Origin of the sequence: Pseudomonas sp. A25(2017) (assembly GCF_002001065.1) — a bacterium.
GTDB classification, from domain to species: domain Bacteria; phylum Pseudomonadota; class Gammaproteobacteria; order Pseudomonadales; family Pseudomonadaceae; genus Aquipseudomonas; species Aquipseudomonas kilonensis.
This window is the reverse complement of the sequence record NZ_MUOA01000030.1, coordinates 1-53143: the sequence shown is the minus strand read 5'-3', so window position 1 is coordinate 53143 and position 53143 is coordinate 1. Positions and strand designations below refer to the sequence as shown.

Sequence of the window (53143 nt, the reverse complement as noted above, 5' to 3'; positions counted from 1 at the left end):
TCCGGCATTGCTCCGTGGGCCCGCCGCGAAGGGCCATCCATGGCCCAGCGCGGCTATCCCGGCATCCATGCCGGGATGCCCACTGCGCAATGCCTGCGTTCGGCCAGCGTGGTTTAACGGGGCGCCCAGATCAAGATCAAGATCAAGATCCAAAGCAACGCAAGAGCGGGGCATGTTCAGTATCTATGTGGCTGCGCCACCGCTATCGCGAGCAAGCTCGCTCCCACATTGGATCTTCAACAGCCACACAATTCATGTACACCGCAGATCCCCTTTGTGGGAGCGAGCTTGCTCGCGATGAGGCCAGCACATCCAACATCTTCATCGACTGTGACATCGTCTTCGCGAGCAGGCTCGCTCCCACATAGATACTCGGCAGCCACAAAATGCATATACGCCGCAGAACCCTGTGGGAGCAAGCTTGCTCGCGATGAGGTCGGCACATCCAACATCACCGCAAACTGACACATCGCTTTCGCGAGCAGGCTCGCTCCCACATAGATGTTCGGCAGCCACAAAATGCATATACGCCGCAGAACCCTGTGGGAGCGAGCTTGCTCGCGATGAGGTCGGCACATCCAACATCACCGCAAACTGACACATCGCTTTCGCGAGCAAGCCCGCTCCCACATAGATGCTCGGCAGCCACAAAATGCATATACGCCGCAGAACCCTGTGGGAGCAAGCTTGCTCGCGATGAGGCCGGCACATCCAACATCACCGCAAACTGACACATCGCTTTCGCGAGCAAGCCCGCTCCCACATAGATGTTCGGTAGCCACAAAATACATATACGCCGCAGCCCCCTGTGGGAGCGAGCCTGCTCGCAATGAGGCAGGCATATCCAACATCACCGCAAACTGACCCAGCGCTTTCGCGAGCAAGCTTTGCTCCCACAGATCTAACGGGTGTACGACCGGGAGAGCCAGGTCGGCTGTTAGGCCGCCTCGCTTTGGCTTTTGATCTTGATCTGGGGCGCCCCGTTAACCACGATGGCTGAACGCAGGCATTGGTTCGTGGGCAACCCGGCATGGATGCCGGGTTAGCCGCGCTGGGCCATGGATGGCCCTTCGCGGCGGCCCACGAACCAATGCCGGAGTGAAGGCATGCCGAGCCTAGGCGAGGCACCGAGTGGTGGGGCAAAGCGCTTTTGGTTACTTTTGGCTGGTCCGGCTCCCGGCTCTTCCAAAAGTGACCCGCCGTAAGGGCGGAACCATAAGCCGCCATTACACAAAAACGGATATACACACCACCCCAAAACCAAATCAGGACCCGAGCAGCTCAGCCTTAACCAACTTAGCCTGCTCATCCGCATGATACGAAGACCGCACCAACGGCCCCGAAGCCACGTTCTTGAACCCCATCTTGTACCCTTCCTCAGCAAACCAGGCAAAGGTATCCGGGTGCACAAAACGCTGCACCGGCAGGTGACTGCGCGAAGGCTGCAGGTACTGACCCAAGGTCAGCATATCGATGTCATGCTCACGCATGCGCTTCATGACCTCGATAACTTCCTCATCAGTCTCACCCAGGCCCAGCATCAAGCCAGACTTGGTCGGAATGTGCGGCATCATCTGCTTGAAGCGTTGCAGCAAGGTCAACGACCACTGGTAATCCGAACCCGGGCGCGCGGCCTTGTACAGGCGCGGCACGGTTTCCAGGTTGTGGTTGAACACATCCGGTGGCTCGGCGGCGGTGATTTCCAGGGCGATGTCCATGCGGCCACGGTAATCGGGCACCAGGGTTTCCAGCTGGACGTTCGGCGACAGCTTGCGGATCTCGCGGATGCAGTCGGCAAAGTGCTGGGCACCGCCGTCACGCAGGTCGTCGCGGTCCACCGAGGTGATGACCACGTACTTGAGTTTCAGGTCGGCGATGGCGATGGCCAGGCTTTCCGGCTCGTTGGTGTCCAGCGGCTTCGGCCGGCCGTGGCCGACGTCACAGAATGGGCAACGACGGGTGCAGATGTCGCCCATGATCATGAACGTGGCGGTACCGCCGGAGAAGCACTCGCCCAGGTTCGGGCAGGAGGCTTCTTCGCAGACGCTGTGCAGCTTGTGCTTGCGCAGCAGGGCCTTGATCCGGTCGACTTCCGGGGACACCGGGATGCGTACACGGATCCAGTCGGGTTTCTTCGGCAATTCGGTGGTCGGGATGATCTTGACCGGGATGCGTGCAACCTTCTCGGCGCCGCGCAGCTTGACGCCGGCCTCTACCTTGGCACGCGGGGCCGGACGCTCGGTGACGTCCAGCGTCGGGATCATGGTTTGCACTGCATCAGTAGTCATATCAGTCGATTCCGCCCGTGAGGGTCGTCTGCTCAGCATAGTCGAGGTGTTTGACGAGCTGCGCGCGCAGCCGGGCACTTACCTCGGCAAATTCAATCGATCCTGCATGCTCGCTCAACTGGGTCATCGCCAGTCCCGCGTAGCCACAGGGATTAATCCGTCGAAATGGCGCAAGGTCCATGTCCACGTTCAGCGCCAGGCCATGAAACGAACAGCCGTGGCGGATCCGCAAACCCAGGGAAGCGATTTTCGCCCCGTCGACGTAGACACCCGGCGCATCCGGCTTGGCCGCCGCCGTCACACCGTAGCTGGCCAGCAGCTCGATCAGGCATGTCTCCATGCGGGTGACCAGCTCGCGCACGCCAAACCCCAGCTTGCGCACATCCAGCAACAGGTAGGCGACCAATTGGCCGGGGCCATGGTAGGTCACCTGCCCGCCCCGGTCGACCTTCACCACCGGGATATCCCCCGGCAGCAACAGGTGCTCGGCCTTGCCGGCCTGGCCCTGGGTGAACACCGGTGGGTGTTCCACCAGCCAGATTTCATCGTCGGCGGTGTTGCCGCGTTCGTTCGTGAAGCGTTGCATGGCATGCCAGACCGGCTCGTAAGCCATCGTGCCCAGCTCGCGAAAGCCCAGCGTGCCCGGCATCACAACACCATGTGCACGAAACCGGTCGCGCGCAGCTCGCTGTTGATGTCGTAGAGCTGTTCCTGGCCGGTGGCAATGATGTGCAACTGGATCGTCGTGTACTTGCCGTTGGTACTCTGGCGCTCGGCCAGGGTCTTGTGGTCAACGGTGGCATGTTTTTCGAGGATCGCGATGATCCTGTCCTTGAAACCGACACCGGTGTCGCCGATGACCTTGATCGGATAATCCGCACAGGGGAATTCGATCTTTGGCGCTTTTACTTCAGAGTCTGTCATGGGGTAACGGCCTCGTAAGCCGTGGTAACGCACATGGCCCCGCTCCGGATGGGAACGGGGCCATGCAGGTCAACACTTCAATCAGTTGAACAAGCCGTAGAAGAATAGACGGATGCTATCCCAGATGCGGCGGAAGATACCACCTTCCTCGACCGCGTCCAGAGCGATCAGGTCAGCGCTGTGCACCACTTTTTCGTCCAGTTTGACTTCGACTTTACCGATCACGTCGCCCTTGGCGATGGGAGCGGTCAATTGCGGGTTCATGGTCATGCTGGCAGCGAGCTTCTTGAGCTGGCCTTTAGGCAAGGTCATGGTCAGGTCTTGGGCCAGGCCGGCCTTGACCTGATTGGTCGAGCCTTTCCAGACCTGGGCCTGGGCCAGTTCGGTGCCCTTCTGGTAGAAGGTCTGGGTTTCGAAGAAACGGAAACCGTAGGTCAACAGCTTCTGGGTCTCGGCGGCACGGGCCACTTCGCTGTTGGTGCCGAAGACGACGGCGATCAGGCGCATGCCGTCACGCACAGCCGAGGACACCATGCAGTAGCCGGCTTCGTCGGTGTGACCGGTCTTCAGGCCATCGACGGTCTTGTCGCGCCACAGCAGCAGGTTGCGGTTAGGCTGCTTGATGCCGTTCCAGAAGAATTCCTTCTGGGAGTAGATGGCGTAGTGCGCCGGGTCTTCGTGAATGATCGCCCGTGCCAACAGCGCCATGTCGTGAGCCGACGAATAGTGCTCGGGGTTCGGCAGGCCGGTGGGGTTCATGAAGTGGCTGTTGGTCATGCCCAGGTCGGCCACGGTTTTGTTCATCATGTCGGCGAACGCATCTTCGCTGCCGGCGATGTGCTCGGCCAGGGCGACGCTGGCGTCGTTGCCGGACTGGATGATGATGCCGTGCAGCAGGTCGCTGACGGTCACTTGCGAACCGACCTTGATGAACATCCGCGAACCGCCGGTACGCCAGGCGTTTTCGCTGACGGTCACCGGATCGTTTTCACCGATCTGGCCGCGACGGATTTCCAGGGTGGCGATGTAGGCGGTCATCAGCTTGGTCAGGCTGGCCGGTGGCAGGCGCTGGTCACCGTTGTTCTCTACCAGGACCTCGCCGCTGCTGGCATCCATGAGCACAAAGGATTTGGCGGCCAATTGAGGGGGCGCCGGCATCATCTCGACCGCGAACGCGGCAGGTGAGAGAAGCAGCGGGACTAGCAGGCAAAGGCGTTTGGCAAAGGTGGTGATGTTCATCCGTCTCTCGAAATCGCTAATGGAACTGCCCGAAGGCAAAACTAAACAGGCAGCCTCTTAACGGGCCACCGCGTATTTAAGTTGCTCACTCACAACCCTTGCCGGGCTTTTGTTATTCATGGAGCCAACAACCTGACCCGCTCCAACCGCAAGCGGGCCTCAATCAATTACTCGGCGGTGACCAGGCTCGGCGAACCGAGATTGGCCAGGCGCACACTGTTCTGCACTTGCTGGACTTCACCCGGAGAACCGATCGGCCCCAGGCGCACCCGATGCAGTGTCTGCTGGTTGCGCACGATCGAGCTGATGAACACCGGAGCGCTCACCATCGAGCTGAGCTTCGACCTCAGCAGCTCGGCAGCGTCCGGGTTGGCGAACGCGCCCACTTGCAGAAACTGGCCAGACGCTGTTGCAGAAGCGTTTTTTTTTGCATCGATCTGTACCGGCAGTACGGCTGCGGCGTGTTGCTGCGGCGGTGGTGTCCACTGCTCGACCGTGCCGGTGGACGCCGTCACGGTTGGCGCGGCATTTTGCGCCACTTTCGGCTCGTTGAGCATCAAAGGCGCCGGACGGCCGCGTTGGGCCCACCATTCCTGCGGGTCGATGCCTTCGACCTTGACCCGGGCGGTGCCGGTTTCAGCGTAACCGAGTTTTTTCGCCGCCGCGTACGACAAGTCGATGATGCGATCGGAATAGAACGGCCCACGGTCATTGACCCGCAGGATCACGGTCTTGTTGTTGTCCAGGTTGGTCACCCGCACATAGCTGGGCAGCGGCAAGGTCTTGTGCGCCGCGCTCATGCCATACAGGTCATACACCTCGCCATTGGCGGTGTTCTGGCCATGGAACTTGGTGCCGTACCAGGACGCCGTGCCCGAGGCCACGTAGCGCTTGGACTCGGCCATCGGGAAATAGGTCTTGCCCAGCACCGTGTACGGGTTGGCCTTGTACGGACCGGTGTGCAGGGTCGGCGTGGCGTCGGGAATGCGCGAGACGTCCACGTCCCACCACGGCGCGCCGTCCTTGTGGGCCCGGTTGATGTCCAGGCCCGGCGTCGCGCGCACAGCGGTGGAGCTTTTCTGGGCCGGCGCGCGGCTGGTCGAACAACTGACGACCAACAGCGACAGCGCGGCCAACGCCACGAGCTTGAGGGGCTTGGCTTTCAGGGGTAGATAGGTAGGCAATGCCCGCATTATTTGACGCCCCGTGCTTTGACCAGCTCTTCAGACAGTTGATATACGGCCATGGCGTACATCACGCTGCGGTTATAACGCGTAATCGCGTAGAAATTCTTCAGGCCCATCCAATATTCGGGGCCTTGCTCGCCTTCCAGGCGCATCGCGGTGACCGGCATGTCGTCACGCAGCGCATCATGACTCGACCAGCCCAACGCCCGCAACTCCCCGACGGTTTTCGTCGGCTCGATACCCTCGGTCAGGCCCTCGTCCACTTGCTCGCCACGCACCTCGGCACGGCTGACCACCGGCTGGCCGGCTTCCCAGCCATGGCGCTTGAAATAGCTGGCGACACTGCCAATGGCATCGGTCGGGTTGGTCCAGATATTGATGTGGCCGTCGCCGTCAAAGTCCACCGCATAGGCGCGGAAACTGCTGGGCATGAATTGCGGCAGGCCCATGGCCCCGGCATAGGAGCCCTTGAGGGTCAGCGGATCGACCTGCTCTTCGCGGGCCAGCAGCAAGAACTCGCGCAGCTCCTTGCGGAAGAACTCGGCACGCGGCGGGTAATCGAAGCCCAGGGTCGACAGGGCGTCGATCACCCGGAAATTCCCGGTGTTGCGGCCAAAGAAGGTCTCGACGCCAATGATCGACACAATGAACTGGGCCGGCACGCCGTATTCCTGCTCGGCACGGGCCAGGGCCGCCTCGTGCTGGCGCCAGAAGTCCACGCCCCGGGCGATACGCGCCTCGGTGATGAACATCGGCCGGTACTCGCGCCACTGCTTGACTCGCTCGGCGGGCCGGGAGATGGCGTCAAGGATCGACTGCTTGCGCTCGGCCTCGCGAAACACCCCCATCAGTTGCTCACCGGCAAAACCGTAGTCGCGGGTCATTTCACCGACGAACTCGGCCACCTGCGGCGAGCCTTCGTATTCGCCAGCCAGGGCATGCGGCGCACCGCCCAGGAAGCCGACCAGACCGATCCACGGCGCATATCGCGTCGACCAGCCACGCATTGCTTGCATTGAACTCTTCACCTTATTCAAACCTGAGCGATCCACTTGCGATGCGTATGAATCGACATCAAAACCCCAAACGCTGACAGTAGTGTCACCAGCGAAGTTCCTCCGTAGCTAATGAATGGCAACGGCACCCCCACGACCGGCAACAGGCCACTGACCATACCGATGTTGACGAAAACATAAACAAAAAACGTCATGGTCAGGCTGCCCGCCAGCAATTTACCGAACAACGTCTGGGCCTGGGCGGTAATCACCAGCCCCCGGCCGATCAGCAGCAAATAGATCAGCAGCAGTACGCAAATGCCCACCAGCCCGAATTCCTCGCCCATCACGGCGATGATGAAGTCGGTGTGGCTTTCCGGCAAAAAATCCAGGTGCGACTGGGTGCCCATCAGCCAGCCCTTGCCGAACACCCCGCCGGAGCCGATGGCGGCCTTGGACTGGATGATGTTCCAGCCGGTGCCCAGCGGATCGCTTTCCGGGTCGAGGAAGGTCAGCACCCGCTGCTTCTGGTAGTCGTGCATCACGAAGTACCACATGGCCACCGACACCGGCACGGCGGCGGCGATCACGCTGAGGATCCAGCGCCAGCGCAGCCCGCCCATGAACAGCACGAAGGCACCGCCGGCCAGGATCAGGAGCGAGGTGCCGAGGTCGGGCTGGCGGACGATCAGGATGAACGGGATGCCGATCAGCAACAGGCTGATGCACACATGCTTGAGCTGCGGCGGCAGGGAACGCTTGGCCAGGTACCAGGCGATGGTGGCCGGCATGATGATCTTGAGGAACTCCGACGGCTGGAAGCGGATCACCCCGGGAATGTTGATCCAGCGGGTGGCACCCATGGCGTTGTGGCCCATCACGTCCACCACCACCAGCAAGCAGACCCCCACCACATAGGCCAGTGGCACCCAGCGCGCCATGAATCGCGGCTCGAGCTGGGCGATGACGATCATCGACACCAGGCCGATGCCGAACGAGGTGGCCTGCTTGCCCAGCAGGTCCCAGTTCTTGCCGCTGGCCGAATACAGCACGAACAGGCTACCCGCGGCCAGGGTCAGCAGCAGGATCAGCAACGGGCCATCGATGTGCATGCGCTGCAACAAGGTGGCACGGCGGCGCATCACGTCTTCGCTGGAGAGGATCCGGTCGAAATTATTCTTCACGGGCCGTAGCCTCCGCAGTGATGGGGCTTGCGTATTCAGGCTTGAGCTGGCCGTGCTCATCCAGCAGCCAGGCGTCCATGATCTGGCGCACCACTGGCGCGGCGACGCCGGAACCGGACTCACCGTTCTCGACCATCACCGCCACGACAATCTTCGGGTTTTCGGCCGGCGCGAAGCCAACGAACAAGGCGTGGTCGCGGTGGCGTTCCTGGACCTTGGAGCGGTCATACTTCTCGCCCTGCTTGATGGCGACGACCTGGGCCGTACCGCTCTTGCCGGCAATGCGGTACTGCGCGCCGATGGCCGCCTTGCGCGCGGTGCCCCGGGCACCGTGCATCACTTGCTGCATGCCGTTGTTGACCTTCTGCCAGTCCGACGGATTGCGCAGGATGATGTCCGGCATCGGGTCCGGGTCCACCGGCTTCTGGCCTTCGATGGTCTTGGCCAGGTGCGGGCGATACCACTTGCCCTTGCTGGCCACCAACGCCGTGGCCTGGGCCAGCTGCAAGGGCGTGGCCTGCATGTAGCCCTGGCCGATCCCCAGGATCAGGGTTTCGCCGGGGAACCACGCCTGGCGCCGGGTCGCGCGCTTCCACTCCCGGGATGGCATCAGGCCGGGCGATTCTTCGAACATGTCCAGGGAGACTTTCTGGCCCAGACCAAACTTGTTCATGTAGGACGACAACCGATCGATCCCCAGCTTGTGGGCCAGGTCGTAGAAGTAGGTGTCGTTGGAACGCATGATGGCCGTGTCCAGGTCCACATAACCGTCGCCGGTACGGTTCCAGTTGCGGTACTTGTGGTCGTAGTTCGGCAGTTGGTAATAACCCGGGTCATAGACCCGGCTCCCTGCGGTCACCACGCCGGCGTCCAGCCCAGCGATCGCCACGGCTGGCTTGATGGTCGAGCCTGGCGGATAGAGGCCGCGCAGCACGCGGTTGAACAGCGGCCGGTCGATGGAGTCGCGCAACTCGGCGTAGGCCTTGAAGCTGATGCCGGTGACGAACAGGTTCGGGTCGAAACTCGGCTGGCTGACCATCGCCAGCACCTCGCCGGTGTTCGGGTCCAGCGCCACCACCGCGCCGCGCCGCCCGCCCAGCGCCGCTTCGGCGGCCTCTTGCAGCTTGATGTCCAGGCTCAGGACGATGTCCTTGCCGGGAATCGGGTCGGTGCGCTTGAGCACCCGCAACACGCGGCCGCGAGCGTTGGTCTCGACTTCCTCGTAACCCACCTGGCCATGCAGCTCGGGCTCGTAGAAGCGCTCGATGCCGGTCTTGCCGATATGGTGGGTGCCGCTGTAATTGACCGGATCGAGGGTCTTGAGCTCTTTCTCGTTGATCCGCCCCATGTAGCCGACCGAGTGGGCAAAGTGCGGCCCCTGGGGGTAATGCCGCACCAACTGCGCCACCACCTCGACGCCGGGCAGGCGGAACTGGTTCACGGCGATCAGGGCGATCTGCTCTTCGGTCAGTTCGAACAGGATCGGCACCGGCTCGAACGGCCGTCGGCCCTGGCGCATGCGCTTCTCGAAGATCGCCCGGTCCTCGGGCGTCAGCTGCAGCACTTCGACGATCACGTCGAGCACTTGCTGCCAGTCACCGGAGCGCTCGCGGGTCATGCTCAGGCTGAAACTGGGCCGGTTATCCGCTACCACCACGCCATTGCGGTCGAAGATCAAGCCGCGGGTTGGCGGAATCGGCTGCACGTGCACCCGGTTGTTTTCCGACAGGGTCGAGTGGTACTCGTACTGGATCACCTGGAGGAAATACAAGCGCGCAATCAGCACGCCGATCAGCGCCACCACCGTAATAGCGCCGAACACGACGCGGCCCCGCACCAGGCGGGCGTCTTTTTCGTGGTCCTTGATGCGGATCGGCTGGGGCATGGGGCAGGATTACTTGTGGTAAGGGTGCCCGGACAGGACTGTCCAGGCACGATACAGCTGTTCGCCGATCAGGATCCGCACCAGCGGGTGCGGCAACGTCAACGGCGACAATGACCAACGCTGATCGGCCCGGGCACAGACTTCCGGCGCCAGCCCTTCCGGGCCACCGACCATGAAATTGACCGTGCGCGAGTCCAGCCGCCAGCGATCGAGCTCCACCGCCAGTTGCTCGGTGCTCCAGGGCTTGCCGTGGACTTCGAGGGTGACAATGCGCTCGTTCGGCCCGACCTTGGCCAACATGGCTTCGCCTTCCTGGCGGATAAAGCGCGCCACGTCGGCGTTCTTGCCACGGGTATTGAGCGGAATTTCCACCAGTTCCAGGGCCAGCTCGGACGGAAGACGCTTGGCATATTCATGCCAGCCTTCTTCCACCCACTTGGGCATGCGAGAACCGACGGCGATCAGGCGCAGTCGCACAGCGGTCCCTTATTGCTGGTCTTTGTTGAGCTTGGTGAAGTGCTCATGGGTGTTTTCCGGGCTGTGGTGCGCAGCACTGGCCGAACGGCTCTGCTCGGCACCGGCCCACAGGCGCTCCAGGTCGTAGAACTGGCGCGCCGAGGCAGTCATCATGTGCACGATGACGTCGTCCATGTCCAACAGCACCCAGTCGCTGTCACCCTTGCCTTCTTCACCCAGCGGCTTGACGCCCTGGGCCTTGACCGCTTCGCGGACCTTGTCCAGCATCGCGCCGATCTGGCGGTTGGAGGTACCGGTGGCGATGATCATGTAGTCCGTGATGCTCTGCTTTTCACGAACGTCGATCACCTGGATGTCCTGGGCCTTGACGTCTTCCAGGGCCGCCACGGCCACCTTGACCAGTTCTTCACCGGCCAGTACGACGCCGGTGTGGGCCTCTACCGGCAGCGGGGCGCTTTTGAACGTGCCTTTGCGCTTTACTTTGTTTACGTCTTTGTCAGTCATATAAAACTCGTTTTGCTCGTATGTTCGGGCGCTTCGCTACACGCATTCACGTGCCTTGAAGCACACCTTTTTCAGTTCGACGCACGGTAAAGCCCGTGCGCATCGATGTAGGCCAGGACCGCGTCGGGCACCAGGAAACGTACCGACTTACCGCTGGCCAGCAGTTGACGGATCTGGGTGGCGGATACCGCGAGCGGCGTCTGCCAGACGAATGCAATCTGTCCGCTCGGCCCTTTCAGGGCCAGCGGGTCGCTCACCGAGCGGGCCGCCAGCAGGTTGCGCAAGGCATCCGGCGGCTCGCTGTCGGCATCCGGGCGTTGCAACACCAGGATGTGGCAATGCTGGAGCAACTCTTCCCAGCGATGCCAAGTGGGCAGGCCGCAAAATGCGTCCCAGCCCAGAAGCAGAAAAACCTGGGCATCAGCGGCCAGTTCGGCGCGCATCAGCTCCAGGGTATCAATGGTGTAGGACGGCTTGTCCCGCTGCAATTCGCGGGCGTCCACCACCAACGGTGCCACACCGGCCACCGCGCACTCGACCATCGCCAAGCGGTCCTGCGCCGACACCTGCGGCGTATCCCGGTGAGGCGGCCGGGCGCTGGGCGTCAGGCGTAGCTCATCGAGGGCCAAGGCGTCGGCGACTTCCAGCGCACCGCGCAAATGGCCGATGTGCACCGGGTCGAACGTGCCGCCCAGGATGCCGATGCGCCGGGGCGGGGTTGTCGTCGTCACAGCCGCTGGCGGGTCGAGATCGCCCAAGTCAGACCGACTCCTGTCCGCGCAACTGGCCGTCACCGACCACGATGTACTTCTCGCAGGTCAGGCCTTCGAGGCCCACCGGGCCGCGGGCGTGCAGCTTATCAGTAGAAATGCCGATCTCGGCACCCAATCCGTATTCAAAGCCATCGGCGAAGCAGGTCGGGGTGTTGATCATCACCGACGCCGAATCCACTTCGGCCACGAAGCGCCGGGTTTCACCCAGGTTTTCACTGACAATGGAGTCGGTGTGGTGCGAGCCGTGGCGATTGATGTGCTCGATGGCCTCCTCCAGCCCGTCGACCACACGGATCGACAGGATCGGCGCCAGGTATTCGGTGTCCCAGTCTGCTTGCGTGGCCGCGACGGCCTCGATGATCGCCCGGGTGCGCTCGCAACCACGCAGTTCGACGCCTTTTTCGCGGAACTGGGCAGCCATCGACGGCAGGAAGTCCTTGGCCACGGCCTGGTCCACCAGCAGGGTTTCCATCGCGCCGCAGATACCGTAGCGGTAGGTCTTGGCGTTGAAGGCGATGCGCTGGGCCTTCGGCAATTCGGCGTGGGCGCTGACGTAGACGTGGCAGATGCCGTCCAGGTGCTTGATCACCGGCACGCGGGCGTCACGGCTGACCCGTTCGATCAGGCCCTTGCCGCCACGCGGCACGATGACATCGACGAACTCAGGCATGGTGATCAGCGCGCCGACTGCGGCGCGGTCAGTGGTTTCCACCACTTGCACCACGGCCGCCGGCAGATCGGCCTCGGCCAGGCCGCGCTGGATGCAGGCGGCAATGGCGCGGTTGGAATGGATGGCCTCGGAGCCTCCACGCAGGATGGTCGCGTTACCCGACTTCAGGCACAAACTCGCAGCGTCGATGGTCACGTTCGGCCGCGACTCGTAGATGATCCCGACCACGCCCAGGGGCACGCGCATCTTGCCGACCTGGATGCCCGACGGGCGGTAGCTCATGTCGCGGATCGCCCCGACCGGGTCCGGCAGGGCCGCGACCTGGCGCAAACCGACGATCATGCCGTCGATGCGTGCCGGGGTCAGCGCCAGGCGCTCGAGCATGGCCGGCTCCAAGCCATTGGCCCGGCCGGCGGCCAGGTCCAGTTCGTTGGCAGCGGACAACTCGGCGCGCGCGGCGTCCAGCGCATTGGCGGCGGCCTGCAGGGCGCGGTTTTTCTGCGCGGTGCTGGCCCGGCCGATGATGCGCGACGCTGCACGAGCGGCGCGACCCAGGCGGGTCATGTAGTCAAGAACGGACTCAGTCATGGTCTGTGTGGTCTTGGCGATGAGGAAAGCGGCAGATTATAGCTGTCGTAACCCTCGACTAACAGCATGGACTCACAGTGGTGACCGGCGGAGGAGCAAAACAGGCGTAAACAGCCGGTTGAAGCGACTGTTCAGCGGTGATTAAGCTTTCCATTGCTATCATCGCGCTTCCTTTGGCCTCATTTCGTTTAACTCCATGACCGATTTGCCATCGCCCAACGCCCTGCCCCACGCCTTTTTCGATCGCGACGCCCAGGTGCTTGCCAAGGACCTGCTGGGCAAAGTCATCCGCCACAAGGTCGGTGAGCTGTGGCTCAGCGCGCGGATCATCGAGACCGAGGCGTATTACTTCGCCGAAAAGGGCAGCCACGCCTCGCTGGGCTACACAGAAAAACGTAAGGCTTTGTTTCTGGATGGCGGGCACATCTATATGTACTACGCCCGGGGCGGCGATTCGTTGAACTTCAGCGCCCAAGGCCCCGGCAATGCGGTGCTGATCAAATCGGCGTACCCGTGGGTCGATGCCCTTTGCGGGCCGGCGAGCCTGGCGCAGATGCTGCTCAACAACCCCGACGCCCAAGGCCGGCCGCGCACACCGCAAAAACTCTGTGCCGGCCAGACCTTGCTGTGCAAAGCCCTGGGGCTGAAAGTGCCGGACTGGGACGCCAAACGCTTCGACCCCGAGCGCTTGCTGGTGGAAGATGTTGGCGCGCCGACGGTCAATGCGATCCAGACCACCCGCCTGGGCATTCCCCAGGGACGGGACGAACACCTGCCCTACCGCTTCGTCGACGCCGCCTACGCCCCGTGGTGTACCCGCAACCCTTTGCGGCGCGGACAGGTCGAAGGGCGTGATTATTTTTTGTTGCCCTGATGAAATACCGCATCTCCCTGTGGGAGCGAGCTTGTGGGAGCAAGGCTTGCCCGCGATGCAGGCGACACGGATCAACAGTAAGGTCGCGTCATCGTTCGTCGCGAGCAAGCTTTGCTCCCACAAGCTCTCCCCACAGTAAAAAACTGCATGCCAATCACTATTCAATGGAGTTGTATTTATGGGCCCATGGCTCGATAGCATCACCGGCTGGTTGACCGTCAACCCGCAATGGCTGGCGGTGGCGGTGTTCATCGTTGCCTGCGTGGAGTGCCTGGCCATTGCCGGCCTGATCGTGCCGGGTACGGTGCTGTTGTTTGCAATTGCCGTGCTGGCTGGCAGCGGCGCGTTGTCCTTGGGCGAGACGTTGCTGCTGGGCCTGCTTGGCGGGCTGCTCGGGGACCTGGTGTCATATTTCCTGGGGCGGCATTTCCACCAGAACATCCGGCGCCTGCCGGGGCTGCGGCATCACCCGGAATGGATGAGCGCTGCGGAAAGTTATTTCCAGCGCTACGGCATCGCCAGCCTGCTGGTGGGGCGTTTCATCGGCCCGCTACGGCCGATGTTGCCGATGGTGGCCGGGATGTGCGACATGCCGTTCCCGCGCTTCGCCGCCGTCAGCGTGTTGGCCGCGGCGGGCTGGACGGTGGCGTACCTGTTGCCGGGCTGGGCCACCGGGGCGGCGTTTCGCCTGCCACTGCCTGAAGGCTTCTGGCCTCAGGCCGGCGTGGTCATCGGCAGCATCGCGGTGATGATCGGGCTGAGCGTCAACAGCAGCATGCGCCGCCATCGCCATGCCACGGCACTGATCGCCGGCCTTGGCCTGGTGATCCTGATCGGCCTGTTCATCGGCTTTCGTTACCTGACGGCGTTCGACCAGGGCTTGATGGCCCTGGTCCAGGAGCACCGCAGCGCGACGCTGGATGAAATCGCCGTGACCTTCACGCTGATCGGCGAATTCCGCTACATGTTGATTGTCTGCAGCCTGGTGACCGGGTTACTGCTGTTGGCACGGCAATGGCGCCAGGCATTTTTTGCCGGGGGCACGATGCTGATTACCGCCCTGGCCAATACCGGCTTCAAACACTTTTTTGCCCGTGTGCGCCCGGAAATCCTCAGCGACCCGCTGACCAGCTACAGCATGCCCAGCGGCCACTCCTCCGGGGCATTCGCGCTGTTCCTGACCCTCGCTGTCCTGGCCGGCCGCGGCCAACCGCCACGCCTGCGCCTGACCTGGCTATTGCTGGGCTGCTTGCCGGCGCTGGCCATCGCCCTGTCGCGGGTCTACCTGGGCGCGCATTGGCCGAGCGACATCGCCGCCGGGGCGATGCTCGCCGCCAGCATCTGCGCGGCCGCCCTGTGGTTGAGCCAGCGCCAGAGCCCGCTACCGGCCATGCCGCCAAAAGTCTGGTGGCTGGTTCTGCCTGCACTGGTGGCGGTGTTCAGCTTCTTCGCCCTGCGGCACTTGCCGCATGCGATGTTGCGGTATGCCTATTGATGCCAGAGACACTGCACTCCACCTGTGGGAGCGAGCCTGCTCGCGATGACGACGGTACATTCAGCATTGATGCAAGCTGACACACCGCTATCGCGAGCAGGCTCGCTCCCACAGGGAGTTTGTGGTGAACATCCGATCCACGGGCATGAGGAACATTGTGGGAGCGGGCTTGCTCGCGAAGGCGGTGGATCAGTTAACACATGCGTTGGATGACACTCCGCCTTCGCGAGCAAGCCCGCTCCCACAGGGTCGGTGTTGTTCAGTGGATATGAGGGGTGTCAGGCGAAGAGCTCGCCCTGCAACTCATCGAGCAACGCCTGGATCGCATCCAGGCGCTGTTGCGGGTCGTCGAGTTGCAGCAGGTCGATCTTGTCCAGCTCGTTGAACGGCAGCAGGTAGGCCAGTTGATTGGCCAGCGATTGCTGGCCGGTCGCTTCGGTGCCCATGTTCAGCGCCTCGACCATCGGGTGCTCGGCCAGGGCCTTGAGCAGCGCCACCAGGTCGGCGTCTTCCTCTTGCAGCGGTTGCTCCGGCTCTTCCTCCAGCCACTCGACCTCGGCGACGGTCAGTTGATCCGCCTGGACGCTGCTGCCATGGACGATAAAGCGCCGCCCGCCCTGCACGCGAATGCCCAGCAGACCATTGTCCTGCTGGGAGAAATCGGTGATGCGCGCCTCACAACCGACCCGCGCATAGCCTTCAGGCGCGATGCCGACTTCCTCGCCATCGAGGATGCACACCACGCCGAAGCCTTCGCCCTTTTTCATGCAGCGCCCGATCATGTCGAGGTAGCGCGCCTCGAAAATCTGCAAGTCGAGGATGCAACCGGGGAACAGCACGGTGTTCAACGGGAAAAGCGGCAAGCTCATAACCAATTCCTTAAACCGTCATCGACACCACCAACGGCAGCAACACCGCCGTGGCCACGCCCATCAGACTCATCGCCAGCGCCGCAAAGGCGCCGGTTTCCTCGCTTTCCTGCAACGCCACCGACGTGCCCACGGCATGGGCCGCCAGCCCCAGGGCCATGCCCCGGGCCTCAGGGCTATGGACACCCAACCGGGTCAAAATGCTCGGGCCGAGAATCGCCCCAAGCACACCGGTGATCAACACGAACACCGCCGCCATCGCCGCCACACCGCCGATCTGCTCGGCCACCAGCATGGCGATCGGCGAAGTCACGGACTTGGGCGCCATGGTCATCAGAATCATGTGCTCGGCACCGAAGGTCCAGCCCAACACCACCGCAGAGCCGGTGGCAAACACCCCAGCTATCACCAGCGTAGTAAAAATCGGCCAGAACAACTGCCGGATCCGTCGCAGGTTCAAATACAGCGGCACCGCCAGCGCGACCGTGGCCGGGCCCAGCAAGATGCTGAGGATCTCGGTGCTCTTGCGGTATTCGGCATAGTCGATGCCGCAACCGACGAGCACGACGATCAACAGTACCATCGACATCAGCACCGGTTGCAGGAACACCCAGCGGGTCTTCTCGAACGCCGCCAGCACCAGTTGATAGGCGCCCAGGGTAATGCCGATGCCGAACAGCGGATGGTGAATCACCGAAGTCCAGGCACCTTGCCAGTCGAGCATCATTGGCTGTCCTCCGGGGCGGCGACGTGACGCCGGGCCAGGCGCTGCATCAGCACGCCCGTCAACGCCACGGACAGCACCAGCGACAAGGTCAACGCGCCGACGATGGCCCAGAAATCGGCGGCAATCGCCCCGGCGTAAACCATCACCCCCACGGCGGGCGGCACCAGCAGCAAGGGCAGATAACGCAGCAGGCTGCCGGCGGCCAGGTTCAACGGCTCGCTGACTTCGCCGCGCACCACCAGATAACCCAGCAACAGCAGCAGACCAATGATCGGCCCCGGCAGCACCGGCAAGAACAAATGATTGATCGCAGTGCCCAGCAATTGAAACAGCACCAGCCAGGTCAGGCCCCGTAGCAACATCCGCTCTCTCCCCCACAAACACCCATGAACCCCGCCCCGTAGAAACCACCTGCAGAAGCTGCCTGTAGGAGCTGTCGAGTGCAACGAGGCTGCGATCTTTCCCCTGCCAATTGAGTCTGAAGCGAAAAATCAACAAATCAAAAGATCGCAGCCTTCGGCAGCTCCTACAGGGAGTAACCAGACGACACATTTAAACACGCCCGCGCTATGGTTCGGCATTCGTAAAAAGCATGGTCGATGACCTTCCCTGCGCGCCATGTTGATCTACAGTGGTTCTCCGGGGATGCCGATCCCCGCTCCAGAAAAAGTAAAACCGATGAACCCAAGGAGAGTCTCAATGCCCTACGTCCCCGTTGCAGCGCTCAAAGATTATGTCGGCAAGGAACTTGGACGTTCCGAATGGCTCACCATCGATCAGGAGCGCATCAACCTGTTCGCCGAAGCCACTGGCGACTTTCAGTTCATCCACGTCGATCCGGTCAAGGCCGCGCAGACCCCGTTTGGCAGCACCATCGCCCACGGTTTCCTGTCGCTGTCGCTGATGCCCAAGCTGATGGAAGACATCCTGATCCTGCCCGAGGGCGTGAAAATGGTCGTCAACTACGGGCTGGACAGCGTGCGCTTCATCCAACCGGTGAAGGTCGATTCCAAGGTCCGGCTCAAGGTCGACCTGGTGGAAGTCACCGAGAAAAAACCTGGCCAATGGCTGCTCAAGGCCACCGCCACGCTGGAGATCGAAGGTTCGGAAAAACCGGCCTACATCGCCGAGCCGCTGTCGCTCTGCTTCGTGTAAACCTGCGCGGTCGCGAAACCGCTCAGGCAGTTTCGCATCGCTTCTCTGTATCCAAGGGGCATAGCTGCGGCATACTCGTGGCCTGATGACCTGGATCCCGTTATGCGCTTATTCGTCCCACTGACCCTGACCCTGCTGCTCACCGCCTGTGGCAACAGCGAATCGCCGCTGCCTCCCGACGCGCGCCTGCCCGACGGCGGCCGCTATCGCGGCGACCTGGTGGACGGGTTGCTGCAAGGCCAGGGGCGCATCGACTACCCCAACGGCAGCTGGTACGCCGGGCAGTTCGACAAAGGCCAGTGGCACGGCACCGGGGAATGGCATGGCAGCAATGGCGAGGTCTATCGCGGCCAACTCCAGCAAGGCCTGTTCCACGGCCAGGGCAGCCTGACCACACCCACCAGCAGCTACACCGGCGGCTTCAAGCTGGGGCGGCGGGACGGTGAAGGGACGCTCAAGGAAAACGGCATGACCTACCGGGGCGAGTTCAAGGCCGACCGCTACACCGGCCTCGGACGCCTGGAACTCGACGACGGCAGCCAGTACCAGGGCCCGTTCGTCAACGGCAAGCCCAACGGCGAAGGCCAGCGCTTCGATGCCAGCGGCAACCAGTTCACCGGCCATTTTGTCGACGGGCAACTGCAAGGCAAGGGCACCTTCAACAGTGCCGATGGCGATGTCTACATCGGCGGTTTCAAAAACAACCAGCTCAACGGTCGCGGTCGCTACGAAAATGCCGACGGCGATGTCTGGATCGGGCAGTTCAAGGATGGCGCACTGACCGGCAAGGGCGAACTGATCGGTGCCGACGGCAGCCACTATCTCGGTCAATTCAATGATTGGCGCTTTACCGGCGAAGGCCGCCTGAACCTGCCCGACGGCAGTTTTTACGTCGGCCAGTTCGAAAGCGACAGTTACCACGGGCGCGGCACCCTGGCGCTGACCGACGGCACCGTGCAAAGCGGCACCTGGGCCAACGGCCAGCGGGTGCGCGACGCTGACGGCAGGCTGCTGCCGGATGTCCTCGAACTCGGCCTGCTGGCCCAGGGCCGACTGCTGGAGGACGCCCTGGCCAACATCCCGGCCTCGACCCCGGCGGTGGAGCTGTACAGCCTGACCCTGGGTGGCGACGGCAAGCAAAGCGTGTTCCTGCGCGAATCCGACTATGTCGCCAACATGCTCACCAGCCGTTTCGGCGCATTCGGCCAGATCCGCCTGGTGAACCACCGCGATCACCTCGGCGACCGGCCCATGGCCAGCCGCGAAAGCCTGCGCCGCGCCGCCGCCACCCTGGCCGAACGCAGCGGCCCGGAAGACCTGATTTTCATCTACCTGACCAGCCACGGCACCAGCGAGCATGAACTGGTGCTCGACCAGCCGCGCATGGAACTGGCCGACCTGCCCGCCGATGAACTGGCCGTGGTCCTCGCACCACTGAAGAACCGCGACAAGATCGTGGTGATCTCGGCCTGTTATTCCGGTGGTTTCATCCCGGTACTCAAGGATGAACGCACGCTGATCATGACCGCTTCCCGGGCCGACCGGGTGTCCTTCGGCTGCTCCGAGGAGGCCAACTTCACCTATTTCGGCGATGCGTTGTTCGCCCAGGCATTGAACCAGACCGACGACCTGGAGCAGGCCTTCAAGCGGGCCAAGGCCACCGTGGCCGAGCGCGAACAGGCCGACAACTTCGAAGCCTCCGAACCACAGATGTGGGCGCCGAGGACGGTCCTTTCCCACTGGCAACTGCTGCGCAAACAGCAGGCACGTAAAGCATTGCAAAGTGCTGCATTGAACGACGAGGCGACAAAGAGCAACTAAGCTGAACCGTATCAAGGGGGAAACACTATGTACTTGACGCCTCAGCATGTTTTGCTCGCCGGTGCGACCGGGCTGACCGGGGAACACCTACTGGACCGGCTGCTCAACGAGCCGACCATCACTCGCGTCTTGGCGCCTTCACGCCGGCCACTGGCTGAACATCCACACTTGGAAAACCCGGTTGGGGAGCCGGCCCAGGTGCTGCCTCAACTCAGTGGCCAGGTCGATATCGCCTTCTGCTGCCTCGGCACGACCATCAAGAAAGCCGGCTCTGAAGCAGCCTTTCGCGCGGTGGACCTGGACCTGGTGGTGACGTTTGCCAAGCGCGCCCGGGAACTGGGCGCACGGCACCTGGTGGTGATCAGCGCGCTGGGGGCCGACGCCAAGTCATCGATCTTCTACAACCGGGTCAAAGGTGAAATGGAGGCGGCACTCAAGGCCCAGGGCTGGCCGCAACTGACCATTTGCCGGCCTTCCCTGCTGCTGGGCGACCGGGTTGAACCGCGCCTGGCCGAGCAACTGGCCGGACCGCTGTCGAAGCTGATCCCGGGCAAGTACCACGGCATCGAAGCCTGCCAACTGGCCCGCGCCATGTGGCGTCTGGCGCTGGAAGAGCAGGATGGGGTGCGGGTGGTGGAGTCGGATGAGTTGCGTAAGCTCGGCAAATAAAGTGACATCTGGGACAGCGCGATCATTGTGGCGAGGGGATTTATCCCCGCTGGGCTGCGAAGCGGCCCCCAAATGGCCCAAAGTGTCATGCAGCTGCCAGGGGTAATAGCCCAGTCTTTGGGGACTGCTTCGCAGCCCAGCGGGGATAAATCCCCTCGCCACAGATAGATCCTTCAACACAGTTAGATCTTTTACAACCCACCTGTAGCCTGAAACCCCACACCTATCGCCGTAAACAACGACAACGGCAACAACAAGGTATCGAGCAGCGCACTGCCCGGCAGATCGAGCCCCGGGTAACGCGGTGCCTCGGCACCAAAGCGGTCCTTGGCGCAGCAACCACCGTTGAGGGCGTACAGATCCAGGCGCGTGCCCGCATACACCACCGGCGCCCCCGGCTTGGCGGCGTCGAGGGTGCGGGCGGTGGCGCAGCCGGTCAGTTGCAGCGCCAGCAGCACGATCAGCAGCTTATTCATCACTGCTCAAATGGTGCTCGCCCCAACGAGGCAGCATGTCTTGAGGGATGTTCAGCAGATTGAGGATCCGCGCGACCACGAAATCGATCAGGTCATCAATGGTCTGCGGCTGGTGATAGAAACCCGGCGAGGCCGGCAGGATCGTCACGCCCATGTTCGACAGCTTGAGCATGTGCTCCAGGTGAATGCTCGAATACGGCGCTTCCCGCGGCACCAGGATCAACTGGCGGCGCTCCTTGAGCGTGACGTCCGCCGCCCGCTCGATCAGGTTGTTGCAGGCCCCGGTGGCAATCGCCGACAGCGTCCCGGTGGAACACGGCACCACCACCATGGCGGCCGGCGCGCCGGAGCCCGAGGCCACTGGCGACATCCAGTCTTCCTTGCCATACACGCGAATCTGCCCCGCCGCCGCACCGGTGTATTCGGTGAGGAAGGCTTGCATCATCTGGGTCTTGGACGGCAGGGTCACGTCGGTCTCGGTGGCCATCACCAGCTGCGCGGCCTTGGAGATCAGGAAATGCACCTCACGGTCTTCTCGCACCAGGCAATCGAGCAGGCGCAAGCCGTACTGGGCGCCGGACGCACCGGTCATCGCCAGCGTGATGCGCTCCGGACCATTGCTCATTTCAGCGCCTCGGCGAGTTTGCCGTGCAGGCCGCCGAAGCCGCCGTTGCTCATGATCACCACGTGGGTGCCGGGCTGGGCCTGGCTCTTCACGCGCTCGATGATGCCTTCCAGGGAATCGCTGACAATCGACGGCACCGTGCACAGCGCGGCGGTGGCGCCGAGGTCCCAGCCGAGGTTGGTCGGCGCGTACCAGATCACCTGGTCGGCATCGACCACGCTTTCCGGCAGGCCGTCACGGTGCGCGCCGAGCTTCATGGAATTGGAACGCGGCTCGATGATCGCGATCAGCGGCGCATCGCCGATGCGCTTGCGCAAACCGTCGAGGGTAGTGGCGATGGCGGTCGGGTGGTGGGCGAAGTCGTCATAGATGGTGATGCCGCGCACTTCGGCGACCTTCTCCATCCGCCGCTTCACGCTCTTGAACGCGCTCAACGCGGCAATGCCCATGGACGGCACCACGCCGACATGCCGGGCCGCCGCCAAGGTCGCCAGGGCGTTGGCGACGTTGTGCTGGCCGGTCATGTCCCACTCGACCACGCCTTGGGACTGGCCTTCGAACATGACTTCGAACTGCGAACCGTCATCCTTGAGCAACTTCACCTGCCACTGCCCACCCGCACCGGTGGTTTGCACCGGGGTCCAGCAACCCATCTCGATCACACGTTGCAAGGCCGGCTCGGTGGTCGGGTGAATCACCAGGCCCTCGCTGGGGATGATGCGCACCAAATGGTGGAACTGCCGCTCGATGGCCGGCAGATCGGGGAAGATGTCCGCATGATCGAACTCAAGGTTATTGAGGATCGCGGTGCGGGGACGGTAGTGGACGAATTTCGAGCGCTTGTCGAAAAACGCGCTGTCGTATTCGTCGGCCTCGATCACGAAGAACGGCGTGCCACCCAGGCGCGCCGACACCGAGAAATTCTGCGGCACGCCACCGATCAGGAAACCCGGGCTCATGCCCGCGTGCTCCAGGACCCAGGCGAGCATGCTGCTGGTGGTGGTCTTGCCGTGGGTACCGGCCACAGCGAGGACCCAACGGCCCTGCAACACGTGATCGGCCAGCCACTGCGGCCCGGACACGTACGGCAGGCCCTTATTGAGCACGTACTCCACCGCCGGGTTGCCACGGGACATGGCGTTGCCGATGACCACCAGGTCCGGCGCCGGGTCCAGTTGCGCCGGGTCATAACCTTGGGTCAGTTCGATGCCCTGAGCTTCCAGCTGAGTGCTCATCGGCGGGTAGACGTTGGCGTCGGAGCCGGTCACGTGATGACCCAGCTCCTTGGCCAGGACCGCCATCGAACCCATGAAAGTGCCGCAAATACCGAGAATATGGATGTGCATAGTCGACCTCGTAAAACATGGCCGCAGGTTAGCGTAGGGAGGGGGAAATCGCACCTTGTGTTTGAGCCCCCGGTGCACAGACGGCCTTCTGTGGGAGCAAGGCTTGCCCGCGATAGCGGTGGATCAGCTTGCAGCGATATTGAATGTGCCGACGTCATCGCGAGCAAGCTCGCTCCCACAAATAAATGTACAAGCTGGCTTTTGTGGCGAGGGGATTTATCCCCGTTGGGCTGCGCAGCGGCCCCTAAACCAGGTAACTCGGCGTGCCAGTAAGATTGAGCTCACTGCTTTAGGGCTGCTGCGCAGCCCAGCGGGGATAAATCCCCTCGCCACAAAGGCAGTCAGTGCTTTATCGGGCAATCGCGTGTTTACGCAGCTTGCGGTAAAGGGTATTGCGGCTGATCCCCAGTTGTTCGGCCGTGTGGGTCATGTGCCAGCGCTGGCGCTCCAGTGCATCGAGCAGCGCCAGGCGCTCGGCATCCGCCAGCGGCCGCTCCGCTACCGTTTCAACCAGCGCAATCGACGGACGCTGGCGGATCATGGCTGGCAAGTCCTCCAACCCGATCCGCCCGCCATCGCACAGCGCGGCAAGGGTTCGCAGCACATTGCGCAGTTGCCGCACGTTGCCCGGCCAGTCGAACGCCAGCAACGCCTGGCGCGCCGGTTCGTCGATGGACACCGTCTCAGCCCCACTCTCTTCAGCCAAGAGGAAATCCAGCAACTGCGACTTGTCGCTGCGTTCGCGCAACGCCGGCAGCGGGATTTCCAGGCCGTTGAGGCGGTAGTACAAATCCTCGCGAAAACTGCCGTCCTGCACCCGCTCCAGCAACTGCCGGTGGGTGGCGCTGATGATGCGCACGTTCACCGCCTCGGGCTCGCCGCCGATGGGCACCACCTGGCGGTCTTCCAGCACCCGCAGCAAACGGGTCTGCAGGGCCAGGGGCATGTCGCCGATTTCATCGAGGAACAGCGTGCCGCCGTCAGCCTGTTGCAACTTGCCACGCATGCCTTCCTTGCGCGCGCCGGTGAAGCTGCCGCCGCGATAACCGAACAGCTCGCTCTCAATCAGGCTTTCCGGGATGGCCGCGCAGTTGAGGGCGACAAAATGCTTGCCGGCGCGCTGGCTGGCGTGGTGCACGGCCTTGGCGAACGCCTCCTTGCCGGAGCCGGTTTCGCCCTGGATCAGCAGCGGCACATCGCGCTCGAACACCCGCAGCGCCTTGCGAAAATGCTCCTGCAACGCCGCATCCCCCAGGCAGATGCCTGGCAGGCGAGCGGGCTCGATGGCCTTGAGCAGCGGCGCAACCGGCACCGGCACACTGCGCGGCTGACCACGCAACACGGCGAACAAATGCCGACCGTCACGGGTGCGCAGCGGCCAGCTCGCACTGGCACTTACACTCGCGCGGCCAAGTAATTCGTCCAACGAACAGTCGAAAAAGTCCTCCACCCGCTGGCCCAGCAAGCCGCCGCGAATATGCCCCAAGAGGTTCAGCGCGCTCTGGTTGACGGCGCTGATCCGCCCTTCGCCGTCGAACGCCAGCAAGCCTTCGCTGAACAGCCCTACGGACTCGGCCTGCAAGTGAAAGCGCAGCAGCCATTGATTGTCGAAGCAACGGAGGAAATAGCAGCTCTCGATCATCTTCGCCGAGAGATTGACCAGGGCCATGGTGTGGAACTGGCTCTGGCGCGACACGTCCGGCCGGGCCGACGACACGTCGAGCACCGCCAGCAGTTCGCCCTGGGGGTCGAAGACCGGGCTGGCCGAGCAGGTCAGGCCGGTGTGGCGGCCACGAAAATGTTCTTCCTGGTGGATGGTCAGGGCCTGGCGTTCCACCAGGCAGGTGCCGATGCCGTTGGTGCCTTCGCAGGCTTCGCTCCAATCGGCGCCGAGCCAGAGGCCGGCCCGTTCGAAAATCTTCCGTTCGCTGGGGGCGGTGACGCAGTTGAGGATCACGCCTCGGGCGTCGGTGAGCAGCACCGCGTGGCCGGCGCCGGAGAGTTGCTGGTGCAGGCTGGTCATTTCATTGCCGGCGATGTGCAGCACCTGTTGCAAGCGCTCGCGGCTTTCCAGCACCCGGCCATGTTCGAGCACCGTCGGCGCCAGGTTCTGGGCCGGGTCGAGGTGATAGTCCTCGAGGCAGCGCAGCCAGGAACGGGCAATCGACGGATCGCTGCCAGGCCCCTGCAAATGGGCCTTGCCCTGGGTGACCGTCAGGACTTGCTGGGCATGGCGACTCAAATGGTTGCTGTGCATGTTCTTATTATTCTCCCCAAAGGTTGCGGCCTGCTGGAGCAACTGTCGAACCTGGCCCCTGTGGGAGCAAGGCTTGCCCGCGATGAACGATGACGCGCAGGTCAGTTGAACCGCGTCGAGGCTATCGCGGGCAAGCCTTGCTCCCACAGACCTTACCCCCACAGACCTTTGTTCCCGCAGGAGCTGTGCTGAATGTCCAGCATCCTCCAGCCCAACCACCTTTGCAATGCTGGCGCGACCTGCCGGTCACAGACTGTCTCGCATCTGGCACAAACTGTCACACCCCGCGTATCGCAACCGCGACACAGCCCCTCCGTTTGTCCGACCAACTCCTCCTAAAGTCTTGATTTACGGGCCCTGCAAGGCAATGGCCCGACCTTTGCTCTAGGCTTAAGTACCAGCGCGTTTTTGCGCGGCTCCCCAATAAGCACAAAAGCCAAGGAGAACTCATCATGCGTTACGCTCACCCCGGTACTGAAGGCGCTATCGTTTCGTTCAAGGCTAAATACGGTAACTACATCGGCGGCGAATTCGTCGCGCCTGTCAAAGGTCAGTACTTCACCAATACGTCCCCGGTCAATGGCCAGCCCATTGCCGAATTCCCGCGCTCCACGGCCGAAGACATCGAAAAAGCCCTGGACGCCGCCCACGCTGCCGCGGATGCCTGGGGTGCCACGTCGGCCCAGGCGCGTTCGCTGGTCCTGTTGAAAATCGCCGACCGCATCGAAGCCAACCTCGAAGTCCTGGCGATCACCGAATCCTGGGACAACGGCAAGGCCGTGCGCGAAACCCTCAACGCCGACATCCCCCTGGCCGCCGACCACTTCCGCTACTTCGCCGGTTGCCTGCGGGCCCAGGAAGGCAGCGCCGCCGAGATCGACGGCAACACCGTGGCCTACCACATCCATGAACCGCTGGGCGTGGTCGGGCAGATCATCCCGTGGAACTTCCCGCTGCTGATGGCCGCCTGGAAACTCGCCCCGGCCCTGGCCGCCGGTAACTGCGTGGTGCTCAAGCCGGCCGAGCAAACGCCGCTGGGCATCTGCGTGCTCATGGAGCTGATCGGCGACCTGCTGCCGCCTGGCGTGCTGAACGTGGTGCAAGGTTTCGGCAAAGAAGCCGGCGAAGCCCTCGCCACCAGCAAGCGCATCGCCAAGATCGCCTTCACCGGTTCCACCCCGGTGGGCTCGCACATCATGAAATGCGCCGCCGAGAACATCATCCCGTCTACCGTAGAACTGGGCGGCAAATCGCCGAACATTTTCTTCGAAGACATCATGCAAGCCGAGCCGAGCTTCATTGAAAAAGCCGCCGAAGGCCTGGTGCTGGCGTTCTTCAACCAGGGCGAAGTCTGTACCTGCCCATCCCGCGCCCTGGTGCAGGAGTCGATCTACGACGAATTCATGCAAGTGGTGATGAAGAAAGTCCTGCAGATCAAACGCGGCGACCCGCTGGACACCGAGACCATGGTCGGCGCCCAGGCGTCCGAGCAGCAATTCGACAAGATTCTTTCGTACCTGGAAATCGCCAAGGGCGAAGGCGCCGAGCTGCTGACCGGTGGCAAGGTGGAAAAACTCGAGGGCAACCTGGCGACCGGGTATTACATCCAGCCGACCCTGCTCAAGGGCACCAACAAAATGCGCGTGTTCCAGGAAGAAATCTTTGGCCCAGTGGTGAGCATCACCACCTTCAAGGACGAAGCCGAAGCCCTGGCGATCGCCAACGACACCGAGTTCGGCCTCGGCGCCGGCCTCTGGACCCGCGACATCAACCGCGCCTACCGCATGGGCCGGGCGATCAAGGCCGGTCGCGTCTGGACCAACTGCTACCACCTGTACCCGGCGCACGCCGCGTTCGGTGGCTACAAGAAGTCCGGCGTGGGTCGTGAGACGCACAAGATGATGCTCGACCATTACCAGCAGACCAAGAATTTGCTGGTGAGCTATGACATCAATCCGTTGGGGTTCTTCTAAGGAAACCGGGCGAGACAGGTTGTTCTGTTTCGTCCTTTAGATAGCTTTCGCGAGCAAGCCCGCTCCCACACAGGATTTGTGGATGGCGCTCCAGTTTCGGCTGGCCCAACTCTCCTGTGGGAGCGGGCTTGCTCGCGAAGGCGTCCTCACTCACACACAGAATCAATGCCCCACCGCTCTGGCATGAGCCTTGCGTGCCCGCTCCACAGCAATCCCGAAAGTCCAGCAGATCAAACAATAAAAAAGACAGAGAGGACTTATGACTTCTACCACTCAACTCAAACCCACACTCGGCACCCTGCATTTATGGGGCATCGCCGTCGGTCTGGTGATTTCCGGCGAATACTTCGGCTGGAGCTACGGCTGGGGCACCGCAGGGACCCTCGGGTTTCTCGTCACCGCCCTCATGGTGGCGTTGATGTACACCTGTTTCATCTTCAGTTTCACCGAACTGACCACCGCAATTCCTCACGCCGGCGGGCCTTTTGCCTATAGCCGACGGGCCTTTGGCGAGAAAGGCGGATTGATCGCCGGGATCGCCACCCTGATCGAATTCGTCTTTGCGCCCCCGGCCATCGCCATGGCGATTGGCGCCTACCTCAACGTGCAATTCCCCGAGCTGGACCCCAAGCTCGCGGCGGTCGGCGCGTACATCATATTTATGACCCTGAACATCCTCGGCGTCAGCATCGCCGCTGCGTTCGAGCTGGTGGTCACCGTGCTGGCGGTCGCCGAGTTGCTGGTGTTCATGGGCGTGGTCGCGCCGGGCTTCAGCTTCAGTAACTTCGTGCTCAACGGCTGGGCCGGCTCCAATGAGTTCAGCCTCGCCTCGATCCCGGGCATTTTTGCCGCGATCCCCTTCGCGATCTGGTTCTTCCTCGCCATCGAAGGCGCGGCCATGGCCGCCGAAGAAGCCAAGGACCCGAAACGCACGATCCCCCGCGCTTACGTCAGCGGCATCCTGACCCTGGTGTTCCTGGCCATCGGCGTGATGATCATGGCCGGCGGCGTGGGTGACTGGCGCCAACTGTCGAACATCAACGACCCGCTGCCCCAGGCCATGAAGGCCGTGGTCGGCAACGATTCAACGTGGATGCACATGCTGGTGTGGATCGGCCTGTTCGGCCTGGTGGCGAGCTTCCACGGGATCATCCTCGGCTACTCGCGGCAATTCTTCGCCTTGGCCCGGGCCGGTTACCTGCCCCGTGGCCTGGCGAAACTGTCGCGCTTCCAGACCCCGCACCGGGCGATCCTGGCCGGCGGCGTCATCGGCATCGCGGCGATCTACAGCGATGGCCTGGTCAACCTGCAAGGCATGAGCCTGACGGCGGCGATGATCACCATGTCGGTGTTCGGCGCCATCGTGATGTACATCATCAGCATGCTCAGCCTGTTCAGATTGCGTAAGACCGAACCGAACCTGGAACGCACCTTCCGCGCGCCGGGCTACCCGATCGTGCCGGGCATTGCGCTGTTCCTGGCGGTGGTGTGCCTGGTGGCGATGGCGTGGTTCAACACCGTGATCGGGCTGGTGTTCCTCGGTTTCATGATTGTTGGCTACCTGTATTTCCAACTGACCGCCAAGCAACGCTCCGATGCACCGGCGGACGCTATGCTCACAGGTATCTGAAGTTGCACCGGCACCGGGCCGAGGGCCTGGTGCCTGCTATTTAAAAGTGCACGCAGCTCCCTTCCTGTGTAGGAAAACTCTTGGGAAGGACTCTGTGGGAAGGACTCTGTGGGAGGGGCTCTGTGGGAGGGGCTCTGTGGGAGGCTCTGTGGGAGGCTCTGTGGGAGCAAAGCTTGCTCGCGATAGCGGTGTATCAGTGGAGAATACTTTTCTGACACTCCGCTATCGCGAGCAAGCTTTGCTCCCACAAGGTTCTCCCACTGGGCTCTCTCACTGGGTTCTCCCACTGAGCTCTCCCACTGGGTTCTTCCACAGAGTTGGATCTACGGTGTATTTGAGTATTTAGAGAACCAGGAGGACACCGCCCCATGGCCGCATTCGCCCATTCCGTCGGCGCCCAGACCTACCGCTTCGACAGCCTCAAAGACCTGATGGCCAAGGCCAGCCCGGCGCGTTCCGGGGATTTTCTGGCCGAGGTCGCGGCGCTCAACGATGGTGAGCGCGTGGCCGCGCAAATGGCGCTGGCCGACCTGCCCCTCAGCCATTTCCTGCAAGAAATGCTGATTCCTTACGAGGTCGACGAAGTCACCCGGCTGATCGTCGACACTCACGATAAACAAGCTTTCGCCACCGTCAGCCACCTCACCGTCGGCGGTTTTCGCGATTGGCTGCTCAGCGACGCCGCCGATGAACAGAGCCTGCGGGCGCTGGCCCCCGGCCTGACGCCGGAAATGGTCGCCGCCGTGTCGAAGATCATGCGCGTGCAAGACCTGGTGCTGGTGGCGCAGAAAATCCGCGTGGTCACCAAATTCCGCGGCACCCTCGGCCTGCGCGGGCGCCTGTCCACCCGCCTGCAACCCAACCACCCCACCGACGAACCGGCCGGCATCGCCGCGAGCATCCTCGACGGCCTGCTCTACGGCAACGGCGACGCCATGATCGGCATCAACCCGGCCACCGACAGCACCGCCTCGATCTGCGCGATGCTGGAAATGCTCGACGCCATCATCCAGCGCTACGACATTCCCACCCAGGGCTGCGTGCTGACCCACGTCACCACCTCCATCGAAGCAGCGAACCGCGGCGTGCCCCTGGACCTGGTGTTCCAGTCCATCGCCGGCACCGAAGCGGCCAACGCCAGTTTCGGCATCAGCCTGAGCGTCTTGAAAGAAGGCTACGACGCCGGGCTCAGCCTGAATCGCGGCACCTTGGGCAACAACCTGATGTATTTCGAAACCGGCCAGGGCAGCGCGCTGTCAGCCAACGCCCACCACGGCGTCGATCAACAGACCTGCGAGACCCGGGCCTACGCCGTGGCGCGACATTTCAACCCGTTTCTGGTGAATACGGTTGTAGGATTCATCGGCCCCGAGTACCTGTACAACGGCAAACAGATCATCCGCGCCGGCCTCGAAGACCACTTCTGCGGCAAGTTGCTGGGCGTGCCGATGGGTTGCGACATCTGCTACACCAACCACGCCGAAGCCGACCAGGACGACATGGACACCCTGCTGACCCTGCTGGGCGTGGCCGGGATCAACTTCATCATGGGCATCCCCGGCTCCGACGACATCATGCTCAACTACCAGACCACCTCGTTCCACGACGCCCTCTACGCCCGCCAGACCCTGGGCCTGAAGCCGGCGCCGGAATTCGAAACGTGGCTGGCGAACATGGGCATCTTCACCCAGGCCGATGGCCGGGTGCGGTTCGGCGACAACCTGCCACCGGCGTTCCGTCACGCCCTCGCGCATTTGGGATGAGAGAACTGCCCATGGATAAAAAACCTGTCGACCCACAAAACCCTTGGTTGAATCTGCGCAACCTCACCCCGGCACGCATCGCCCTGGGGCGCACTGGCACCAGCCTGCCGACCTCGGCGCAACTGGATTTCCAGTTCGCCCACGCCCAGGCCCGCGATGCGGTGCACCTGGCGTTCGATCATCAGGGCATTCGCGCGCAACTGAGCGAGCGCGGCCGCGAGAGCCTGTTGCTCCACAGCGCGGCGACCGACCGACACAGTTATCTACAGCGCCCGGACCTGGGCCGACGGCTCGACGACGCCTCAGCGCAGGTCCTGCAGGATTACGCGGCGGCCCACCCTGGCGGCGTGGATCTGGCCATCGTCGTGGCTGACGGCCTGTCGGCGCTGGCGGTGCATCGCCATACCTTGCCGTTCCTGGCGCGGCTGGAAGAGCAGATCGCTGCTGACGGTTGGTCTGTGTCGCCCATCGTTTTAGTGGAGCAAGGCCGCGTCGCCGTGGCCGATGAAGTGGCGCAGCGGCTCGGCGCAAAAATGTCAGTGATCCTGATCGGCGAACGCCCCGGCCTCAGCTCCCCCGACAGCCTGGGGCTGTATTTCACCTACGCCCCCAAGGTCGGCCTGACCGATGCGTATCGCAACTGCATCTCCAATGTCCGCCTCGAAGGCCTGAGCTACGGCATGGCGGCCCATCGCCTGATTTACCTGATGCGCGAGGCCTGTCGCCGGCAGCTTTCAGGGGTCAATCTGAAGGACGAAGCCCAGGTTCACACTCTGGATTCGGAAAACGCTGCCAATATGAAAGGTAATTTCCTACTGGCGCCGCCCCGAAACTGATCCGTTTATCCGATTGCGTTTTTGATCCGCTTTCAGGCAGCATCAAAAGCACGGCAGCGCGACATTGTTGTCTGAATATCTGTCGACCTTTGCAGACGAGACCTACCATGCGGATTATCCAAGCGACCCTGGAACACCTGGACCTGCTGACCCCATTGTTCGTCAAATACCGGGAATTCTACGGCTCCCTGCCCTACCCGGATTCGTCCCGAGCCTTCCTCGAAAAACGCCTGCGCCGCAAGGAGTCGGTGATTTACCTGGCCTTGCCTGATGATGACGACAGCAAATTGCTGGGCTTTTGCCAGCTCTACCCAAGCTTCTCGTCGCTGTCGCTCAAGCGCGTGTGGATCCTCAACGACATCTACGTCGCCGAAGACGCCCGCCGCCAGCTGGTGGCCGACAACCTGATTCGCACCGCGAAAAAAATGGCCAAGGAAACCAACGCCGTGCGCATGCGCGTCTCCACCAGCAGCAACAACGAAGTGGCGCAGAAGACCTACGAGTCGATTGGGTTCAAGGAAGACACCGAGTTCAAGAACTACGTGTTGCCGATCAGCGACGGGATCTGAGCCGTTCGGAGCAATGATCGGGGACATATCCATTGCTGCGGTAACGGCGGCTTAGGGTTCCGCCCTGACGGCGGGTCACTTTCGAAAAGCGCGAAAGTAACCAAAGCGCTTCTGCCCCACCACTTGGTGCCTCGCTTAGGCTCGGCATGCCCTCACTCCGGCATTGCTCCGTGGGCCCGCCGCGAAGGGCCATCCATGGCCCAGCGCGGCTATCCCGGCATCCATGCCGGGTTGCCCACTCCACAATGCCTGCGTTCGGCCAGCGTGGTTAACGGGGCCCCAAGATCAACGTCCACCGCGAGGCGGCCTAGTAGCCGACCTGGCTCTCCCGGTCGTACACCCGCTAGATCTGTGGGAGCAAAGCTTGCCCCCACACTGGCTTTGAGGCATGCACAAAAACCAATGCTCACCGCAGGCCCCCTGTGGGAGCGAGCTTGCTCGCGATAGCGGTCCGTCAGGCAACATCAATACTGACTGCCCCCCCGCCATCGCGAGCAAGCCCACATTGGTTTTGAGGCATGCACAAAAAACCAATGCTCACCACAACCCCCTGTGGGAGCAAAGCTTGCTCGCGATAGCGATCCGTCAGGCAACATCAATACTGACTGCCCCGCCGCCATCGCGAGCAAGCTCGCTCCCACAATGGTTCTGAGGCGCGCACAAAAACCAATGTTCACCACAACCCCCTGTGGGAGCGAGCCTGCTCGCGATAGCGGTCTGTCAGGCAACATCAATACTGACTAGCCCACACTGGTTTTGAGGCATGCACAAAAACCAATGTTCACCGCAGGCCCCTGTGGGAGCAAAGCTTGCTCGCGATAGCGATCCACCAGGCAACATCAATACTGACTGCTCCACCGCCATCGCAAGCAAGCCCGCCCCCACAAAGTGCTCCACCGCCCACAAAACCACCGAAATCCCCCGCTACAAACTCAACACGCGCTTCACAATCCTCGCCGTATAATGCCGCTCTTCCCGGCTTGTAAGAAAAAGCTACACACTCTGTAGCCATACTCAAAGCCAGTCCCACAAGCCTGCCGAGTCGGGCCGCCACCACAGGTGCTTTGCATGGATTTCAACCCCCTCGACCTCATTCTGCATCTCGACGTCTACCTCGACATGCTGGTGACCAACTACGGGACCTGGATCTACGCCATCCTGTTCCTGGTGATCTTCTGTGAAACCGGCCTGGTGGTCACACCCTTCCTGCCGGGCGATTCCCTGCTGTTCATCGCCGGCGCCGTAGCCGCCGGTGGCGCCATGGACCCGGTGCTGCTGGGCGGCCTGCTGATGCTCGCGGCGATCCTCGGCGACAGCACCAACTACCTCATCGGCCGCACCGCTGGCGAGAAACTGTTCAGCAACCCCGACTCGAAAATCTTCCGCCGCGACTACCTGCAGCAAACCCACGACTTCTACGACAAACACGGCGGCAAAACCGTGACCCTGGCGCGTTTCCTGCCGATCATCCGCACCTTCGCCCCCTTCGTCGCCGGCGTCGGCAAAATGCCTTACCCACGCTTCTTCGGCTTCAGCGTGCTCGGCACCGTCCTGTGGGTCGGCGGCCTGGTGACCCTCGGCTACTTCTTCGGCAACGTGCCCTTCATCAAGCAAAACCTGTCGCTGCTGGTGGTGGGCATCATCCTGCTGTCGCTGCTGCCGATGATCATCAGCCTGGTGCGCAGCAAACTGAGCCAGCGCGCCTCGAAAGCCCACCCGCGCTGATCGCCATGTGGTCCCTGAGCAACTGGCGCCGCCGACGCACCCTCGCCAAACACCCCGTGGCCGAGGACACCTGGCAGCGGGTGCGCCAGCAATTGAGCTTCCTCGACGGCATCAGCGCCGCCGAGGACCAATGGCTGCGAGAAGCGTGCGTCCTGTTCCTGCACGATAAACACCTCAGCGCCCTGCCCGGCGTCGAACTGCACCAGGAACAACGCCTGCTGCTCGCCGCCCAGGCTCAATTGCCGCTGATGCACCTCGGCGAGCTGAACTGGTACCAGGGCTTCCACGAAATCGTCCTCTACCCCGACGACTTCCTCAGCCCCCAGCGCTACCGCGACGCCAGCGGCATCGAGCACGAATGGGACGGCGAACACAGCGGCGAAGCCTGGCCCCAAGGCCCGATCATCCTGGCCTGGGACGGCGTGATGGCCAGCGGCGGCTGGGACGGCTACAACCTGGTGATCCACGAACTGGCGCACAAACTCGACATGCTCAACGGCGACGCCAACGGCCTGCCACCGCTGCACGCCGACATGCGCGTCAGCGACTGGGCCGAAGCCATGCAGCAAGCCTTCGACGACCTCGACCGCCAACTCGACCACAACCCCGACGCAGAAACCGTCATCGACCCCTACGCCGCCGAAAACCCGGCGGAGTTCTTTGCCGTCACCAGCGAATACTTCTTCAGCGCCCCAGACCTGCTGCACCAGGCCTATCCAAAGGTCTACGAACAGCTCAAGGCGTTCTACCGCCAGGATCCATTGGCCCGGCTGCGGCAACTTCAGGCCGAAGATCCGGTCTATCAGGCGTCATACTAAGGTCTCTACGACCCTGGTAACGTGGCAACAGCGGCTGAATATGCCTATAATCGCCGCCACTTTTTGGTCAATCCGACCAGTCATTTGGTCAACTAACGGGGGCACCGCCCAATGAGCTACAGCAAGATTCCGGCTGGCAAAGACCTGCCGAACGACATCTACGTCGCGATCGAAATCCCGGCCAACCACGCCCCGATCAAATACGAAATCGACAAAGACAGCGATTGCCTGTTCGTTGACCGTTTCATGGCCACCCCCATGTTCTACCCGGCCAACTACGGTTACATCCCCAACACCCTGGCCGACGACGGCGACCCCCTCGACGTGCTGGTCGTGACCCCTTACCCAGTGGCCCCAGGCTCGGTCATCCGCGCCCGTCCAGTCGGCATCCTGAACATGACCGACGACGGGGGCGGCGATGCCAAAGTCATCGCAGTGCCACACGACAAACTGTCGCAACTGTACGTCGACGTGAAGGAATACACCGACCTGCCACCGCTGCTGATCCAGCAGATCGAGCACTTCTTCGCGAACTACAAAGATCTCGAAAAAGGCAAGTGGGTCAAGATCGAAGGCTGGGCCGGTGCAGACGCCGCCCGCGAAGCGATCATCAAGTCGGCTGCCGCCTACAAAGGCTGAAGCAAACTTTAAAAAGAACCCCGGTTTGCCCCGGGGTTTTTTTATGCCTTAATGCTTCCTAATACAGCACTGTATTAACACCGTTTAAGCACGTTTAGCCCGCACCTTTCAGATCCCGCAAACGGAAAGATTGTCTTATATATTTGAACGACTTGTTTATTGCCGAAAACACAGTCGCCCCTAAACTTTCCGTTTATGAAAATACTTTCCAGTGGCGACCGCTTCCGAGCCCTTCTAAAAGAAGCGAATATCCGTTCCGCCGACTTCGCGAAGTTATACGGCGTGAAATCCCAACACGTGAACAACTGGTTCAACCGTGGCATCCCACCCGGGCGCATCCACAGCATCGCCAGCCTGCTGACCGTCAGCCCGGAATGGCTCGCCCGCGGCGAAGGCCCGCAAACCCCATTGGGCCTCGGCCCCGGCACCACCTATGAGGCGGCCGAAAACGATGGCGTCTACAGCGTGGTGGAACCCACGGACATCGAACTGCCCTTCTACAAGGAAGTCCCCATCGCCCCCGGCGAAACCAAAACCCACATCGTCGAAATCCCCGACCAATCCATCCGCCTGCCCCGCAGCCACCTCGAATCCCTGGAAATAAACCCCAACGACGCCATCTGCATCACCATGGTCGGCGACAGCATGGCCGAACGCATCGCCGACGGCTCCACCCTCGCCATCGACCGCGGCCTGACCCAAATCGTCGACGGCCAAATTTATGCCCTAGAACACGACGGCATGCTCCGCATCAAATACCTGCACAGAATCCCCGGCAACCGACTGCGCCTGCGCAGCCACAACAGTGCTGCGTACCCCGACGAGGTCTTCAGCGCCGAACAAATCGACGCGCAACACATCCACGTGATCGGCTGGGTGTTCTGGTGGTCAACCCTCAACAAACAGAGACCGCCGGTGTTCGACTAACCCACCCTGACGGAAAAACTGTGGCAGGAGCTCCCTGTGTTGAGGAGCTTTTGTGGCGAGGGGATTTATCCCCGCTGGGCTGCGAAGCAGCCCCCAGCTTTTTACCTGGATCACCCTAACCCAATGATTCCACACCACTTACCACTGGGATTCCAAAGCAAACCCGCGTATCCTCCGCCCCACATTTGCGAGCCCACGCCTCGCACCGACAAGGCAGATCACTTTCTGACCAAGTCCCACAGCCGGCCGCAAGAGCCGGATGTACGTTTTGAAGGCTGGTAAGGTTTGTCAAAAACGAGCTGAATCAGTCAACGAGAAGCCGGCCATAAGCCGGCTTTTTAATGTCTGAAATAATCCGACCGCATCCGAGAATCGAAAACCCGACCGAACCCGGTACCTATGAGGATGGAAATGGGCTACGGTTGGCCGTCAAACCAACCGGGCGTAAATTTTGGAGATAGGAGCTTTCCTGTGATGGCTACTTTTTACGGTCGAGGAAGGAATATAAGTTATGGCCTCTCAGGCAACCCATAACCTATGTGGGAATGCCTGAAACCGCTCTCACCGTAGCCTCACAGCATAAATAAAAGCTATTTTAATTCCAATACCAATAGCCTAAAACTATTTAATGGCGTTCGTCATTGTGAAAACCAAGAGCGCGAAAGGACTGAGTCAGAAAAAAACCCCGCGCCCTTCAATATCTGTGTATTTATACAGTACCATCTCTACCTAAGCAGACTGGTGACTCCATCCAGTCTGGGATAGTATTGGTGCCTATGATCATATTACGCCCTAACCAACGCCCCCAATTCTCGGGTCACGAGACCTTCCCCCTTCGTCAGCTTTGGCTACGCAAGGCCTATGATGCTGTTGCCTATTTTAGGAATCTCGGGCTTACCGCGCCCAAAACCGTATTTTCTGAGGATTCCGCCATCGCTCGGTTCGGGGTGGGGAAAAATATGGTCACGTCTATAAGGTTTTGGGCTACAGCCTGTCACATCATCGAAGAATCGGATGGTGGATTCGTGCCAACTGAATTGGCAGACATGCTGTTTGATCCGGAAACCGGGCTTGACCCATTTGCTGAGCAGCCTGCGACCACTTGGCTCATGCATTGGTTTCTCGCAAGTAGCCCAGAAAAGACCACGACATGGTACTTCATCTATAACCACGTAGTTCAGCAGGTCTTTAAGCGCGAGAGCATTGTTGATGCCTTATCGGGAATGATCTCTGAACACAATCTACGTATTTCACTTGCAACTCTGAAAAGAGATGTCGAATGCTGTATTAGAAGCTATGTGCCCAGGCTTGGTGGCGATTCACCCGAGGAAATGAGTGAGCCTCTTCTTGGCGAATTGGGTTTAATTCAGCAAAACACCAAAGATAGCTTTGAATTTCGGCGTGGTGCCAAACGCTCATTACCTGATGGCGTATTTGCGTATGCCTTGCTCGACTATTGGGAAAATTTGGGCCAGTCCGGTTCAGTTATGGCCTTTGATCGTGTGGCTCACGACTATGGCTCTCCTGGTCGAGTCTTCAAGCTAGATGAGCATGCTGTAGCTGATCGCCTTATGGGGCTAGAGCAGCTGAGTAAGGGGCAGTTGCTATGGACGGAACAGGCTGGCATCCGGCAGGTTACTCGTCAGGGCAATGCCTTGAACGATATTAAAAAAGCTAAAAACACATTTTTGAAGGCCGCCTATGCCAAAGCTTAAGCAGAATGCAGAGCCGAATGCTAATAAGTTGTCGGACGTAGTTAATATTTCTCGGCAATTTCTTCGCTCTGTTCGCTTAGATGCGGATCTAGGTCGTGATGATGCCCTGTCTGGGTATGTGTGCCAGGGCACGGCACGGGCGCTACTTGAAAATATGGCTCGGCAGGTGACTGAAACGAAGCAGCGAGCATTTACATGGACAGGTCCATATGGAGGGGGTAAATCATCCCTCGCTCTTATGCTTTGTTCATTAGTTGGTGCTAACGAATTAGTTAGAGCAAAAGCAAAGAGCATCCTAGATCTGCCGCCCGATAGCGTCGTGTATAAAGCTTTTGATGCTCGAGAAAATGGTTGGGTAGTGGTGCCCTTAGTTGGAAAGCGGGCAAGTATTGTCAGTGAGCTTTCCAGTGCATTGGCGAAGGCCAAAGGTGAAGCGCCACCCAAGAAAAAGTCTCATGATGTTGTAGGTGAACTTCTTTCCACCGCTGAGCTCCATCCGCAAGGCGTGCTTGTAGTTATCGACGAGTTGGGAAAGCTGCTAGAGGCCGCAGCCCAAGATGGCGACGATATTTATATCTTTCAAGAGCTTGCGGAGGCAGCGAGTCGTAGTAGTGGAAAACTTGTTATTGTCGGTATTTTACATCAGGCTTTTGACGCATATGCTTCTAGGCTCGGAAGACAATCGCAAGATGATTGGACGAAAGTCCAAGGTCGCTTTATTGACATACCACTAGTTTCTGCCACAGATGAAGTCGTTGAACTTATCGGCAAGGCCATTGAGGTTTCAACGGACGATCATCTAGTAATGGCTCGTGCTCAGTCTGATGTAATTGCTAAATCGATAAAAGCAAGAAGACCAAGTACGCCGCATGGACTGAGTGCTGGGCTGACGAAGTGCTGGCCACTACATCCAATTACTGCCGCTCTTTTGGGGCCAATCTCTAAGCGCCGATTCGGTCAGAATGAAAGAAGTACCTTTGGCTTTTTGGCATCGAGAGAACCACTGGGTTTTCTTGAGTTCTTGGAGGGGACAAACTGTTCCGACAATCTCACATACGGACCTGCGCGCTACTGGGACTATCTTAAAGCCAATTTAGAACCGGCTATTATTGCCTCCCCCGATGGTCATCGGTGGGCAGTCGCTTGTGATGCTGTTGAGCGGGCTGAGGCGAAGGGGGAAACCCTACACGTTGAGCTCACGAAAGTTGTCGCTCTGATTGAGATGTTTAGAAATGGCTCTGGGATTGTGCCAGAGGAGAAAGTGCTTTCAGTTTCAATACCAATGATCTCTTCAGCGGATATACATAAGACACTTGGGGACTTGGTAAACTGGAAAATTTTGATCGAAAGGAAACATCTTGGAGCTTATGGTGTTTACGCAGGCAGTGACTTCGATATCGAGGCGGCAGTCAATCAGGCTAGATATGATATCGGCACTTATGCACTTTCTCAGGTGTCAGCCCTAAGCGACCTTCAACCCATACTTGCTAAGCGGTTGTACCAAGAAACTGGTACGATGCGTTGGTTCAGTCGTCAGATAATTCGCTTATCTGAAGCTGGGGAGCACTTAAAAAAGCTAAAGCCCGAGAGAAACAGTGTGGGGGCATTTCTTCTTTGCTTGCCTGAAGTTGGTCAGTCTACTCAGTCTGCTGATATGGCGGCGAAAAAGCTGAGTTCAGAACATAGCGAGCGGGCGTTATTATTCGGAGTTCCTGCGAACGCAGAAAAAATCGCAGATTTAAGTCTTGAACTAGCTGCGTCCGAGCGAGTAATGCGGACGAGACCTGAGTTGGAGGGAGACTCCGTAGCTAAGCGCGAGCTGACAGGCAGAGTTGCCGCAATTAGGTCTTCACTTGAGGAAGAGTTGACTGATGCGTTCAGTCTTTCGAAGTGGTATCACAATGGAATGGTCCAGGCGAGAGCAAAATCCGCCTCTCTTTCTATAACGGCATCTGCGATTGCAAAAGAAATATTTTTCAAAAGCCCTCGTATATTGAGTGAGTTAATTAATCGAGAGGAACTCTCAAGCAACTCAAGCAAGGCTCGTAAAGATCTTTTATATCGGATGATTTCGCATACGTCCGAAGCAGACTTAGGTTACAACAGTCACCCCGCTGATGCGGGTCTCTACTACACAGTCCTTCAGGGCACAGGCTTGCATGCCAATAGAGGGGAGGGCTGGGCTTTTGGAGCCCCTGCGGCGGGTTACAAGTCTGACGACATGAGCTCTCTATGGTGGGATACGGAGAGTTATCTATTACAACCTGGAAAAAGAGTCACGCTTGCCTCCCTGTATGAATTTTGGGGCGCGCCCCCCTATGGTATTCGCTCAGGGCTGATGCCGGTTCTAGCGTTGGCTTTTTTCTTGGCCAATCGCTCCGCATTAGCAATGTATATAGACGAAGGGTTCACACCAGATATTACAGAAGCCGCTGTGGATGAATGGCTCCAAGATCCAAAGAGAATCAAATTTCAGTTTATTGAGGCATCCAAAGACAAATTGAAGCTGGTTTCGGCGATTGCTAAGACGGTTTCTATTTTTTCGCAGCACGGGGCTGACATTGAACCGTTAGATGCGGCTCGGGGTTTAGTGAGCATGGTAGTAAATTTACCTGCTTGGACTAGGAGAACGACATCTGTATCTCAGATGGCTCAAGACGTTAGGGCTATGCTGCTTAAAGCTAATGATCCGCATAAAGTAATTTTCGCGGATTTACCGACAGTTCTCGGAGCCCTTGATTCTGACGATCTAATTTCTAAGTTGAAGCTCGTCACTGATGAGCTTTTATCAGCCTATCCAGCGATGCTGGAGCGGGTTAAGGAAAAGCTGTTCTCGGCACTTGATCATTCGGGAAGAAGCGTGGAAGAACTGCAGAGGCGAGCGGCCGGCGTTAAAGGTATTACCGGTGACTTTTTGCTCGACGCGTTCGCTACTCGATTGGAAACATTTAATGGCGATACTGCCAGCGTTGAGAAAATAATTAGCTTGGCGACCAGTAAGCCACCAGCTCAGTGGGTAGACCGCGATATAGATGCCGCCCTGTCGCAGATTGGCTCTTGGTCTATTGAGCTGAGGAAGGAAGAAGCCATGGCCCCTCTGCATGGTAGACCTGCATCGCGAAGGGTCATTGGTGTGGTGTTTGGAGCTAAGCATGGTCAAGATGCCACTGGATCAGTTGATATTGCAGAAACCGATGTTGTAGCAGTAGACGATGTTGTGAAGCGTTTGCTTGCCATGGCTCATAGCGAAAATCGAGATATTGTTATCGCTGCTTTGGCCGAGGCTGGAGCGCTTCTTATGAGTCAGCGGAGCCAGGAGAAAACGAAATGACTGATCATCATGTCCTCGGGCTATCCGGTGGTAAGGATAGTGCTGCGCTTGCCGTTTACATGAGCCAACATTATCCTGATCTGAATATTCAATACTTTTTTACCGATACAGGCAAAGAACTCCCTGAAGTGTATGAGTTTTTAGGCAGACTGGAAGGATTTTTGGGCAAGCCAATTGAACGGCTTAATCCTCATAGGGATTTTGATTTTTGGCTTCGTCAATACAATAATTTTTTGCCGTCACCTAATACTCGATGGTGCACACGAAAATTAAAGCTAGACCCATTCAAACATTGGATTCATCCCTGGTTAAAAGCTGGTGATAGAGTTTACAGCTATGTGGCAATACGTGCTGATGAAGAACATCGTGAGGGTATGATCGCAAGAGAAGATAATCTTGTGGTCAAACTACCCTTCAGAGAAGGTGGTGTTGATAAGCCTGGAGTCATTGACATTCTGGAAGCTTCTGGGCTGGGGCTACCAAAATACTATGACTGGCGCTCTCGTAGCGGCTGTACTTTTTGCTTCTTTCAGCAAAAAATCGAATGGGTAAATCTCAAGCAAAACCATCCCGACCGTTTTGAAGAAGCAAAGGAATATGAGAAAAATGCAGTTAATAGTGGTTCTCCTTTTACATGGAGTCAAGGGGAGTCATTAGTCGAACTTGAACAGCCTGAGCGAATGTCCCAAATTGTTTCTGATTTCAACACCCGTAAGGAGCGTGAACGGTTGCGGCGTAAGCCGAACCCTCTGAGAGAGGCTACTGAGGGGCCGGTTGATATCGACGACCTATTTTTCTTAGATGAAGGGGGGGGGGCGTGTTTAGTATGTCACAAGTGAGCGGCGACGCTGATCGATACGGTTGGCGCGAGTTAAGCACTGCCCCTGAAGCATCTGGGGTATATGCTTGGTATGCAAAACTTCTTATAGGCTCAGCGGATTTAGCCGACTTTACAGATAATGTTAATCGGCTCAATCTAAGAGAAGAGGATCCGCGAGCTTACGTTACTGAAGCATTAGAGAGACTTATATTTCGACGTTACCATGAAGATAACTATCAGGTTACGGTCTCCGGCCCGCTAAAGCCGAGGTATGTAGGCGAAGCCGCTCATCAGACATCTCTATCACAAAGCTTGGTCGAAAGACTGTGTGCCGACCCTACAAGACTGGCGATCATTGCAGAAACATTGTCAGTTGCCGCTCCTGCGTTCACTGCGCCTCTTTATATTGGAATGGCGACCTCTTTACGGGAGCGGCTGATGAAGCATAAAACTCTTATAGAAAAACTTAGAGATGCTAAAAGCCGAAAATCTACTGAAGAAATGATTGACGGCGATGCGGGTTTTGCACGGCAGGTAGTAGCCAGGCAATTTGACCCAACAAATCTTTTTGTTCATGTTCGCTTGGTTAACTCTATTAGCAACGAACATGTCGATATTGAAAATGTTTTGAATAGAATTAATTTCCCTATTTTCGGAAGGAACTAAAATGGATCTTTTTATCGGCGAGACACAATCTGCGCTAGATTTAGAACTGGATGGGACTATAGGGGAGTTTTCCGTTTCCAACAAAGAAAACAATCACAAGTCAATAGAAGTCAAGTACCTGTTGACTCATGTGAGCCTGGATGAGTTCTCTTCAAAAGATCAAAGGCTACTTGATCAGCTTTCCCCTGTTAGAGAGGTCTTTAATCTAGATGAATTAGATTTTGATGAGATAATGCAGCGGGATATAGATGACGCAAGGGTTTCCTTGGAACTTATCCCCTATCTTTTGGAGGATAGAAACTCAGGCTTAATCAAGTTGTTTCCTCCTATTGTGGCTGTGGTACTTCCGTTGGAACGGCTCAGCAAGAGGCCTGCTAAGCATTACCCAAAGGTAAAGACAAATAGCCAGCCATTTTCACCATCCCAACCTGACGTACAAAAAGAAGTAATGATTTGCGGCGAAGATGGTTTAGAGGTTTTTAGTTTTGAACAGCTCTCTAAAAAAAATCAACGTTACAAAGCAGATGGTGCAAAACTTCGTATATCGACACAAAACTCGGCATTAGCCATTGTCGACGGACAACATCGGGCAATGGCCCTGTTGGCCTTATATCGAAATCTCAAAGGTGCTTGGGGGCAAGCTGCCAGACAACCATATAAGCATTATTATGAAGTTTGGCCTGAGTCGGTAATTAAAAAGTTTGATACACGCTCGATTCAACTGCCCGTAATGCTGTGCACTTTCCCCGATCTAGACGAAGATAATTTGGGTGATATAGATGTAGTTCGTGCGGCTCGAAGAATATTTCTGACACTGAATAAAAATGCCCGAAAAGTCTCTGACTCTCGAAATAAACTACTTGACGACCAAGATCTGGCATCCGAATGCCTTCGCGAAACACTATCAATTATCAAATCTGCTAATACTCGCTCTGCATCATCATTAAGAATTTACAATGTCGAGTTAGATCAGCGCGACCGATCCGTCATCTCTAATCCATTAGCGATAACGAGCGTTTCGCATCTCTATTATATTTGCGAGAGAGTTCTCTTTTTTTCAGATAGACTTTCCGGTCTCCAAAAGAACTCAATACGGATGGGCGCTAGGAAGGATGCTTCCGCCGCAATTGAGAGATTGCAATTAAAAGATTTGCTTTCCCAGCAAGAGCAACAAGAAACGAAGCGAGATAATTATTCTGACAAAGTAGCCGTAGCTTTCAAAAAAAGCTGGAGCGAAATATTCGCACCATTGGTTAATAGTTTGCTAGGTGAGCTCCACCCTTACAAGTCGCACCAAACAGCAGTGCTTGATCAATCAACATGGTTGGATCGACAGGCGGGGTCGGCAGCGCTGAAGTCTATGCTTTTCGATGGACAAGGCACTTCGCGGACGTTCGAGGATTTTGAGTCAAACCTTTCGCAAAAAATGAAAGATGATCCTTCTGAGTGGGATGCACCAGAAATCGAAGCCACCCGAAATACTATTGATACATTAAATGAGCAGCGTAAGGGTGTAATAAAAGCTCTTAAGGACAAGCGTTCAGCCAATTTTTACGAAAACCTCAAATCGGGCGAGTTCAAAACTCTGCTCAAAACCAGCCCATCACAACTTCAACTTCAGAAGCTGGCTGATGAGCTTATTGAAAAAGTTTTTTCAACCATAGCTTTTCAAACTGCACTTCTTATGACCTTCATTGACTCAACGGAAGCGGCAGTCGAGGCTGGTTGTACGGTGCCCCAGCCTGAACTTTTCATGGATTATGTTGTTCAACTTAATAAATTTTTCACCCCAGTGAAAGATTCTGACATAACCAGAATCGCAGACATCTTCATGGGTAAGCTGACGATTCAAGATGGTGTAGTAACAATTGCGCCAACGAATACAAGTTTCAGGGATATCGTGCATCCCGGATTAGAAATGCAGCCAGATGAGTGGCCTCGATATCGCTATTTGATTTTAGAAATTTGGCGCCCCACAGAAAAAATCTTGGCAAGTAAGCTTGCTATGGAGCGTGATGCTCTTCGCTCGCAGATCCAGGAGCTTCAGTACAAGAGGCTCGAGGAGTTGAGACAGAAAGAACTTAATGTGGTGGATTTGCCGGATGACGAGAGGCTTCAAGTTAGAGCTTCTTCAAAAAGTCGGTGCGATGAGTGGATCGCGCGTTTTCCAAAGTAACGCGGTCTAATTTGCCCCTCGCTCGGAGGGGCATTTTTATATGTATGCTAAAAGCCGAGACTTTTCCTGGGATCACGAGTGGGTATTTACCCCCCCCCCCCGCGTCCAGTTGTGCTCTTGGTTGCAGGTCCTATCGCCTAACGACTACAGGACTCCTTTGCATCATGTGCTACACGGATGTAATGAAACAACGCATAGAGCAGAACTTGGCCGCCAGGGGCCTGGCGCTGCCTATCCATGCGCGTCCGGGATGGTATTTCCAATGATCCGTTTTACCCAAGGCAACCTTCTAGAAGCCAAAACCGAAGCCCTCGTCAACACGGTGAATACCGTGGGTATGATGGGTAAAGGTATCGCGCTGATGTTCAAAGAGCGCTTCACGGAGAATTACCGCCTGTACTTGGCTGCCTGCAAGGCTGGCGAAGTGGAGACGGGCAAGGTTCACGTGACGGCGGTCAGCGAACTGGAGGGGCCACGCTGGATTGTGAACTTCCCGACCAAACGTCACTGGCGCTCACCTTCGCAGATGGCGTGGATAACCGAAGGTCTGCACGATCTACGTCGCTTTCTGATCGAAAACGATGTGAAGTCCGTAGCGGTTCCACCGCTAGGGGCTGGCAACGGTGGTTTGAAGTGGCCAGAGATTCGCGAGCAGATTGTTGAAGTCTTAAGAGATCTGGATGTCGACGTGCTGGTGTTCGAGCCTTCTAACCAATATCTGAACGTCGCCAAGCGTAACGGTGTGGAAAAGCTCACGCCGGCTCGCGCACTGATTGCCGAGCTGGTTCGTCGCTACTGGGTTCTGGGTATGGAATGCAGCCTGCTTGAGATTCAGAAACTGGCCTGGTTCCTTGAGCGCACCATCGAAAAGCTGCCAAGCACCCAGAACCCTCTGAATCTTCAGTTTGTTGCTCATAAGTACGGGCCGTATGCCAACCAGTTGGAGCATCTGCTCAACAATCTGGACGGAAGCTATCTGCATTGTGACAAGCGCATCAGCGATGCGGGTATCAGTGACGTGATCTGGTTTGACGAAGGGCGCAAAGCGTTCCTACAGACTTATCTCCAAACAGAAGCCAAGGAATACGCCCAGGCCTTGGAGCGTACCGCCGAGTTGATCGATGGGTTTGAGTCGCCTTTCGGCATGGAGTTGTTAGCGACGGTTGATTGGTTGCTGAGCCAGGAAGGGATTTCCCCGACCGTGCCGGCCGTGCGCGAGGCGTTGAAGCATTGGGATGGCGGAGCGGGTGCTGCGGCTCGCAAAAGCAAGTTGTTCGATGATCAGGCGCTTGATATCGCGCTGAAGCGGCTGACCTCCAGTAATTTCAGGCCAGAGATGGCGACCCGTTAGGGGTAACGCGTGACTTGGACAATTATCCAACAGGTTGTTGGACAATCTCAGCGTTCATCGCCTCGATGACGTTCCGCAATTGTGCAAGTACCTCTTGCACAATTAGAGCTCGTCGCTTCGGGGGCTGTCGGATACCAAAAGGTCTTGCCGAGCAAGACCTTTCTTCATACCTGGGGTAAGCGCGGCCCCTTGTTACCTCACCTCAACAATATCCAAAGCCCGATTCGCCAACAGTTCACTCACCTCAATCACCTGCAAAATCCCCAACGCAAAATGCCGTCGTGATCCCTCAAGACCAAACGCCAAATCACTGATCATGGCATTGGCCGAAGCCAGGTTCTCACTGAGATTGGCCAGCAGACACTCCGAATCAACATCCGGTGCGATACGGAAGATGGTACTGGGTTTGTCGGACGTTTCGCTCTTCGGCGTAGGCTTCAGGTAGTAATCCAAAGCCCGGTTGGCAGCATCATCAAGCTTGTTGTTACGAGCCGACTGAGCGCGAGACACATGCTCATCTGCAGTCGGAGGGTTCGGTGTAATTTTGACCATAGCCTTAACTCTCTTTGGTGAGGCCACAACCCTCTCGCTGCTAAACGAGTGGGTGGCAGCTGTACGCGGGTTAGCAGACCGACGAGTTAAGAAATCGGCGCGCCCGAGGGCGCCCCACGCACAGCCACCATCAAATGCAGGGATGGGAATACCTGACTGATGAAGCTTGATGCGACTCAACTCGACGGGCTGCTAAACCCGATCACTGATGGGCAGTGACAGGATCAAAGCTACCGACGCGGCCAAGGGCGCACAAGCCGGCGGATTCTGGCGTAGTTGTAGGCAATGGCGCAAGGTGATGTCGGTCGTGGCTAGTCTCGTGGAGTCACGATAAACAGCTGGCTGGAATGTGGCTGATGCACCGCTATCGCGAGCAAGCTCGCTCCCACAGAGGAGCTTGCGTCAGGCATTTCAAACATAGGACTGGCGTGAGCGGGTTTGCTCGTGAATGCGGTGCGTCAGCGTCAATTATGTTGGCCAGCATGGCGCGTCGCGAGCAAGGAGCGACGCTGCGGTTGGTGAAATTGTGCAAGAGGTACTTGCACAACTTCTCTATCGGCTTTACGTCAGTGACTAGGACTCGCTCGCCCCGGAACGCTGCTCGGCCAGGATGTCCTCAACCGTGCGTTCATGACCTGCCTTCGCCAGTTTCAAATCGTATCCGGCCGCTTCCAATAACCGGACAAGGGCCGAGACGCTCATATCCCCTTTAGCCATTGTTTCCATACGCGCCACCGTTGAACGTGAGACACCAGCGCGACCGGCCAAGGCTTCCTGGCTCAAACGGGCCTCACCTCGAGCCTGTTTCAGCATTTCGGCCACATCAAACAGGGTGGTCATTTGTAGCCCTCGAGCATCAAACATCTATATTTTTATTATTGCTGTAGCCTTGGGGACACAACGCTACGTGTTTTTTGATTCGTGATTAGTGCAGCACCTCGTTGCACAAACTGAGCGACGAATTCCTGGATGTCCCTAAACCTGACGGGCCTTTATTCCAATCTCTCGCCTACAAAAAAGGTCTTGCCATGCAAGACCTTTTTTTCATACCCGGGGTAAGCGCGGCCCCTTGCTACCTCACCTCAACAATATCCAAAGCCCGATTCGCCAGCAGCTCACTCACCTCAATCACCTGCAAAATCCCCAACGCAAAATGCCGTCGTGATCCCTCAAGACCAAACGCCAAATCACTGATCATGGCATTGGCCGAAGCCAGGTTTTCGCTGAGATTGGCCAGCAGACATTCCGAATCAACATCAGGTGCGATACGGAAAATGGTGTTGGGCTTGTCAGACGTTTCCTCCTTCGGCGTAGGCTTCAGGTAGTAATCCAACGCCCGGTTGGCAGCGTCATCAAGCTTATTGTTACGAGCAGACTGAGCGCGAGACACATGCTCATCTGTGGTCGGAGGGTTCGGTGTAATTTTTGCCATCGACTTAGGTTCCTTAAGTGATGCTGCAACCACCTCGCGACTAAACGAGAGGGCGGCAGCTGTGCGCAGGTTAGTCGACCGGTGAACCTAAGAATCCCGGCGCGCCCGGGGGCGCCCTGCGCACAGCCACCATCAATACAGGAACAGCACAGCCTGTCCGACGGGACTTGGTACGCCTTAGGTTGAGACGGGCGACTAAACCCGATCACTGATGCTCAGTGACAGGACTCAAACTACCGACGCCCTCCAAGACGCACAAGCCGGCGGATTCTGGCGTAGTTGTAGGCAATGGCGCAAGGTGATGTCGGTCGTGGCTGGTCTCGTGGAGTCACGATAAACAGCGGGCCGGAATGTGGCTGATGCACCGCTATCGCGAGCAAGCTCGCTCCCACAGAAGAGCTTGTGTATGTACGTCGCTGGGGAATGCATTCGCGACCGGCTGCATCCTTGCAGCCAGTCGCGAAGAGGGTGACGACTCGTTGTTTAATGAGGCTTGCGAGCAACGTCGCAATAAATCAGGCGGGATATCTCGATCATATCCACAACGGTTTTGTCATCGACCGCAAACCCGCTGCCTGAAACCCCGGTGTTGCTGTTACTTGAGGGTAACGTCGAGCATCGGCGGGATGTAACCGTAGTCGTACTCGGCCACCACGAACGTCTGCAGCCCTTTTATTTTCATGCCCACGGTAGGTGCCTCGGTGCCACCGACACGAATCTGCGTGCCGGTTTCGTCGGTCGGTACGCTGTCGATGAAGGAGGTCACCAGGCCATTTGGCATTACATAGTGCGAGTAGGTCTGGAATGGCTGCGAGGACGGGTTGCCCAGCACCAGGCCGGAACCGTTCAGCGGCACGTAAGGGCCGAACAGCGAGTCCGCGACGAAACCGTACACGCCGTCTGGCCCGGTCACACCGTCGGCATAGGTGAAGGTATGGCTAATCGTGAACAGGTAGTACTTGCCATCCTGGAACACGAAGTGCGGGCGCTCGGTCTGGTCGTTTACCCCGACGGCGGTCAGCAGTGGCGGCAACATTTCCCAGTCGTCACCGTCTGCGTCGCGGGCCACGGCGATGCCGACGCAGGCGGTCTGGAAGCGCGAGTTACCGACATCTTCATAACCCGGCGGCACATCGCCGATTTCTGCCTCGCCTACTTTGTGCGAGCCGCGCTCACCGGCCACGTTACCCTCGAACAGCATGTACAGCTTGCCGTCTTTCGGGTCGCGGAAAGGCCATGGGTCGCGGAAACCCCAGAAGGCGTTTTGTGCTTCGGTCTGGTACATCTTGCCGTCAGCCTCGAACAGCGGCTTGACCTTCTCGAAGCCGACCATGCTGACACCGTGTTCAGTGGTCACTACCCGGCCACGCACCTTGACGATGGTCGCGCCTGGGGTGACGGCGGTGTAATACAGATCCACTTCACCTCGGTCGTTCAACAGGATCGGCGTACCGGCCCATTCGCGAGCGGTCGGCGAAACGCCTTCGGCCATCACACGACCACCGAATTCCCAGTTCTTGCCGGTACGAGAAAACCAGTAATACATCTTTGCCCGACCGTGGCGATCGTTCCAATCGCGGAGGATGTCGTAGTTGCCGTCCTCGTCGAGGTACTGCGGGTCGTTTGGATGACGATCGGCCGTCAGGGTGAAGATCACCGACCAGCCATCGACGGACGTCACGTTACCGTCCAAATCGCGCAGGGGCATGGTGTCCCAGATGAACACGTCGTTGTTCAGTGTCGGGAAATCCGCGCTGACCAGTGGTTGAGTGGTGGTTGGGTCATCTGCCCGGACTTTCAACGCGTCGGCGCGGGTCCAGAGGCTGGGTTGATGGGGGGTTACACCGAATTTTTCAGTGGTGGTTTTCATAAGGTAATACCTCGTCCATGAATGGATTCAAATAAATGATGCTTTAGAAATACTGTATGTGCATACAGTGAAGCCACCTTATAGGGGGTTATGCATTCGGGTCAAGCATAAAAATGCATTTGTGCATAATTTGAGTTTTTGTTGGGGCTGATACGTTTCAGCCGTGAACGTTTGAAGAAGTTAGATCATGAGGAGATTGACGACGTTGGCTGCACGGTCGGCGCTTTGAACGCAGCTTGGTGGAAAGCGTGCGTGATGGGGCAATGGGTGGAAGCAGTGCATAGGGGGATTGGTTAACTGAGGCTGCGGGTTTTGCGCAGAGGTCAATGCAGGGTGGGGAGCCGAACAAAAAGCTTTGATTTGTCGCCGTTGGCGAGATGGAGGGAAGCGGGTCTTGGTGAGCTGCTTGTGAGGTGGTGAGTCAGCGCTAGTGGTGTTGACTGGTGTGCCGCTATCGCGAGCAAGGCTTGCCCGCGATGGCTGCACCGCGGTGTAGCAACTGAACCGCGTTATCGTTCATCGCGGGCAAGCCTTGCTCCCACAAGGGTTTGACTTGGTTGCGGGGTTGGGTTTACTGACCTTTTCGTGAGCAAGCCCGCCTCCACAGAGGGCTGACACAACGTGTCGCTGTTTTTTGATTTCTGCGACATGAAAGGTAAAGCCACTCCTTCGGACTGACTCGCCCCTCACCCCAACGTATTCAGACACACCACCTTCGGCTGGGTCATTTCCTCGTACGCGAAGCGCACCCCTTCCCTGCCCAAACTGCCGTACTTGGAACCGCCGAACGGCATCGCATCGAACCGGAAATCCGACGAGTCATTGATCATCACGCCCCCCGCTTCAATTCGCCGGGCAGCGCTCATCGCGGTGCTGAGGTCGTTGGTGAAAATCCCGGCGTGAAGGGCGTATTCAGGTTCGTTCGCCAACGCGATGGCTTCATCGAACGTGTCGAACGGCTGCAACACCACCACCGGGGCGAAGGCTTCGTTGCGCCAGAGTCGGCTGGAATGATCGACATTCTCCAGGACGGTGGCGGCGTAGCAGGTGCCTTGGCGGCGGTGGCCGCAGAGCAAGGTGGCGCCTTGTTGCAGGGCTTCGTTGACGACCTGTTCGGCGTTTTGCGCGGCTTGTTGGGTGATCATCGGGCCGATGTCGGTGTTGGCGAGCAGTGGGTTGCCGACGACGAGGGCTTGGGCCTGGTTGACGAAGCGTTCGCGGAAGGCGGCGTAGATCGGTGCGTGGATGAGCAGGCGTTGGGTGCCGATGCAGTTTTGCCCGGCGGCCCAGAAGGCGCCGGAGACGCAGCTGTCGACGGCGGCGTCGAGGTTGCAGTCGCCCATGACGATGACGGGGGCGTTGCCGCCGAGGTCCATGGCGAGTTTTTTCAGGCCGGCGGTGCGGGCGATTTGTTCGCCGGTGACGAAGCCGCCGGTGAAGGAGATCATCCGCACGTCGCGGGCGGCGACCAGGGCTTTGCCCAGTTCGGCGCCGCCGGTGGCGACGGTGACCACGGTTTCAGGCAGACCGGCGGCGATCAGGTACGACACCAGTTTGAGCGCCGACAACGGCGCCAGCTCGGACGGTTTGAGGATCACCGCGTTGCCGCCGGCGATGGCTGGGCCGAGTTTGTGGGCGACCAGGTTCAGCGGGTCGTTGTAGGGGGTGATGGCGACGATCAGGCCCAGGGGTTCGCGGGTGAACCAGCCCTGGCGCGATTCGGCGCCTTCGTAGGCGTCGAACGGCACGATTTCGCCGGCGTTGCGCTTGGCCTCTTCGGCGGAGAGCTTGAGGGTGTTGACGCAGCGTTTGACTTCTTTTTCGGCCTGTTTGAGGGTCTTGCCGGCTTCGTCGACGATCAGTCGGGCGAAGGCTTTGGCGTCGCGTTCGATGTTCAGTGCCGCTTGCTCGAGGATGCTGGCGCGGCGATGACGTGGGAGTGCCGCGCAGGCTTTTGCGCCGCTGCGGCCGGTCTCGAGCAGGTGTGGGACTTCTGAGGCGCACACGTCGGCGACGGTGCCGACGATGCTGCCGTCAAATGGGTTGAGGACTTCGATGTGCGGTTCGACGACCGCCAGGGCCAGGCGCGATACGTTCACTGGTTGTGCTCCTGTTTACGGGTTGCCGATTGGTGGATGTGGATGATGTCCGAGAGCAGTGCGAAGGCGGTTTCGGTGCGGCCTGCGCCCGGACCGGAGACGGTGACGGCGCCGAGCAGTTCGCTGGTGAACGACACAGCGTTGGTGGCGCCGCTGATGCTCGCCAGTGGGTGGTCGTTGCTCAGCAGGCGCGGTTCGACGCTGGCGCTGATGGAGCCGTCGGCCTGGCGGGTGGCGGCGCCGATGAGTTTCCAGCGGGCGCCGTCGTGGCGGGCTTTTTCGATGTCGGCGAGGCTGAGGGCGGAGATGCCGCGGCAGGTGACGTCGTTGACGGTGAGTTTGGCGTCCAGCAGTTCGTTGGCGAGGATCACCACTTTGAGGCGCACGTCGTGGCCTTCGACGTCTGCCGTTGGGTCGGCTTCGGCGTAGCCCAGGGCTTGGGCCTGGCTGACGGCTTCGGCAAACCCGAGGCCGCCTTCCATGCAGGTCAGGACGAAGTTGGAGGTGCCGTTGAGGATGCCTTCGAAACCGGTGATCGAGCTGCCGGCCAGGGATTGTTTGGCGAGACGAATGACGGGGGTGCCGCTCATGACCGAGCCTTCGTATTCGAAGGCGACGTTGTTGCGTTGGGCCAGGGCTTTGAGCTCGGCGCCGTGCAGGGCGATGGGGCCTTTGTTGGTGGTGACCACGTGCTTGCCACGCTCCAGGGCCCAGCGGCAGAACGAGGTGGCGGGCTCGCCGTCCACCGGGTTGGTGAAGGTGGCTTCGGCGATGATGTCGGCACCGCAGTCTTTGATCACCGCTTCATTGAGGGCATCGACGGTGCCGCCGGGGAGTTGGGCCATGGCGCCTTTGGTGGTGGGCAGTTTGGCCAGCGAGGCGGCGTCGAGGCCGTGGCGGTCCATCACCGAACCGAGGAACAGGTCGGTCACGCCGACGATTTTCAGGGTGAAGCCGAGTTCGGTTTTCCACTGCTGGTTGCGCTCGGCAATCAGCTGAGCCAATGCCCGGTTCACACCGCCGAAGCCGACCAGCGCCAGTTTGTATTCAGTCATTTTTGTTATGTCCTTGATCCGGGTGATGAGGTTGTTGGGATCTAGGTTAGGGGGGTGGGGTTGGCAGTGAAATATGCCAATTTGCTCTATTTTTTGGGCGTTTTGACCAGGGGGTGGGCAAAGCGGTAGGCATGAAAAAAGCCAACAGAATCGACTGGCCGGACACAG

At 59.1% G+C, this 53143-nt stretch carries 45 protein-coding genes and 1 pseudogene; 21 read left to right on the top strand and 25 right to left on the bottom strand.

What is annotated here, in order from left to right:
- Window positions 1-1265 precede the first annotated feature (1265 nt).
- The 12 genes from lipA to B0E42_RS01570 form a co-directional block, all read right to left on the bottom strand.
- On the bottom strand, window positions 1266-2288 hold the full coding sequence (gene lipA, locus B0E42_RS01625) for a lipoyl synthase (protein WP_014340371.1): 1023 nt from the start codon (window positions 2286-2288) through the stop codon (window positions 1266-1268).
- Between the two features lies 1 nt (window position 2289).
- Window positions 2290-2937, bottom strand: a complete 648-nt coding sequence (gene lipB / locus B0E42_RS01620; RefSeq protein ID WP_053182092.1) for a lipoyl(octanoyl) transferase LipB — start codon at window positions 2935-2937, stop codon at window positions 2290-2292.
- Window positions 2937-3212, bottom strand: a complete 276-nt coding sequence (locus tag B0E42_RS01615) for a DUF493 domain-containing protein (RefSeq protein ID WP_003185772.1) — start codon at window positions 3210-3212, stop codon at window positions 2937-2939. Before B0E42_RS01615 ends, lipB begins: the two co-directional genes overlap by 1 nt.
- 81 nt (window positions 3213-3293) lie before the next feature.
- Window positions 3294-4451, bottom strand: coding sequence for a D-alanyl-D-alanine carboxypeptidase family protein (locus B0E42_RS01610; RefSeq protein ID WP_024619122.1), 1158 nt, complete (start codon window positions 4449-4451; stop codon window positions 3294-3296).
- 167 nt (window positions 4452-4618) lie between these two features.
- Complete coding sequence (locus B0E42_RS01605) at window positions 4619-5644, bottom strand: septal ring lytic transglycosylase RlpA family protein (RefSeq protein WP_024619121.1); 1026 nt, start codon at window positions 5642-5644, stop codon at window positions 4619-4621.
- On the bottom strand, window positions 5644-6654 hold the full coding sequence (gene mltB, locus B0E42_RS01600) for a lytic murein transglycosylase B (RefSeq protein ID WP_053182096.1): 1011 nt from the start codon (window positions 6652-6654) through the stop codon (window positions 5644-5646). The genes B0E42_RS01605 and mltB overlap by 1 nt, the downstream gene beginning before the upstream one ends.
- A 17-nt stretch (window positions 6655-6671) precedes the next feature.
- Window positions 6672-7775 carry a rod shape-determining protein RodA gene (rodA, locus tag B0E42_RS01595; protein WP_050586216.1) on the bottom strand — a complete coding sequence of 368 codons (1104 nt, stop codon included), beginning with the start codon at window positions 7773-7775 and terminating at the stop codon, window positions 6672-6674.
- A gap of 31 nt (window positions 7776-7806) precedes the next feature.
- Window positions 7807-9702, bottom strand: coding sequence for a penicillin-binding protein 2 (gene mrdA, locus B0E42_RS01590; RefSeq protein ID WP_053182098.1), 1896 nt, complete (start codon window positions 9700-9702; stop codon window positions 7807-7809).
- 9 nt (window positions 9703-9711) lie between these two features.
- Entirely contained in the window at window positions 9712-10179 is a 468-nt protein-coding gene (gene rlmH / locus B0E42_RS01585) for a 23S rRNA (pseudouridine(1915)-N(3))-methyltransferase RlmH (protein ID WP_003185785.1), read from the bottom strand.
- A gap of 9 nt (window positions 10180-10188) precedes the next feature.
- On the bottom strand, window positions 10189-10683 hold the full coding sequence (rsfS, locus tag B0E42_RS01580) for a ribosome silencing factor (protein WP_014340379.1): 495 nt from the start codon (window positions 10681-10683) through the stop codon (window positions 10189-10191).
- Window positions 10684-10754: 71 nt separating this feature from the next.
- Window positions 10755-11441 (bottom strand): nicotinate-nucleotide adenylyltransferase, encoded by a 687-nt coding sequence (nadD, locus tag B0E42_RS01575; protein ID WP_014340380.1) that lies wholly within the window; start codon window positions 11439-11441, stop codon window positions 10755-10757.
- Between the two features lies 1 nt (window position 11442).
- The gene (locus tag B0E42_RS01570) at window positions 11443-12714 is read right to left on the bottom strand and encodes a glutamate-5-semialdehyde dehydrogenase (protein ID WP_024619117.1); all 1272 of its coding nucleotides are present in this window, start codon (window positions 12712-12714) and stop codon (window positions 11443-11445) included.
- 196 nt (window positions 12715-12910) lie between these two features.
- Here B0E42_RS01570 and B0E42_RS01565 point away from each other — a divergent pair, with 196 nt between their 5' ends.
- Together B0E42_RS01565 and B0E42_RS01560 are read left to right on the top strand one after the other, a co-directional pair.
- Window positions 12911-13588, top strand: coding sequence for a DNA-3-methyladenine glycosylase (locus tag B0E42_RS01565; protein ID WP_077505400.1), 678 nt, complete (start codon window positions 12911-12913; stop codon window positions 13586-13588).
- 178 nt (window positions 13589-13766) lie between these two features.
- Entirely contained in the window at window positions 13767-15083 is a 1317-nt protein-coding gene (locus B0E42_RS01560; protein WP_053189918.1) for a bifunctional DedA family/phosphatase PAP2 family protein, read from the top strand.
- Between the two features lie 278 nt (window positions 15084-15361).
- On the opposite strand, the gene B0E42_RS01555 is transcribed toward B0E42_RS01560, so the two are convergent.
- Genes B0E42_RS01555 through B0E42_RS01545 form a run of 3 tightly spaced genes read right to left on the bottom strand, consistent with a single transcriptional unit; the run spans window position 15362 to window position 17041 of the window.
- A complete protein-coding gene (locus B0E42_RS01555) occupies window positions 15362-15952 on the bottom strand; it encodes an LON peptidase substrate-binding domain-containing protein (protein WP_014340384.1) in 591 nt (196 codons plus the stop codon).
- Between the two features lie 10 nt (window positions 15953-15962).
- Window positions 15963-16679 (bottom strand): LrgB family protein, encoded by a 717-nt coding sequence (locus tag B0E42_RS01550; protein WP_053182103.1) that lies wholly within the window; start codon window positions 16677-16679, stop codon window positions 15963-15965.
- A complete protein-coding gene (locus B0E42_RS01545) occupies window positions 16676-17041 on the bottom strand; it encodes a CidA/LrgA family protein (protein WP_053125681.1) in 366 nt (121 codons plus the stop codon). Before B0E42_RS01545 ends, B0E42_RS01550 begins: the two co-directional genes overlap by 4 nt.
- 337 nt (window positions 17042-17378) lie before the next feature.
- Here B0E42_RS01545 and B0E42_RS01540 point away from each other — a divergent pair, with 337 nt between their 5' ends.
- The 3 genes from B0E42_RS01540 (at window position 17379) to B0E42_RS01530 (ending at window position 20324) form a co-directional block, all read left to right on the top strand.
- Window positions 17379-17834: a MaoC family dehydratase gene (locus tag B0E42_RS01540; RefSeq protein ID WP_003205908.1), complete on the top strand. Its 456-nt coding sequence runs from the start codon at window positions 17379-17381 to the stop codon at window positions 17832-17834.
- A gap of 102 nt (window positions 17835-17936) precedes the next feature.
- Complete coding sequence (locus B0E42_RS01535) at window positions 17937-19655, top strand: C13 family peptidase (RefSeq protein WP_053182107.1); 1719 nt, start codon at window positions 17937-17939, stop codon at window positions 19653-19655.
- Window positions 19656-19682: 27 nt separating this feature from the next.
- Complete coding sequence (locus B0E42_RS01530) at window positions 19683-20324, top strand: oxidoreductase (RefSeq protein ID WP_018611240.1); 642 nt, start codon at window positions 19683-19685, stop codon at window positions 20322-20324.
- 191 nt (window positions 20325-20515) lie between these two features.
- On the opposite strand, the gene B0E42_RS01525 is transcribed toward B0E42_RS01530, so the two are convergent.
- The 4 genes from B0E42_RS01525 to B0E42_RS01510 form a co-directional block, all read right to left on the bottom strand.
- Window positions 20516-20800, bottom strand: coding sequence for a YceK/YidQ family lipoprotein (locus B0E42_RS01525; protein ID WP_018611242.1), 285 nt, complete (start codon window positions 20798-20800; stop codon window positions 20516-20518).
- Entirely contained in the window at window positions 20793-21425 is a 633-nt protein-coding gene (gene ubiX, locus B0E42_RS01520; protein WP_053189919.1) for a flavin prenyltransferase UbiX, read from the bottom strand. The genes B0E42_RS01525 and ubiX overlap by 8 nt, the downstream gene beginning before the upstream one ends.
- Complete coding sequence (mpl, locus tag B0E42_RS01515) at window positions 21422-22771, bottom strand: UDP-N-acetylmuramate:L-alanyl-gamma-D-glutamyl-meso-diaminopimelate ligase (RefSeq protein WP_077505398.1); 1350 nt, start codon at window positions 22769-22771, stop codon at window positions 21422-21424. Before mpl ends, ubiX begins: the two co-directional genes overlap by 4 nt.
- Before the next feature lie 349 nt (window positions 22772-23120).
- On the bottom strand, window positions 23121-25028 hold the full coding sequence (locus tag B0E42_RS01510) for a sigma-54-dependent Fis family transcriptional regulator (protein WP_077505396.1): 1908 nt from the start codon (window positions 25026-25028) through the stop codon (window positions 23121-23123).
- Between the two features lie 452 nt (window positions 25029-25480).
- On the opposite strand from B0E42_RS01510, the gene B0E42_RS01505 reads away from it, so the two are divergent.
- From B0E42_RS01505 to B0E42_RS01425, 16 genes and pseudogenes are all read left to right on the top strand, one after another.
- Window positions 25481-27001: an aldehyde dehydrogenase family protein gene (locus B0E42_RS01505; RefSeq protein ID WP_018611249.1), complete on the top strand. Its 1521-nt coding sequence runs from the start codon at window positions 25481-25483 to the stop codon at window positions 26999-27001.
- A 259-nt stretch (window positions 27002-27260) separates the two neighbouring features.
- Window positions 27261-28631 carry an ethanolamine permease gene (eat, locus tag B0E42_RS01500; RefSeq protein WP_018611251.1) on the top strand — a complete coding sequence of 457 codons (1371 nt, stop codon included), beginning with the start codon at window positions 27261-27263 and terminating at the stop codon, window positions 28629-28631.
- A 368-nt stretch (window positions 28632-28999) separates the two neighbouring features.
- Window positions 29000-30394, top strand: a complete 1395-nt coding sequence (locus B0E42_RS01495; protein ID WP_003205921.1) for an ethanolamine ammonia-lyase subunit EutB — start codon at window positions 29000-29002, stop codon at window positions 30392-30394.
- 11 nt (window positions 30395-30405) lie between these two features.
- Window positions 30406-31230: an ethanolamine ammonia-lyase subunit EutC gene (eutC, locus tag B0E42_RS01490; protein ID WP_077505394.1), complete on the top strand. Its 825-nt coding sequence runs from the start codon at window positions 30406-30408 to the stop codon at window positions 31228-31230.
- Window positions 31231-31337: 107 nt separating this feature from the next.
- Window positions 31338-31799: an N-acetyltransferase gene (locus tag B0E42_RS01485; protein ID WP_018611257.1), complete on the top strand. Its 462-nt coding sequence runs from the start codon at window positions 31338-31340 to the stop codon at window positions 31797-31799.
- Between the two features lie 1068 nt (window positions 31800-32867).
- On the top strand, window positions 32868-33524 hold the full coding sequence (locus B0E42_RS01475) for a DedA family protein (RefSeq protein WP_077505392.1): 657 nt from the start codon (window positions 32868-32870) through the stop codon (window positions 33522-33524).
- Window positions 33525-33529: 5 nt separating this feature from the next.
- A complete protein-coding gene (locus B0E42_RS01470; protein WP_077505390.1) occupies window positions 33530-34342 on the top strand; it encodes a zinc-dependent peptidase in 813 nt (270 codons plus the stop codon).
- A gap of 111 nt (window positions 34343-34453) precedes the next feature.
- Complete coding sequence (ppa, locus tag B0E42_RS01465; protein WP_018611265.1) at window positions 34454-34981, top strand: inorganic diphosphatase; 528 nt, start codon at window positions 34454-34456, stop codon at window positions 34979-34981.
- Window positions 34982-35176: 195 nt separating this feature from the next.
- A complete protein-coding gene (locus B0E42_RS01460) occupies window positions 35177-35908 on the top strand; it encodes a helix-turn-helix transcriptional regulator (RefSeq protein WP_077505388.1) in 732 nt (243 codons plus the stop codon).
- Between the two features lie 776 nt (window positions 35909-36684).
- Entirely contained in the window at window positions 36685-37623 is a 939-nt protein-coding gene (locus tag B0E42_RS01455) for a DUF4007 family protein (protein ID WP_077505386.1), read from the top strand.
- A complete protein-coding gene (locus tag B0E42_RS01450) occupies window positions 37610-40954 on the top strand; it encodes an ATP-binding protein (RefSeq protein ID WP_077505384.1) in 3345 nt (1114 codons plus the stop codon). Before B0E42_RS01455 ends, B0E42_RS01450 begins: the two co-directional genes overlap by 14 nt.
- Window positions 40951-41793 carry a phosphoadenosine phosphosulfate reductase family protein gene (locus B0E42_RS01445; protein ID WP_077505382.1) on the top strand — a complete coding sequence of 281 codons (843 nt, stop codon included), beginning with the start codon at window positions 40951-40953 and terminating at the stop codon, window positions 41791-41793. The genes B0E42_RS01450 and B0E42_RS01445 overlap by 4 nt, the downstream gene beginning before the upstream one ends.
- Window positions 41781-42440, top strand: a complete 660-nt coding sequence (locus B0E42_RS29510; protein WP_139353068.1) for a hypothetical protein — start codon at window positions 41781-41783, stop codon at window positions 42438-42440. Before B0E42_RS01445 ends, B0E42_RS29510 begins: the two co-directional genes overlap by 13 nt.
- Window position 42441: 1 nt before the next feature.
- Window positions 42442-44616 carry a DNA sulfur modification protein DndB gene (locus B0E42_RS01435; RefSeq protein ID WP_077505378.1) on the top strand — a complete coding sequence of 725 codons (2175 nt, stop codon included), beginning with the start codon at window positions 42442-42444 and terminating at the stop codon, window positions 44614-44616.
- 131 nt (window positions 44617-44747) lie between these two features.
- Window positions 44748-44882: pseudogene (locus B0E42_RS31375) on the top strand (DUF4433 domain-containing protein); the annotation flags it as partial.
- Entirely contained in the window at window positions 44879-45967 is a 1089-nt protein-coding gene (locus tag B0E42_RS01425) for a macro domain-containing protein (RefSeq protein ID WP_077505374.1), read from the top strand. The pseudogene B0E42_RS31375 and the gene B0E42_RS01425, both read left to right, overlap by 4 nt.
- Window positions 45968-46159: 192 nt before the next feature.
- Here B0E42_RS01425 and B0E42_RS01420 read toward each other — a convergent pair whose 3' ends face one another.
- From B0E42_RS01420 to B0E42_RS01395, 6 genes are all read right to left on the bottom strand, one after another.
- The gene (locus B0E42_RS01420) at window positions 46160-46519 is read right to left on the bottom strand and encodes a DUF6124 family protein (protein WP_077505372.1); all 360 of its coding nucleotides are present in this window, start codon (window positions 46517-46519) and stop codon (window positions 46160-46162) included.
- 573 nt (window positions 46520-47092) lie between these two features.
- Window positions 47093-47359 (bottom strand): helix-turn-helix transcriptional regulator, encoded by a 267-nt coding sequence (locus B0E42_RS01415; protein ID WP_077505370.1) that lies wholly within the window; start codon window positions 47357-47359, stop codon window positions 47093-47095.
- Between the two features lie 232 nt (window positions 47360-47591).
- Window positions 47592-47951, bottom strand: coding sequence for a DUF6124 family protein (locus B0E42_RS01410; RefSeq protein WP_046065533.1), 360 nt, complete (start codon window positions 47949-47951; stop codon window positions 47592-47594).
- Between the two features lie 595 nt (window positions 47952-48546).
- Window positions 48547-49821 carry a glycoside hydrolase family 68 protein gene (locus tag B0E42_RS01405; RefSeq protein WP_018611294.1) on the bottom strand — a complete coding sequence of 425 codons (1275 nt, stop codon included), beginning with the start codon at window positions 49819-49821 and terminating at the stop codon, window positions 48547-48549.
- Between the two features lie 686 nt (window positions 49822-50507).
- Complete coding sequence (locus tag B0E42_RS01400) at window positions 50508-51920, bottom strand: aldehyde dehydrogenase family protein (protein WP_077505368.1); 1413 nt, start codon at window positions 51918-51920, stop codon at window positions 50508-50510.
- A complete protein-coding gene (locus B0E42_RS01395) occupies window positions 51917-52975 on the bottom strand; it encodes a homoserine dehydrogenase (RefSeq protein ID WP_077505366.1) in 1059 nt (352 codons plus the stop codon). Before B0E42_RS01395 ends, B0E42_RS01400 begins: the two co-directional genes overlap by 4 nt.
- Window positions 52976-53143: the final 168 nt, after the last annotated feature.

Coding starts and splice junctions, on each gene's coding strand:
- B0E42_RS01395 (WP_077505366.1), bottom strand. CDS start 52,975: ATGACTGAATACAAACTGGCGCTGGTCGGCTTCGGCGGTGTGAACCGG.
- B0E42_RS01455 (WP_077505386.1), top strand. CDS start 36,685: ATGATCATATTACGCCCTAACCAACGCCCCCAATTCTCGGGTCACGAG.
- B0E42_RS01535 (WP_053182107.1), top strand. CDS start 17,937: ATGCGCTTATTCGTCCCACTGACCCTGACCCTGCTGCTCACCGCCTGT.
- mpl (WP_077505398.1), bottom strand. CDS start 22,771: ATGCACATCCATATTCTCGGTATTTGCGGCACTTTCATGGGTTCGATG.
- B0E42_RS01610 (WP_024619122.1), bottom strand. CDS start 4,451: ATGAACATCACCACCTTTGCCAAACGCCTTTGCCTGCTAGTCCCGCTG.
- eat (WP_018611251.1), top strand. CDS start 27,261: ATGACTTCTACCACTCAACTCAAACCCACACTCGGCACCCTGCATTTA.
- B0E42_RS01410 (WP_046065533.1), bottom strand. CDS start 47,951: ATGGCAAAAATTACACCGAACCCTCCGACCACAGATGAGCATGTGTCT.
- B0E42_RS01485 (WP_018611257.1), top strand. CDS start 31,338: ATGCGGATTATCCAAGCGACCCTGGAACACCTGGACCTGCTGACCCCA.
- lipA (WP_014340371.1), bottom strand. CDS start 2,288: ATGACTACTGATGCAGTGCAAACCATGATCCCGACGCTGGACGTCACC.
- B0E42_RS01475 (WP_077505392.1), top strand. CDS start 32,868: ATGGATTTCAACCCCCTCGACCTCATTCTGCATCTCGACGTCTACCTC.
- B0E42_RS01415 (WP_077505370.1), bottom strand. CDS start 47,359: ATGACCACCCTGTTTGATGTGGCCGAAATGCTGAAACAGGCTCGAGGT.
- B0E42_RS01505 (WP_018611249.1), top strand. CDS start 25,481: ATGCGTTACGCTCACCCCGGTACTGAAGGCGCTATCGTTTCGTTCAAG.
- B0E42_RS01460 (WP_077505388.1), top strand. CDS start 35,177: ATGAAAATACTTTCCAGTGGCGACCGCTTCCGAGCCCTTCTAAAAGAA.
- lipB (WP_053182092.1), bottom strand. CDS start 2,937: ATGCCGGGCACGCTGGGCTTTCGCGAGCTGGGCACGATGGCTTACGAG.
- B0E42_RS01525 (WP_018611242.1), bottom strand. CDS start 20,800: ATGAATAAGCTGCTGATCGTGCTGCTGGCGCTGCAACTGACCGGCTGC.
- B0E42_RS01435 (WP_077505378.1), top strand. CDS start 42,442: ATGGATCTTTTTATCGGCGAGACACAATCTGCGCTAGATTTAGAACTG.
- mrdA (WP_053182098.1), bottom strand. CDS start 9,702: ATGCCCCAGCCGATCCGCATCAAGGACCACGAAAAAGACGCCCGCCTG.
- B0E42_RS01470 (WP_077505390.1), top strand. CDS start 33,530: ATGTGGTCCCTGAGCAACTGGCGCCGCCGACGCACCCTCGCCAAACAC.
- B0E42_RS01445 (WP_077505382.1), top strand. CDS start 40,951: ATGACTGATCATCATGTCCTCGGGCTATCCGGTGGTAAGGATAGTGCT.
- B0E42_RS01570 (WP_024619117.1), bottom strand. CDS start 12,714: ATGACTGAGTCCGTTCTTGACTACATGACCCGCCTGGGTCGCGCCGCT.
- B0E42_RS01555 (WP_014340384.1), bottom strand. CDS start 15,952: ATGAGCTTGCCGCTTTTCCCGTTGAACACCGTGCTGTTCCCCGGTTGC.
- ppa (WP_018611265.1), top strand. CDS start 34,454: ATGAGCTACAGCAAGATTCCGGCTGGCAAAGACCTGCCGAACGACATC.
- B0E42_RS01495 (WP_003205921.1), top strand. CDS start 29,000: ATGGCCGCATTCGCCCATTCCGTCGGCGCCCAGACCTACCGCTTCGAC.
- B0E42_RS01605 (WP_024619121.1), bottom strand. CDS start 5,644: ATGCGGGCATTGCCTACCTATCTACCCCTGAAAGCCAAGCCCCTCAAG.
- B0E42_RS01545 (WP_053125681.1), bottom strand. CDS start 17,041: ATGTTGCTACGGGGCCTGACCTGGCTGGTGCTGTTTCAATTGCTGGGC.
- rodA (WP_050586216.1), bottom strand. CDS start 7,775: ATGCGCCGCCGTGCCACCTTGTTGCAGCGCATGCACATCGATGGCCCG.
- B0E42_RS01540 (WP_003205908.1), top strand. CDS start 17,379: ATGCCCTACGTCCCCGTTGCAGCGCTCAAAGATTATGTCGGCAAGGAA.
- B0E42_RS01405 (WP_018611294.1), bottom strand. CDS start 49,821: ATGAAAACCACCACTGAAAAATTCGGTGTAACCCCCCATCAACCCAGC.
- rsfS (WP_014340379.1), bottom strand. CDS start 10,683: ATGACTGACAAAGACGTAAACAAAGTAAAGCGCAAAGGCACGTTCAAA.
- B0E42_RS01615 (WP_003185772.1), bottom strand. CDS start 3,212: ATGACAGACTCTGAAGTAAAAGCGCCAAAGATCGAATTCCCCTGTGCG.
- B0E42_RS01565 (WP_077505400.1), top strand. CDS start 12,911: ATGACCGATTTGCCATCGCCCAACGCCCTGCCCCACGCCTTTTTCGAT.
- ubiX (WP_053189919.1), bottom strand. CDS start 21,425: ATGAGCAATGGTCCGGAGCGCATCACGCTGGCGATGACCGGTGCGTCC.
- eutC (WP_077505394.1), top strand. CDS start 30,406: ATGGATAAAAAACCTGTCGACCCACAAAACCCTTGGTTGAATCTGCGC.
- mltB (WP_053182096.1), bottom strand. CDS start 6,654: ATGCAAGCAATGCGTGGCTGGTCGACGCGATATGCGCCGTGGATCGGT.
- B0E42_RS01425 (WP_077505374.1), top strand. CDS start 44,879: ATGATCCGTTTTACCCAAGGCAACCTTCTAGAAGCCAAAACCGAAGCC.
- B0E42_RS01450 (WP_077505384.1), top strand. CDS start 37,610: ATGCCAAAGCTTAAGCAGAATGCAGAGCCGAATGCTAATAAGTTGTCG.
- B0E42_RS01510 (WP_077505396.1), bottom strand. CDS start 25,028: ATGCACAGCAACCATTTGAGTCGCCATGCCCAGCAAGTCCTGACGGTC.
- B0E42_RS01420 (WP_077505372.1), bottom strand. CDS start 46,519: ATGGTCAAAATTACACCGAACCCTCCGACTGCAGATGAGCATGTGTCT.
- B0E42_RS01550 (WP_053182103.1), bottom strand. CDS start 16,679: ATGATGCTCGACTGGCAAGGTGCCTGGACTTCGGTGATTCACCATCCG.
- B0E42_RS01530 (WP_018611240.1), top strand. CDS start 19,683: ATGTACTTGACGCCTCAGCATGTTTTGCTCGCCGGTGCGACCGGGCTG.
- B0E42_RS01560 (WP_053189918.1), top strand. CDS start 13,767: ATGGGCCCATGGCTCGATAGCATCACCGGCTGGTTGACCGTCAACCCG.
- B0E42_RS29510 (WP_139353068.1), top strand. CDS start 41,781: ATGTCACAAGTGAGCGGCGACGCTGATCGATACGGTTGGCGCGAGTTA.